This window comes from Microbacterium sp. BLY (assembly GCF_017939615.1).
Classification (GTDB): Bacteria; Actinomycetota; Actinomycetes; order Actinomycetales; family Microbacteriaceae; genus Microbacterium.
On record NZ_JAGKSR010000001.1, the window covers coordinates 2187800 to 2243733 of the forward strand.

The 55934-nt window shown below is 70.3% G+C and carries 53 protein-coding genes (2 of these 53 running past the window's edge); 36 read left to right on the forward strand and 17 right to left on the reverse strand.

Annotated features, from left to right (window positions below; genetic code table 11):
* Positions 1 to 1032, forward strand: the 3' portion of a protein-coding gene (locus KAF39_RS10705) for a proline--tRNA ligase (protein ID WP_210677238.1). Its footprint begins 729 nt before the window's first position; only the last 1032 of its 1761 coding nucleotides appear in the window; its start codon lies beyond the left edge, outside the window; the stop codon is at positions 1030 to 1032.
* An 11-nt stretch (positions 1033 to 1043) separates the two neighbouring features.
* On the opposite strand, the gene KAF39_RS10710 is transcribed toward KAF39_RS10705, so the two are convergent.
* Entirely contained in the window at positions 1044 to 1547 is a 504-nt protein-coding gene (locus tag KAF39_RS10710; RefSeq protein ID WP_210677239.1) for a pyridoxamine 5'-phosphate oxidase family protein, read from the reverse strand.
* A gap of 132 nt (positions 1548 to 1679) precedes the next feature.
* On the opposite strand from KAF39_RS10710, the gene KAF39_RS10715 reads away from it, so the two are divergent.
* The 6 genes from KAF39_RS10715 to KAF39_RS16260 all read left to right on the forward strand — a co-directional run bounded on the left by KAF39_RS10715 (position 1680) and on the right by KAF39_RS16260 (position 9811).
* Positions 1680 to 2720, forward strand: a complete 1041-nt coding sequence (locus KAF39_RS10715) for a TIGR00730 family Rossman fold protein (protein WP_210677240.1) — start codon at positions 1680 to 1682, stop codon at positions 2718 to 2720.
* 188 nt (positions 2721 to 2908) lie between these two features.
* On the forward strand, positions 2909 to 3892 hold the full coding sequence (nusA, locus tag KAF39_RS10720) for a transcription termination factor NusA (protein WP_210677241.1): 984 nt from the start codon (positions 2909 to 2911) through the stop codon (positions 3890 to 3892).
* Positions 3893 to 3954: 62 nt separating this feature from the next.
* Positions 3955 to 4209, forward strand: a complete 255-nt coding sequence (locus tag KAF39_RS10725; RefSeq protein ID WP_081811550.1) for a YlxR family protein — start codon at positions 3955 to 3957, stop codon at positions 4207 to 4209.
* Between the two features lie 94 nt (positions 4210 to 4303).
* Positions 4304 to 7039: a translation initiation factor IF-2 gene (infB, locus tag KAF39_RS10730; RefSeq protein WP_210677242.1), complete on the forward strand. Its 2736-nt coding sequence runs from the start codon at positions 4304 to 4306 to the stop codon at positions 7037 to 7039.
* Positions 7040 to 7143: 104 nt separating this feature from the next.
* Positions 7144 to 7569: a 30S ribosome-binding factor RbfA gene (gene rbfA, locus KAF39_RS10735; RefSeq protein ID WP_210677243.1), complete on the forward strand. Its 426-nt coding sequence runs from the start codon at positions 7144 to 7146 to the stop codon at positions 7567 to 7569.
* A gap of 115 nt (positions 7570 to 7684) precedes the next feature.
* On the forward strand, positions 7685 to 9811 hold the full coding sequence (locus KAF39_RS16260; RefSeq protein ID WP_210677244.1) for a helix-turn-helix transcriptional regulator: 2127 nt from the start codon (positions 7685 to 7687) through the stop codon (positions 9809 to 9811).
* Between the two features lie 7 nt (positions 9812 to 9818).
* Here KAF39_RS16260 and KAF39_RS10745 read toward each other — a convergent pair whose 3' ends face one another.
* Positions 9819 to 10715: an A/G-specific adenine glycosylase gene (locus tag KAF39_RS10745; protein ID WP_374093595.1), complete on the reverse strand. Its 897-nt coding sequence runs from the start codon at positions 10713 to 10715 to the stop codon at positions 9819 to 9821.
* A gap of 63 nt (positions 10716 to 10778) precedes the next feature.
* Between KAF39_RS10745 and truB the strand changes: the two genes are divergently transcribed.
* From truB to KAF39_RS10775, 6 genes are all read left to right on the forward strand, one after another.
* A complete protein-coding gene (truB, locus tag KAF39_RS10750) occupies positions 10779 to 11672 on the forward strand; it encodes a tRNA pseudouridine(55) synthase TruB (protein WP_210677245.1) in 894 nt (297 codons plus the stop codon).
* On the forward strand, positions 11669 to 12037 hold the full coding sequence (locus KAF39_RS10755; RefSeq protein ID WP_210677246.1) for a hypothetical protein: 369 nt from the start codon (positions 11669 to 11671) through the stop codon (positions 12035 to 12037). Before truB ends, KAF39_RS10755 begins: the two co-directional genes overlap by 4 nt.
* Positions 12038 to 12093: 56 nt before the next feature.
* Entirely contained in the window at positions 12094 to 12531 is a 438-nt protein-coding gene (locus KAF39_RS10760; protein WP_246878286.1) for a hypothetical protein, read from the forward strand.
* Positions 12528 to 13478 carry a bifunctional riboflavin kinase/FAD synthetase gene (locus tag KAF39_RS10765; RefSeq protein WP_210677247.1) on the forward strand — a complete coding sequence of 317 codons (951 nt, stop codon included), beginning with the start codon at positions 12528 to 12530 and terminating at the stop codon, positions 13476 to 13478. Before KAF39_RS10760 ends, KAF39_RS10765 begins: the two co-directional genes overlap by 4 nt.
* A gap of 206 nt (positions 13479 to 13684) precedes the next feature.
* Complete coding sequence (locus KAF39_RS10770) at positions 13685 to 15829, forward strand: DEAD/DEAH box helicase (protein WP_210677248.1); 2145 nt, start codon at positions 13685 to 13687, stop codon at positions 15827 to 15829.
* 205 nt (positions 15830 to 16034) lie between these two features.
* Positions 16035 to 17063: a 6-phosphofructokinase gene (locus KAF39_RS10775; protein WP_025103187.1), complete on the forward strand. Its 1029-nt coding sequence runs from the start codon at positions 16035 to 16037 to the stop codon at positions 17061 to 17063.
* Between the two features lie 185 nt (positions 17064 to 17248).
* Here the strand turns inward: KAF39_RS10775 and KAF39_RS10780 are convergent, their stop codons facing one another.
* Together KAF39_RS10780 and KAF39_RS10785 are read right to left on the reverse strand one after the other, a co-directional pair.
* The gene (locus KAF39_RS10780) at positions 17249 to 18112 is read right to left on the reverse strand and encodes a DUF559 domain-containing protein (RefSeq protein WP_210677249.1); all 864 of its coding nucleotides are present in this window, start codon (positions 18110 to 18112) and stop codon (positions 17249 to 17251) included.
* Between the two features lie 379 nt (positions 18113 to 18491).
* On the reverse strand, positions 18492 to 20585 hold the full coding sequence (locus KAF39_RS10785; protein ID WP_210677250.1) for a S9 family peptidase: 2094 nt from the start codon (positions 20583 to 20585) through the stop codon (positions 18492 to 18494).
* A 154-nt stretch (positions 20586 to 20739) separates the two neighbouring features.
* Here KAF39_RS10785 and KAF39_RS10790 point away from each other — a divergent pair, with 154 nt between their 5' ends.
* Genes KAF39_RS10790 through KAF39_RS10805 form a run of 4 tightly spaced genes read left to right on the forward strand, consistent with a single transcriptional unit; the run spans position 20740 to position 24930 of the window.
* On the forward strand, positions 20740 to 22104 hold the full coding sequence (locus KAF39_RS10790; RefSeq protein WP_210677251.1) for an inorganic phosphate transporter: 1365 nt from the start codon (positions 20740 to 20742) through the stop codon (positions 22102 to 22104).
* Positions 22101 to 22436 carry a peptidase gene (locus KAF39_RS10795; RefSeq protein WP_210677252.1) on the forward strand — a complete coding sequence of 112 codons (336 nt, stop codon included), beginning with the start codon at positions 22101 to 22103 and terminating at the stop codon, positions 22434 to 22436. The genes KAF39_RS10790 and KAF39_RS10795 overlap by 4 nt, the downstream gene beginning before the upstream one ends.
* Positions 22437 to 22488: 52 nt before the next feature.
* A complete protein-coding gene (locus KAF39_RS10800) occupies positions 22489 to 23418 on the forward strand; it encodes a phosphodiesterase (protein ID WP_210677253.1) in 930 nt (309 codons plus the stop codon).
* 51 nt (positions 23419 to 23469) lie between these two features.
* On the forward strand, positions 23470 to 24930 hold the full coding sequence (locus tag KAF39_RS10805; protein WP_210677254.1) for an aspartate ammonia-lyase: 1461 nt from the start codon (positions 23470 to 23472) through the stop codon (positions 24928 to 24930).
* A gap of 64 nt (positions 24931 to 24994) precedes the next feature.
* On the opposite strand, the gene KAF39_RS10810 is transcribed toward KAF39_RS10805, so the two are convergent.
* Positions 24995 to 25864 (reverse strand): fumarylacetoacetate hydrolase family protein, encoded by an 870-nt coding sequence (locus tag KAF39_RS10810; protein WP_210677255.1) that lies wholly within the window; start codon positions 25862 to 25864, stop codon positions 24995 to 24997.
* An 89-nt stretch (positions 25865 to 25953) separates the two neighbouring features.
* Here KAF39_RS10810 and KAF39_RS10815 point away from each other — a divergent pair, with 89 nt between their 5' ends.
* The 3 genes from KAF39_RS10815 (at position 25954) to KAF39_RS10825 (ending at position 28564) form a co-directional block, all read left to right on the forward strand.
* Positions 25954 to 27255, forward strand: coding sequence for a PrsW family intramembrane metalloprotease (locus KAF39_RS10815; RefSeq protein ID WP_246878287.1), 1302 nt, complete (start codon positions 25954 to 25956; stop codon positions 27253 to 27255).
* A gap of 206 nt (positions 27256 to 27461) precedes the next feature.
* Positions 27462 to 27830: an FKBP-type peptidyl-prolyl cis-trans isomerase gene (locus KAF39_RS10820; protein WP_025103196.1), complete on the forward strand. Its 369-nt coding sequence runs from the start codon at positions 27462 to 27464 to the stop codon at positions 27828 to 27830.
* Between the two features lie 179 nt (positions 27831 to 28009).
* Complete coding sequence (locus tag KAF39_RS10825; protein WP_025103197.1) at positions 28010 to 28564, forward strand: YceI family protein; 555 nt, start codon at positions 28010 to 28012, stop codon at positions 28562 to 28564.
* Positions 28565 to 28593: 29 nt separating this feature from the next.
* Here KAF39_RS10825 and KAF39_RS10830 read toward each other — a convergent pair whose 3' ends face one another.
* Positions 28594 to 29889 carry an MFS transporter gene (locus KAF39_RS10830; RefSeq protein ID WP_210677256.1) on the reverse strand — a complete coding sequence of 432 codons (1296 nt, stop codon included), beginning with the start codon at positions 29887 to 29889 and terminating at the stop codon, positions 28594 to 28596.
* Between the two features lie 185 nt (positions 29890 to 30074).
* Between KAF39_RS10830 and rpsO the strand changes: the two genes are divergently transcribed.
* On the forward strand, positions 30075 to 30344 hold the full coding sequence (rpsO, locus tag KAF39_RS10835; RefSeq protein ID WP_017203073.1) for a 30S ribosomal protein S15: 270 nt from the start codon (positions 30075 to 30077) through the stop codon (positions 30342 to 30344).
* Between the two features lie 87 nt (positions 30345 to 30431).
* Here the strand turns inward: rpsO and KAF39_RS10840 are convergent, their stop codons facing one another.
* Complete coding sequence (locus KAF39_RS10840) at positions 30432 to 31436, reverse strand: isopenicillin N synthase family oxygenase (protein ID WP_210677257.1); 1005 nt, start codon at positions 31434 to 31436, stop codon at positions 30432 to 30434.
* 149 nt (positions 31437 to 31585) lie between these two features.
* Here KAF39_RS10840 and efeU point away from each other — a divergent pair, with 149 nt between their 5' ends.
* The 3 genes from efeU to efeB are packed head-to-tail and all read left to right on the forward strand — an operon-like array spanning position 31586 to position 35081.
* Positions 31586 to 32527: an iron uptake transporter permease EfeU gene (efeU, locus tag KAF39_RS10845; RefSeq protein WP_210677258.1), complete on the forward strand. Its 942-nt coding sequence runs from the start codon at positions 31586 to 31588 to the stop codon at positions 32525 to 32527.
* Entirely contained in the window at positions 32524 to 33762 is a 1239-nt protein-coding gene (efeO, locus tag KAF39_RS10850) for an iron uptake system protein EfeO (protein ID WP_210677259.1), read from the forward strand. The genes efeU and efeO overlap by 4 nt, the downstream gene beginning before the upstream one ends.
* 23 nt (positions 33763 to 33785) lie before the next feature.
* Positions 33786 to 35081: an iron uptake transporter deferrochelatase/peroxidase subunit gene (gene efeB / locus KAF39_RS10855; protein ID WP_210677260.1), complete on the forward strand. Its 1296-nt coding sequence runs from the start codon at positions 33786 to 33788 to the stop codon at positions 35079 to 35081.
* A 7-nt stretch (positions 35082 to 35088) separates the two neighbouring features.
* Here efeB and KAF39_RS10860 read toward each other — a convergent pair whose 3' ends face one another.
* On the reverse strand, positions 35089 to 35988 hold the full coding sequence (locus KAF39_RS10860; RefSeq protein ID WP_210677261.1) for a serine hydrolase: 900 nt from the start codon (positions 35986 to 35988) through the stop codon (positions 35089 to 35091).
* Positions 35985 to 37115: an acyltransferase family protein gene (locus tag KAF39_RS10865; RefSeq protein ID WP_210677262.1), complete on the reverse strand. Its 1131-nt coding sequence runs from the start codon at positions 37113 to 37115 to the stop codon at positions 35985 to 35987. The genes KAF39_RS10860 and KAF39_RS10865 overlap by 4 nt, the downstream gene beginning before the upstream one ends.
* 111 nt (positions 37116 to 37226) lie before the next feature.
* Between KAF39_RS10865 and KAF39_RS10870 the strand changes: the two genes are divergently transcribed.
* A complete protein-coding gene (locus KAF39_RS10870) occupies positions 37227 to 38453 on the forward strand; it encodes an LLM class flavin-dependent oxidoreductase (RefSeq protein ID WP_210677263.1) in 1227 nt (408 codons plus the stop codon).
* Position 38454: 1 nt separating this feature from the next.
* On the forward strand, positions 38455 to 39099 hold the full coding sequence (locus KAF39_RS10875; RefSeq protein ID WP_210677264.1) for an FMN reductase: 645 nt from the start codon (positions 38455 to 38457) through the stop codon (positions 39097 to 39099).
* A gap of 71 nt (positions 39100 to 39170) precedes the next feature.
* Here the strand turns inward: KAF39_RS10875 and KAF39_RS10880 are convergent, their stop codons facing one another.
* Together KAF39_RS10880 and KAF39_RS10885 are read right to left on the reverse strand one after the other, a co-directional pair.
* On the reverse strand, positions 39171 to 39860 hold the full coding sequence (locus tag KAF39_RS10880; RefSeq protein WP_210677265.1) for a response regulator: 690 nt from the start codon (positions 39858 to 39860) through the stop codon (positions 39171 to 39173).
* Positions 39857 to 41137, reverse strand: coding sequence for an ATP-binding protein (locus KAF39_RS10885; protein ID WP_210677266.1), 1281 nt, complete (start codon positions 41135 to 41137; stop codon positions 39857 to 39859). The genes KAF39_RS10880 and KAF39_RS10885 overlap by 4 nt, the downstream gene beginning before the upstream one ends.
* Positions 41138 to 41279: 142 nt before the next feature.
* Between KAF39_RS10885 and KAF39_RS10890 the strand changes: the two genes are divergently transcribed.
* Positions 41280 to 42716, forward strand: coding sequence for a cation:dicarboxylate symporter family transporter (locus KAF39_RS10890; RefSeq protein ID WP_210677267.1), 1437 nt, complete (start codon positions 41280 to 41282; stop codon positions 42714 to 42716).
* A gap of 51 nt (positions 42717 to 42767) precedes the next feature.
* Here the strand turns inward: KAF39_RS10890 and KAF39_RS10895 are convergent, their stop codons facing one another.
* Both KAF39_RS10895 and KAF39_RS10900 read right to left on the reverse strand, forming a co-directional pair.
* Complete coding sequence (locus KAF39_RS10895) at positions 42768 to 42947, reverse strand: DUF5302 domain-containing protein (protein ID WP_136052140.1); 180 nt, start codon at positions 42945 to 42947, stop codon at positions 42768 to 42770.
* Positions 42948 to 42986: 39 nt separating this feature from the next.
* Positions 42987 to 43571 (reverse strand): VTT domain-containing protein, encoded by a 585-nt coding sequence (locus KAF39_RS10900; protein WP_307805187.1) that lies wholly within the window; start codon positions 43569 to 43571, stop codon positions 42987 to 42989.
* A 140-nt stretch (positions 43572 to 43711) separates the two neighbouring features.
* Between KAF39_RS10900 and KAF39_RS16165 the strand changes: the two genes are divergently transcribed.
* Positions 43712 to 45652, forward strand: a complete 1941-nt coding sequence (locus KAF39_RS16165; RefSeq protein WP_210677268.1) for a GDSL-type esterase/lipase family protein — start codon at positions 43712 to 43714, stop codon at positions 45650 to 45652.
* Between the two features lie 11 nt (positions 45653 to 45663).
* Here the strand turns inward: KAF39_RS16165 and KAF39_RS10910 are convergent, their stop codons facing one another.
* The gene (locus KAF39_RS10910) at positions 45664 to 46974 is read right to left on the reverse strand and encodes a UDP-glucose/GDP-mannose dehydrogenase family protein (RefSeq protein ID WP_210677269.1); all 1311 of its coding nucleotides are present in this window, start codon (positions 46972 to 46974) and stop codon (positions 45664 to 45666) included.
* A gap of 358 nt (positions 46975 to 47332) precedes the next feature.
* Here KAF39_RS10910 and KAF39_RS10915 point away from each other — a divergent pair, with 358 nt between their 5' ends.
* The 5 genes from KAF39_RS10915 to KAF39_RS10935 all read left to right on the forward strand — a co-directional run bounded on the left by KAF39_RS10915 (position 47333) and on the right by KAF39_RS10935 (position 52762).
* Entirely contained in the window at positions 47333 to 49609 is a 2277-nt protein-coding gene (locus KAF39_RS10915) for a polyribonucleotide nucleotidyltransferase (RefSeq protein ID WP_210677270.1), read from the forward strand.
* 215 nt (positions 49610 to 49824) lie between these two features.
* On the forward strand, positions 49825 to 50853 hold the full coding sequence (locus tag KAF39_RS10920) for an aldo/keto reductase (protein WP_210677271.1): 1029 nt from the start codon (positions 49825 to 49827) through the stop codon (positions 50851 to 50853).
* Between the two features lie 76 nt (positions 50854 to 50929).
* Positions 50930 to 51532 (forward strand): histidine phosphatase family protein, encoded by a 603-nt coding sequence (locus KAF39_RS10925; RefSeq protein WP_210677272.1) that lies wholly within the window; start codon positions 50930 to 50932, stop codon positions 51530 to 51532.
* Between the two features lie 55 nt (positions 51533 to 51587).
* Entirely contained in the window at positions 51588 to 52328 is a 741-nt protein-coding gene (gene dapB / locus KAF39_RS10930) for a 4-hydroxy-tetrahydrodipicolinate reductase (protein WP_210677273.1), read from the forward strand.
* The gene (locus KAF39_RS10935) at positions 52328 to 52762 is read left to right on the forward strand and encodes a hypothetical protein (protein ID WP_210677274.1); all 435 of its coding nucleotides are present in this window, start codon (positions 52328 to 52330) and stop codon (positions 52760 to 52762) included. The genes dapB and KAF39_RS10935 overlap by 1 nt, the downstream gene beginning before the upstream one ends.
* 12 nt (positions 52763 to 52774) lie before the next feature.
* Here KAF39_RS10935 and KAF39_RS10940 read toward each other — a convergent pair whose 3' ends face one another.
* From KAF39_RS10940 to KAF39_RS10950, 3 genes are all read right to left on the reverse strand, one after another.
* A complete protein-coding gene (locus tag KAF39_RS10940; protein WP_210677275.1) occupies positions 52775 to 53200 on the reverse strand; it encodes an OsmC family peroxiredoxin in 426 nt (141 codons plus the stop codon).
* An 84-nt stretch (positions 53201 to 53284) separates the two neighbouring features.
* Entirely contained in the window at positions 53285 to 53857 is a 573-nt protein-coding gene (locus KAF39_RS10945; RefSeq protein WP_210677276.1) for a DUF4395 domain-containing protein, read from the reverse strand.
* Positions 53858 to 53877: 20 nt separating this feature from the next.
* Positions 53878 to 54291: a thioredoxin family protein gene (locus KAF39_RS10950; RefSeq protein ID WP_210677277.1), complete on the reverse strand. Its 414-nt coding sequence runs from the start codon at positions 54289 to 54291 to the stop codon at positions 53878 to 53880.
* 114 nt (positions 54292 to 54405) lie between these two features.
* Between KAF39_RS10950 and KAF39_RS10955 the strand changes: the two genes are divergently transcribed.
* The 3 genes in view from KAF39_RS10955 to KAF39_RS10965 are tightly spaced (each overlapping or abutting the next) and all read left to right on the forward strand, a layout consistent with a single transcriptional unit that may run on beyond the window.
* Positions 54406 to 55215, forward strand: coding sequence for a thymidylate synthase (locus tag KAF39_RS10955; RefSeq protein WP_210677278.1), 810 nt, complete (start codon positions 54406 to 54408; stop codon positions 55213 to 55215).
* Complete coding sequence (locus KAF39_RS10960) at positions 55212 to 55688, forward strand: dihydrofolate reductase (protein WP_210677279.1); 477 nt, start codon at positions 55212 to 55214, stop codon at positions 55686 to 55688. Before KAF39_RS10955 ends, KAF39_RS10960 begins: the two co-directional genes overlap by 4 nt.
* A protein-coding gene (locus KAF39_RS10965) for an SDR family oxidoreductase (protein ID WP_210677280.1) crosses the window boundary here: on the forward strand, positions 55688 to 55934 show its 5' portion. The gene runs 515 nt beyond the window's last position; the window shows 247 of its 762 coding nt (coding positions 1-247); the start codon lies at positions 55688 to 55690; its stop codon lies beyond the right edge, outside the window. The genes KAF39_RS10960 and KAF39_RS10965 overlap by 1 nt, the downstream gene beginning before the upstream one ends.

Consider the following 55934-nt stretch of genomic DNA (forward strand, 5'->3'; position numbering starts at 1 on the left):
CCGATCCCGTTCGACGCCGACGGCGCGCCCGTGATCTTCGACTCTCCGGACACCCCGACCATCGAGACCCTCGTCGCGCACTGCAACCGCGAGCTCGACGGCGAGTACACCGCGGCCGACACGCTCAAGAACGTCGTGCTGGCGCTGAAGCACCTCGACGGTTCCCGCGAGCTCGTGATCGTCGGCATCCCCGGCGATCGTGAGGTCGACGAGAAGCGCGCGGAGGTGGCCTTCGCCCCGGCCGAGGTCGAGACCGCGACGGCGGAGGACTTCGAGAACAACCCGCTCCTGGTCAAGGGGTACATCGGTCCGTGGTCGCCCACGGGCGCCGTGCTCGGCGAGGAGTCCGCCACCGGCATCCGTTATCTCGTCGATCCGCGCGTGAGCGAGGGCACGAGCTGGATCACCGGCGCGAACATCGACCAGAAGCACGCGCACTCGGTCGTCGCCGGTCGCGACTTCGAGGCCGACGGCATCGTCGAGATCGCGAACGTGCGCGCCGGAGACCCCGCGCCGGACGGATCGGGCCCCGTCGAGCTCGCGCGCGGCATGGAGATCGGCCATGTCTTCCAGCTCGGCCGGAAGTACGCGGAGGCGCTCGGCCTGAAGGTCCTCAACGAGAACGGCAAGCTGGTCACGGTCACGATGGGCTCGTACGGCATCGGCGTGACCCGGATCCTGGCGATCATCGCCGAGTTGAACAACGACGACAAGGGGCTGATCTGGCCGGCCTCCGTCGCCCCGTTCGACGTGCAGGTCGTCGCTGCCGGCCGCGACCAGGTCGCGTTCGACGTCGCGGAGGCTCTGTCCGCGCAGTTGGAGGCCGGTGGTCTCGACGTGCTCTACGACGACCGTCCGAAGGTGTCGCCCGGGGTCAAGTTCGGCGACGCCGAGCTGGTGGGCGTCCCGAAGATCGTGATCGTGGGACGTGGGGCCGCCGAGGGACAGGTGGAGTTCTGGGACCGTCGCACGGGGGAGCGCGAAGCGGTCTCGGTGGCGGAGGCCGTGGAGCGGCTCTCCTCCCCGCGCTGACCCTCGGCCGCTCAGCAGGTGACGCGGCCGTGGTTCATGATGTCGTCGTCCGGGGTGTCTCGGGTGACCAGCGCCTTGAGCGCCCCGGCGGCCATCGCGACCTTGCCCTTCGCCGGTTCCCAGAACTCGGCCACGACGGGCGTCACCTTGAGCAGCGCGATGCCCGGCGTCTCGAGACCGTGCTCGAACCAGATGTCGAGCGAGGGAGAGTAGAGCTCCTCCATCTTCGCGCGGTCGTGCACGATCTCGGCGGTGCCGGCGACCGACACGTAGCGCATGCCCTTCGCGTCGCAGTAGGCCAGCCCCACGTCATGGTGTCGGCGAGCCTCCTCGACCTTCTCCGTGTCCTCCGCGGTGAAGAACCAGATGGCGCCGGTGTCATCCATCTGCCGCGTGGACATGGGGCGGCTGACGAGGTTCCCGTCCGGATCGGTGGTGGTGAGCATCGTGAAGTCGATGTCCTCCACGAGCTCGGCGATGCGGGCGAGGGCGTCGGGACCGGTGATCTCTGTCATGGCCTCAGGATGGCGCGCACGTCGTGGTTCCGCACGGGCGTTGACACTGCCGATCGTGCGTGCTTCGCCGTCGCCCCGGACATCGTCGGCGTTGCGCCTCGGCCGGAGGAGGGCGCGTGGGACGCTGGGGGCATGACCGAGGAACAGCTGCCGGCCGCGCTGAGCGACGAGATCAACCGCGCCCTGGACGAGGCCGGCGTGACGACGGACCGCCGACTCGTGATGCGGATGCTGCGCACCGCGTTGCTGCTCGGGGAGGACGGGACGGACCGCCTCGACCTGAAGATCGCCTCGGCCGCGCTGGCCGAGATGCGCGATGCTTTCCGCCTGTTCGCCCCGTTCCGGGGTGTGCCGAAGGTCACCGTCTTCGGCTCGGCACGCACGCGGCACGATGATCCGCTCTACCTGCAGGCGCGCGATGTCGCGGCGGCGCTGGCGAGCGACGGATGGATGGTCGTCACCGGGGCCGGCCCGGGCATCATGCAGGCGGCGGCCGAGGGGGCGGGCCCGGCGCTGTCGCTCGGCGTCTCGATCCGGCTGCCCTTCGAGGAGAAGGCGAACAGCCTGGTGGCCGGCAGCGACCAGGTCGTCGCGATGAAGTACTTCTTCACCCGCAAGCTCATGCTCATCAAGGAGTCGAGCGGGTTCATCTGCCTCCCCGGTGGCTTCGGGACGCTCGATGAGATGTTCGAGCTCCTCACCCTGCAGCAGACGGGGAAGGCGGAGCCAACGCCGATCGTGCTGCTCGACGAGAAGGGAGGATCCTTCTGGCAGGGGATGCGTCGTTTCGTCGACGAGCACCTGGCGCCGATGGGAGTGATCTCCGAAGGTGACTTCGATCGCGTCGTCGTGACCGATTCCGTCGAGGAGGCGCGGGCGGAGATCACCGGCTTCTGGCGCAACTACGACTCGCTGCGGTGGGTCGGCGACACCCTGGTGCTGCGGCTCAAGGCCGAGCCGACGGACGATGAGATCGAGGAGCTGAACGCCGGTTTCGCGGCGCTCCTGTCGACGGGACGTATCGAGCGCACGGCTCCCCGGTCCCCGGAGGTCGCCGACGACGACCGGCTCGACCTCCCGCGCCTCGCCCTGCACCTGGATCAGCGCCAGGTGGGCAACCTCTTCCGCTTGATCGGCGCGCTCAACGCCCTCCCGTCCGCGCCGAAAGCCTGACCCGGTGCGGGACTCCACGACGCGACAGGCCACCGCGCGGACACAGGCTGCTTCCGGCAGGGTGCCTGCTGTCGCGTGAGTGCCTGTGTCCACGGAGGCCGGATGGCCCGGGGGTGCGGCGCACGGTATCGTTGTACGGATGTCGCGCGTGCATTCAGGCGCGACGAGAGCTGAATAGGGAGGCCGTCATGGACATCGAACTGAGTCTGCTGCGAGGGATCGAGAAGGAGAAGGCGATCCCGTTCGACGAGCTCGTCGCGATCATCGAGCAGGCGATCCTGACCGCATACTCCAAGCACGTCTCGCCCGACGGAGCGACGCCCGAGGGCGTCCGCGTGCACCTCGACCGCAAGACGGGGCACGTCGCCGTGCTCCAGGTCGTGCGGGACGAGGAAGGCGCCGTCATCGGCGAGGAGGAGACGACGCCCGACGACTTCGGTCGCATCGCCGCCTTCGCCGCCAAGCAGGTCATCAGTCAGCGGCTTCGCGACATCGCGGACGACGCGGTGCTCGGCGAGTTCAAGGGCAAGGAGGGCGACATCGTCGCCGGCGTGATCCAGCAGGGGCCCAACCCCCGCATGATCCATGTCGACCTCGGCTCGGTCGAGGCGATCCTCCCGCCCGAGGAGCAGGTGCCGGGTGAGGAGTACACGCACGGCTCGCGCCTGCGCGTGTACGTCACGAGCGTCGCCAAGGGGCTCAAGGGCCCGCAGATCACGGTCTCCCGCACGCACCCCGGCCTGGTCAGGAAGCTGTTCGCGCTCGAGGTGCCGGAGATCGCCGGCGGCCTCGTCGAGATCGTCGCGCTGGCTCGCGAGGCGGGCCACCGCACCAAGATCGCGGTGAAGGCGAACGACCCGTCCATCAACGCCAAGGGTGCCTGCATCGGCGAGATGGGGCGCCGCGTCCGCGCTGTCACGGAGGAGCTGGCGGGGGAGAAGATCGACATCGTCGACTACGACGCCGATCTGCCCACGTTCGTGGCGCACGCGCTGTCGCCCGCGAAGGTGACGAGCTCGTTCGTCCTCGACGCGAGCACCAAGGCCGTCCGCGCCCTCGTGCCGGACTACCAGCTGTCGCTCGCCATCGGCAAGGAGGGTCAGAACGCGCGTCTGGCCGCCAAGCTCACGGGGGCGAAGATCGACATCCAGCCGGACAGCGTCCTCGACTGATCCCTGTCCGTCCTCGCCGCCACGCCCGGCGGCGGCGAGGACGGATGGAACGCAGGTGTAAGATGGAACCCGTACGAACGTGCGTCGGTTGCCGCACGCGTGCTCCCCGCTCCACTCTGCTCAGGGTGGTGGCCCAGAACGACACCCTTATCCCCGATGAGCGTGCTGTCCTGCCGGGGCGCGGCGCGTGGGTGCATCCGACACCCGAGTGCATGGAGGCCGCTCTGCGGCGTCGAGCTTTCGGAAGAGCACTGCGTGTGACCACTCAGCTGGACACACGGATCTTCGAACAGCACCCACCAAGAAACAAAGGCTGAACAGCTATGGAAACAAAGTGAACGGCTCGAAATGAGACCCGTCCGCGACTAGTGGTCTGCCCTGTCTGGGCAGACCGACCCAGACAGGAGAATTGTGGCTGGTAAACCACGCGTACATGAGATCGCCGCCGAACTCGGCGTCGACAGCAAGGTCGCTCTTGCAAAGCTCAAGGAGCTCGGCGAGTTCGTGAAGAGCCCGTCGTCGACGGTCGAGCCTCCGGTGGCGCGCAAGCTGCGCGCTGCGATCGAGGCCGACCCGTCCCTCAAGGCGGGATCCGAGCCCGCTGCGGCGAAGCCCGCGGCCAAGCCCGCACCGAAGTCCTCCGGGCCGACCCCCGGCCCGAAGCCCGGTCCCAAGCCGGGCCCCGCGGCTCCGGCCGCCCCGGCACCGGCGCCCGCCCTCGCGGCGGAGAAGGCTCCGGCACCGTCGGCGCCCGCCAAGCCGGCGGCCCCGGCCCCGGCCCCGGCCGCGCCGTCCTCCGGTGACGGCAACGCGCCGAAGCCCGGCGCGCCGCGTCCCGGCAACAACCCGTTCTCGTCCGCACAGGGGATGGGCCAGCGTCCCGCCGGTCCCCGCCCCGGCAACAACCCCTTCGCCTCGGCGCAGGGGATGGGCCAGCGGCCGACCCCCGGCAACATTCCGCGTCCGCAGGCGCCGCGTCCCGGCGCCCCGCGTCCCGGCGCCCCGCGTCCCGGTTCGCCGCGTCCCGGCGCCCCCCGTGGCGGTCAGGGCGGTCGTCCCGGTGCTCCGTTCCAGCAGCGCACGGGCGGCCCCGGTCGTCCCGGCGGCGGTGGCGGTCCCGGTGCGGGTCCCCGTCCCGGCGGCGGTTTCGCCGGTCGTCCTGGTGGCGGCGGTGGCCGCGGCCGTGGTCCCGGCGGTGGCACCGCCGGTGCCTTCGGCAAGGGCGGCGGCAAGAGCAAGCAGCGCAAGTCGCGGCGGGCGAAGCGGCAAGAGTTCGAGATGCGGAGTGCCCCGGTCGTCGGTGGCGTCAACGTCACCCGCGGCAACGGGGAGACCATCCGCATGCGTCGCGGTGCCTCCATCGCGGACTTCGCCGACAAGATCGAGGCCCTGACCGGCTACACCGTGCAGCCGGGCACCCTCGTCACGATCCTCTTCAACCTCGGCGAGATGGCCACGGCCACCGAGTCGCTGGATGAGGCCACGTTCGAGGTCCTCGGTGAGGAGCTGGGCTACAAGGTCCAGATGGTCTCGCCCGAGGACGAGGACAAGGAGCTCCTCGAGGGCTTCGGTCTCGACCTCGAGAAGGAGCTGGAGGAGGAGAGCGAGGACGACCTCGAGATCCGTCCCCCGGTCGTCACCGTCATGGGTCACGTCGACCACGGTAAGACGCGCCTCCTCGACGCGATCCGTCAGACCAACGTCATCGAGGGTGAGGCCGGCGGCATCACCCAGCACATCGGTGCCTACCAGGTCTGGACCGAGCACGAGGGCATCGAGCGGGCCATCACGTTCATCGACACCCCCGGTCACGAGGCGTTCACCGCCATGCGTGCCCGTGGTGCGCAGGTCACCGACCTCGCGATCCTCGTGGTCGCGGCCGACGACGGCATCATGCCGCAGACGGTGGAGGCGCTGAACCACGCCCAGGCGGCGAACGTGCCGATCGTGGTCGCGGTGAACAAGGTCGACAAGCCCGAGGCCAACCCGGCCAAGGTGCGTCAGCAGCTCACCGAGTACGGTCTGGTGGCCGAGGAGTACGGCGGCGACGTGATGTTCGTCGACGTGTCCGCGCGGGCGAACACCGGCATCCAGGAGCTCCTGGACGCCGTGCTGCTCACGGCGGACGCCGGTCTCGACCTCACCGCCAACCCGAACAAGGCCGCGCGCGGTGTCGCCATCGAGGCGAAGCTCGACAAGGGTCGCGGTTCGGTCGCGACGGTGCTGATCCAGTCCGGAACCCTCCGGGTCGGCGACGCGATCGTCGCCGGTACGGCGTACGGCCGCGTCCGGGCGATGATCGACGAGAACGGCGAGATCGTCGAGGCGGCCGCGCCGTCCCGTCCGGTCCAGGTGCAGGGTCTGAACTCCGTGCCGCGCGCCGGCGATGTCTTCATCGTCACCGAGGAAGACCGCATGGCCCGTCAGATCGCGGAGAAGCGCGAAGCCGTCGAGCGCAACGCCCAGCTGGCCAAGGCCCGCAAGCGCATCTCGCTCGAGGACTTCACCCGTGCTCTCGAAGAGGGCAAGGTCGAGTCGCTCAACCTCATCATCAAGGGTGACGTCTCCGGTGCCGTCGAGGCGCTGGAGGAGTCGCTCCTCAAGATCGAGGTCGACGACTCGGTGCAGCTGCGCATCATCCACCGCGGTGTCGGTGCGATCACCGAGTCCGACGTGAACCTGGCGACGATCGACAACGCGATCATCGTGGGCTTCAACGTCCGTCCCGACACGAAGGCGCGCGAGCGCGCGCAGCGTGAGGGCGTGGACATCCGCTTCTACTCCGTCATCTACAACGCGATCGACGAGATCGAGAGCTCGCTCAAGGGCATGCTCAAGCCGGAGTACGAAGAGGTCCAGTCGGGTGTCGCCGAGATCCGCGAGGTGTTCCGCTCCTCGAAGTTCGGCAACATCGCCGGTGTCATCGTGCGGTCGGGAACGATCACGCGCAACGCCAAGGCCCGCGTCATCCGCGACGGCGTCGTCATCGCCGATGGCCTCGCCATCGAGTCGCTGCGCCGCTTCAAGGACGACGTCACCGAGGTGCGGACGGACTACGAAGCCGGTATCGGCCTCGGCAAGTACAACGACATCCAGATCGGTGACGAGATCGAGACGACCGAGATGGTGGAGAAGCCCCGCGGCTGATCCGTCGACTCCGGCGGCTGTCTCCTCCTCCCATCCGGGGGGAGGGGGCAGCCGCCTCCGCGGTTCGCTGGGAGCCGCGATGCACAGAGGTGGGAGAAGGAACAATGGCTGGTGAACGACAGGCCCGACTCGCGGATCGCATCCGTGTGATCCTCGCCGAGCGCCTGGAGAAGGGGCTGCGCGACCCGCGCCTCGGCTTCGTGACCATCACCGACGTCCGCGTGAGCGGCGACCTGCAGCACGCGTCCGTGTTCTACACGGTGCTCGGCACGGAGGAGGAGCGTCTCGCCAGCGGGGCCGCGCTCACCTCGGCGACCGGAATGCTGCGCAGCGAGGTCGGACGCCAGCTCAGCACGCGTCTCGTGCCCACGCTGGAGTTCATCCCTGACGCGCTCCCCGAGAACGCGGACCACATCACCGCGCTGCTGCGGCAGGCGCAGGAGCGGGACGCCGAGGTCGCCAAGCTCGCGTCCTCCGCGACCCACGCGGGTGAGGCTGATCCGTACCGGTCGGACGACGACGAGGACTGAGCTCGTTTGATACCCTCGGATCCGCGGCGGGCCGACTACCGGTGGATCTGGGGGGATCGACATTCAGGCGACGAGCACGCCCGCGGGCCGCTTCGTCGTGCCGGCGACGGCGGGAGTGCTCCTCGCTGAGCTGGTGCGGCTCGACCTCGCCTGCGCGCCGCACGTCCTGGCGCGTCTCGCTGCCGCTCTGGCGGGGGACACCCCGGCCATCATCGCGACAGCCGCGCGGCTGACGCCCGAGGAACGCCGGGGGCTCCGCCCTCTGCCGTCCCCTCTTCCGGCCATCACCCGCCATCCGACGGTGCGGGACGATCTGCGGGCCGCGACGACGGAGGACCGCCGTCTCCTCCTGACGGTCGCGCTGTCCCTCGATGAGGAGCTGGGCCCGGTCCTGGCGGCCGACGGACGCGGTGTCGCGGACGTGATCCGCGGAAGCGCGGCGCGGCACCTCCTGATCCACGCCGGGCGCATCCGCATCACGGACCCGCGTGTGACGAATCACGTGCTCTCCTCCGCGACACCGGCGGAGGCCGAACGTACTCACCGCCGTCTGGCGGCCGTGCATGCCGAGCGGGGAGACCGCGCCGCGGCGGCCTGGCATCGCGCACGGGCCTGCCCGGTCGCGGATCCCACCGTGGCGGTGGCCCTCATCGGCGGCGGCCGGGCTGCGGCGTCCGCGGGCCGTGCAGAGCGGGCCCTGTCCTTCGCCGCCGAGGCCGCGGCCCACGCCACCGGCGGCCTGCGGGAGGAGGCGCGCGTCCTCGCGGGCTCTGCGGCGCTCGCGTGCGGTTTCGCCGCGGAGGCGGCCGACTGGCTGGGCGCGCTCTTCCCCGCGGCGGCCGAGCCTCGGCGGCTTCGTGCTCTCGGTCCGCTCCTCGCCGCGCACGCGGTGGTCCACGGCAGTGTCCCGATCGTGGACCCTCGGCGGTTCGCGCCCACCGCGCCGCCGCTCGCGGGTGACGCCGCCTGGCTGCGGACCGCAGGTATCGCCGCGATCCTCTGCGCCGAACGCGGCGACCGCGACCGCGCGCGACGGTGGCTGGCCACGCTCCGGGAGGCCGCCGTCCGCACCGGTGAGCATGGCGCGCTGCGGGACGCCGTGGTGGGGCTGTGCGGTCTCCTCTCCGGCGAGATCGTGACGGGCGGGGAGCCGGCCCCGTCCACTCCGCTCCTCGGGGGCGCGGGCGAGGCCCTGCACGCCGCGATCGCCGGGGACATCGACGAGGGCCTCCGCGTGCTCGGTTCGGCGGCTGGGTCCGCCCTGCGCGAGCGCGACCCGCTGATGCCTGGATTCGAGGGCAGCCCCGTGGCTCGGGCGTATCGGGCTGTGACGGAGGTGCTCCTGCTCGTCTGGCGCGGCGATATCGGACGCGCGCGGGAAGCCCTGCTCGCGGCAGCTCTGGATGTGCCGATCGGGATCCCGTTCGCGGGACTCGGCGTCGTGCTGGCCCGGCGGCTCGATCTCGCCGTGCTCGGTGCGCTCGGACCGTTCGCGCGGTCGCTGACTGCCGTCCTCCCGTCGAGCCGGGCTCCGGACGTACTCGTCGACCGCGCTGTCGAGGCGTTCCTGGACGGCTCGTTCGAGGCGGCCGCTGGAGCGATGGGCCTGTGGCAGGACCGCGGCGCCCCGCATCCGCCGTTCGCGGTGCCGGGCCTGGATGACGTCCTGCTGCGGCATGGGGATGCCGGTCCGCCGCCGGTCCGGCCACCGGAGGCGGACGTCGCCCTGGCTCTGCGCCGCGTGGTCGCCCGCTCCGCTGACGGCGGCGGGCACACGGATCACGAGGCGCTGAGCACACAGGCACGAGGCCTGCGCTCACCGTTCGCACGGGGCCGCGTCGAGCTTCTCCTCGGCGCTCGGTGCGCCCTGCAGGGCGATGTCGTCCGCGCGCGGGTCCACCTCCAGCAGGCGGAACGGCTCTTCGATGCGGCCGGCGCGTCGGCCTGGGAGCGGACCGCTCGCCGCCGCCTCGACCGGCTGGATGCCGAGGGGCAGCGGTCCACAGCGGTGCCGGAGGAGCTGGGTGCGTGTCGGAGCGCGTGGGCGCAGCTGCTGACCGCGCGGGAGCTGGAGGTCGCGATGCTCGCGGTGGGCGGGACCGGGAACAGGGAGATCGCGGAGCGGCTGTCGGTGTCGGTCCGCACGGTCGAGGTGCACCTGGGGCGGGTCTTCTCGAAGCTGGGGGTGCGCAACCGGGTCGAACTCACGGTGCTGGCGCATCGCAGTGAGCGGCACCTCTGACGTGTGGTCAGCGCGGCAGGGACAGGCCTTCGCCGTCGGCCTCCGCGAGCCCGTCCGCGACCAGCGAGTCGATCGCGCGATCCCGCTGCAGCCGGTCGGGCCAGTCCGGGAGGACGGCGACGAGGGGAACGGTCTTCGGTGCGGACTCGCGGAGCAGCCGCAGCACGGCGCCACGGGCCTGGCGATCCGAACCCTCGTACGTCGCCTGCCGTCGCCGGGTGTCGCCCGTGTCGGGACGGCCCGCCGCGAGCCACGCGCAGGTGTCCGCCAGCGGGCAGCGTTCGCACCGCGGACTCCGGGCGGTGCAGACGGTCGCCCCGAGTTCCATCGTCGCGGCGTTGAGGACGGCGGCCTCGGCCGGGTCGTCGGGAAGCAGCGACGCCATGAGAGCGAGGTCCCGGCGGGACGGGGGCGCCGGCTGCGCACGCCCGTCGATCGCCCGCGCCAGGACGCGGCGGGTGTTGGTGTCGACGACCGGGTGGCGGTCGCCGTACGCGAAGACGGCGACGGCGCGCGCGGTGTAGTCGCCGATCCCGGACAGCGCGAGGAGAGCGTCGACGTCACGGGGCACGACCCCGCCGTGACGGTCGACCACCTCGACGGCCGCGCGGTGCAGCCAGAGCGCCCGCCGCGGATAACCGAGGTTGGCCCACTGCTGCACGACGTCGGCGGGGGCCGCCGCCGCCATCGCCCGCGGTGTCGGCCAGCGGGCGAGCCAAGCGTCGAGATGGGGGATCACCCGGTTCACGGGCGTCTGCTGCAGCATGAACTCGCTGACGAGGACGCCCCAGGCGCCGAACCTCGCATGGAAGTCGGGTCGTCGCCACGGGAGGTCACGTGCGGCCTCCGCGTACCAACCGGGCAGACGCGCCATCGTCGCGGGGGACGGTGCGGGCGCGGCCATCCCTCCAGCCTAGGCGAGCACCGCCCGGCGTTCTCCGCGCTCCGGCGTCGGTAGGCTGGAGGGATGGTCACCCCGGGCATCCTCCTCGTCGACAAGCCCGGCGGGCTGACCAGCCACGACGTGGTCGCCCGCACCCGGAGGGCCTTCGGCACCCGCAAGGTCGGGCATGCGGGCACACTCGATCCGATGGCCACGGGGCTGCTCGTGATCGGCGTCGAGGGCGCGACCCGGCTGCTCACGTACATCGTGGGGGCGGACAAGACATACGAGGGGACGATCCGGCTCGGCGCGGTCACCACGACCGACGACGCCGAGGGGGACATCGTCCACACGGCCGCTCCTGCGGCCCTCGCCGCCGTCGACGACGGCGCGATAGACGTCGGGATCGCGGCTCTCACCGGCGTGCTCTCCCAGGTCCCCAGTGCGGTGTCGGCGATCAAGGTGGACGGCCGCCGCGCCTACGATCGCGTCCGTGCCGGCGAAGAGGTCCAGCTCGCGCCGCGCGAGGTGGTCGTCTCGCGTTTCGACGTCGTCGCGCGGCGCCGCCGGCCGGACGCCATCGACCTGGATGTCATCGTGGACTGCTCCTCCGGCACCTACATCCGCTCGCTCGCCCGCGACCTGGGGGCGGCGCTGGGCGTCGGCGGTCACCTGACGGCGCTGCGCCGAACGAGGGTCGGTCCGTTCGCGGTGGCCGACGCCGTGCCGCTCGACGCGCTCGACGGTGCGCCCCTGCTCACACCCGGACAGGCCGCCGGTCTCGTCCTCCCCGTCTTCCCCGTCACCTCCGAGGAGGCGCGCGACCTGCGACACGGCAAGCGCCTGGTCGGACGCGCGGACCGGCTGGAGGGCCCCCTCGCCGCCGCGCTCGAGGCCGATGGGGAGCTGGTCGGCATCGTCGAGAAGCGCGGCGCCGACGTGAAGAGCGCCATGAACATGCCGGAGGTCTCCCGATGATCCTGTGGTTCACGATCGTGCAGATCGTCGTCTCCGTCGCCGCCGGGCTGTTCTGCCTCGGCGTGGGACTGGCCGGACGACGACCGAGTGACTTCTCGGTGGGAGCCCTCGCGCTGGTCGAGGTGCTCCTGATCGTCCAGGTCGTCGTCGCCATCGTGGCGCCGCTCGCGGGCAACCCTCCGACGGGTGATCTGCTGGAGTTCTGGGTGTATCTCGTCTCGGCAGTCCTGCTGCCGGTCGGCGCCGTCCTCTGGGCGCTGATGGAGCGCAGCCGGTGGAGCACGGTGGTGCTCGGTGTGGCGGCGCTCGCGATCGCGATCATGCTCTGGCGCATGCAGGTGATCTGGACCGTCCAGGTCGCCTGACGGGCCTCAGGGGGCGGACGCCGGGCGGCTCACCCGGCTCTAGGATGGAATGCGCTATGAGCTCCACCGCCCCCACCACTCGGATGACCGGAATCGGTCGCGTCCTCGTGATCGTCTACGCCGTCATGGCGCTGGCGGCCACCGGACGCAGCTTCGTGCAGATCGTGCGCCGGTTCGATGAGGCGCCACTCGCCTACACGCTGTCGGCGCTGGCGGCGGTGGTGTATGTGCTGGCCACGCTCGCGCTGATCTTCGCCCGCCGCCGGGGCTGGTACACGGTCGCCTGGGTGGCGATCGTCTTCGAGCTCACGGGCGTGCTCGTGGTCGGGGTCCTCAGCATCGTGCTCCCGGAGCTGTTCCAGCACGAGACCGTGTGGTCGCTCTTCGGGCGCGGGTACCTGTTCATCCCGCTCGTCCTTCCCGTCTTCGGGATCTGGTGGCTGCGCACGCATCGGCCCGTCGACGCCGAGCGTCCGGTCGAGGTCGCCGCGTGATCGTCTTCCGTAGTCCGGCCGAGGTGCCGGAGGGCTATGGCCCCAGTGCGGTTGCCATCGGCAAGTTCGACGGTGTGCACGAGGGACATCGCGCCGTCATCCGGCGTCTGAACGACGCGGCCGCCGCCTCGGGAAGTCGCGCCGTCGCGGTCACCTTCGACCGGAACCCCCTGGCGGTGATCCGCCCCGACCGGTGCCCCGAGAACGTCGTGACCGTCGATCGCAAGCTGGAGCTGCTCGGCGAGCTCGGGCTCGACGCGACGCTCGTGCTCACGTTCGACGAGGAACTTGCGGCCCGCAGCGCGGAGGAGTTCGTCGTCGACATCCTCGTCGGCGCACTGCACGTGTCGACCGTGCTCGTGGGGGCGGACTTCCGCTTCGGGCACCGCGGGGCCGGCACCCCGGACCTCCTGCGCGAGCTCGGCCCGCGATACGGGTTCACGGTCGAGGTCGTCGACGACGTGTACCTTCCCGGCTCGAGCCGGCGCGTGTCGTCGAGTTGGATCCGCGAGCTGCTCATGGAGGGCGACGTCGCGGGCGCCACCCGCGCGCTCGGGCGGTACCCCGATGTGCGGGGTGTCGTGGTGCACGGTCTCAAGCGCGGGCGTGAGCTCGGGTTCCCGACCGCGAACCTCTCTACGATCGTCGACGCCTTCGTGCCGGCGGACGGCGTGTACGCGGGCTGGCTCGTCGATCACGACACCGGGATCCGTCATCCCTCGGCGATCTCGGTGGGGACGAACCCCACCTTCGACGACGTGCTCGTGCGCCAGGTCGAGGCGCATGTGCTCGGGGAGACCGGCCTCGACCTCTACGGGCATGACGTCACGGTCGAGTTCGTGGAGCGCCTCCGTGGGATGGTGGCGTTCGAGGGGATCGAGAAGCTCATGGTGCAGATGTCGGCCGACGTCGCCCAGGCGGCTGCCATCCTCGGCACTTCCGACTGACAGCCGGAGGCCCCGCCGTGTTTCCGCGGGACGTCGACGGCATGGCATAGAATGGGGACAGGTTCCCACCGGTCCCGTACGTATCGCGTGCATCGGAGGGAACACCGATCCACGGTCCGCACGGTCCTGGCTCACGCCACACGCGGACGACGAGAACGGCCCACGGCTCCCTGGGGGTGCCGGGGCCCTTCAGGCTCAGGAGGAGCATGCCGACCACGGCAACCGCCGCCCCGCGGCGCAAGAAGACGTCCCGTCGCGACGACGAGGCACCCCTCATCCCGATCCTCGCGCGCAAGGTGCGCGAGATCGAGGCGAAGTCTCAGCGCGGCAAGCTGGGCCCCACGAACCGCACGAAGTTCCAGGTCATCGCCTTCCTGGTGCGCGAGGAGCGCGCCCGGGTGAAGGCGGACACCGAGATCACCGACGCCGCCCGCACCGAGCTGCTGAAGCGTCTCGACGGCGTCGCCACGATCCTCGCCAAGACGGCGGCCCGCGACACGTCGCTCATCCAGCTGCTCGAGGCCGACCAGGCCACGTCGCCGGTCGCCAAGCGGATGCGGCGCGACTGGTTGCTCGAGTCGGGGGCTGAGCTGCCGCCCGAGGAGCTCATCATCGCCGACCCCGCCCCCGTGCAGGTCTCCGTGGTGCCGGCCGCGATCGCCGAGCGCCAGGTCACGCCGCCGTCGGTGGAGGCGCGACAGCTCGCCAATCCGTTCCTCGCGCCCGACCTCACTCCGCGTCCGGCCAGTACGCCTCGTCGTCGCCTCGACGGCTGGGAGCTGATGGGACCGCTGTACAAGGCGTTCGAGACCGGCGCGGGCGGCTCCGCCGCGTCGATGGAGCTCCCGCCCGCTCCGGAGTTCGATCACATCTCGCCCAAGGGTCGTGAGGTGATGGTGCACCAGTCGCGCTTCCTCGAGGCGGTGCGGGCGGGGCACCGCAGCTTCCTCCTCGCCGACGAGCCGGGCCTCGGCAAGACCGCGCAGTCGGTGCTCGCGGCCTCCGTCGCCGGCGCCTACCCGCTGCTGGTGGTCGTGCCCAACGTCGTGAAGATGAACTGGGCGCGCGAGGTGGAGCGGTGGACGCCGCAGCGTCGTGCGACGGTGATCCAGGGTGACGGCGACGACATCGACGCGTTCGCCGACGTGTTCATCGTCAACTACGAGATCCTCGACCGGCACATGTCGTGGCTCGCGTCGATCGGCCTGCGCGGCATGGTCGTCGACGAGGCCCACTTCATCAAGAACCTGTCGTCGCAGCGCTCGCAGAACGTGCTGTCGCTCGCCGCCCAGGTGCGTGAGCGCACCCCGGGACACGACCCGCTCATGCTCGCGCTCACGGGCACCCCGCTCATCAACGACGTCGAGGACTTCGACGCCATCTGGCGGTTCCTCGGATGGACCAACGGCGAGAAGCCCGGCCCTGAGCTCATGGAGAAGCTCGACGCGACGGGGCTGACGCCCGCGGACAAGGCTTTCTACCCGGAGGCGCGAGACGCCGTCATCTCGATGGGCATCGTGCGCCGGAAGAAGAAGGACGTCGCGGCCGACCTCCCGGACAAGCTGGTCGCCGACCTCCCGGTGCAGCTCGACGACGAGTTCGGCCGCAGCATCCGTCAGGCCGAACGCGAGCTGGGCGAGCGGCTGGCCGCTCGCTACCATCGCATCATCGAGGCTCGGGGCGAGCGCGGACTCGCTCCCGGGGAGATCGACGACGATATCGTCCGTCTCGTCGCGCAGAACGAGCTCGAGGAGTCGAAGGCCGCCGGCACGGGTGGGGACAACGTCTTCACCATGGTGCGCCGCATCGGTCAGGCGAAGGCCCTCCTCGCTGCGGATTACGCTGCCCAGCTGCAGCGCTCCGTCGGCAAGGTCGTGTTCTTCGCGAAGCACATCGACGTCATGGACCAGGCTGAGGCGCACTTCGCCGCCGCCGGGATCCGCGCGGTGTCGATCCGCGGCGATCAGTCCACGACGGCTCGTCAGCAGGCGATCGACGACTTCAACGGCGATCCCGGGGTCGGCATCGCCGTCTGCTCGCTCACCGCGGCGGGGGTCGGCCTGAACCTCCAGGCGGCCTCGAACGTGGTGCTCGCGGAGCTGTCGTGGACGGCGGCCGAGCAGACGCAGGCCATCGACCGCGTGCACCGCATCGGCCAGGGCGAGCCCGTGACGGCGTGGCGCATCATCGCAGCCCACACCATTGACACGAAGATCGCGGAGCTCATCGACCAGAAGCAGGGCCTCGCGGCCCGTGCCCTGGACGGCGAGGCGACCGAGGAGACGGCGAGCGAGTCGGTGCAGCTCGCGGCACTCATGCACCTGCTGCGGGAGGCTCTCGGCGGCCGCTGAGAGCATGTCAAGAAGCTCAATTCTTAACGCCGCACGGCGACGCGAATCCTGCCTCGACGCGAAAATCGTCGCCTCCGTCCGTCGAGGTCGTCAAGATCACCGGTTTTCGACACCCTCGAATGGCCTTGTGAGGGGCGGGGGCGCTAGTGTCGATCGCAGGCACTGTCGCCTCACCCCCCTTCCCTCGACCTCCGAAGGCAGCAGCATGAAAATCGGCATCCTGACGAGCGGCGGCGACTGCCCCGGACTCAACGCGGTCATCCGCGGCATCGTGCTCAAGGGCACGACGACCTACGACCTGGAGTTCGTCGGCATCCGTGACGGCTGGCGCGGCGTCGTCGAGGGCGACTTCATGCCGCTCACCCGGCACGAGGTGAAGGGCCTGTCCAAGGTGGGCGGCACGATCCTCGGCACCAGCCGCACCAACCCGTACGAGGGGGAGCGCGGGGGAGCGGACAACATCGCGAAGACCCTCTACGGGCACAAGATCGACGGGATCGTGGCGATCGGCGGCGAAGGCACCCTCGCGGCCGCGGACCGCCTCGCGAAGGACGGCATCAAGGTGCTCGGCGTGCCGAAGACGATCGACAACGACCTCCGCGCCACCGACTACTCGTTCGGGTTCGACACGGCGGTGAACATCGCGACCGACGCGATGGATCGCCTGCGCACGACGGGAGACTCCCACCAGCGCTGCATGGTGGCGGAGGTCATGGGGCGGCACGTCGGCTGGATCGCGCTCCACGCGGGCATGGCCGCCGGCGCTCACGTCATCTGCATCCCGGAGGTGCCGATGTCGCTGGACGAGATCACCGCGCTCGTCACCAGCGCCCACGACCGGGGCCGTGCGCCGCTCGTCGTCGTGTCGGAGGGCTTCAAGCTCGCCGGCATGGACGAGGCGTACAGCGACAAGGGCCTGGATGCGTTCAACCGGCCGCGCCTCGGTGGCATCGGCGACCTCCTCGCTCCCGAGATCGAGCGGATCACGGGCATCGAGACCCGTGCCACGATCCTCGGCCACATCCAGCGCGGCGGCTCGCCCTCGGCATTCGACCGCGTCCTCGCGACCCGGCTCGGCCTGCACGCAGCCGACGCGATCGTGGATGGCGCGTGGGGGCAGATGGTGGCCATGCAGGGGACCGACATCGTTCGCGTGCCGTTCGCGGATGCCCTCGGCGAGCTCAACACCGTGCCCCGTTACCGCTACGACGAGGCCGCCGCCCTCTTCGGCTGACCCCGGCCCAGGCATTCGCGCGCCCTCCGGCGTCCCTGCTCTCGAGCGCCTGACCTCGCGCGAGCGCCTGATCCCGTGCGAGCGCCAGACTCAGGCGTTCGCGCGAGATCAGGCGAGCGCGATCGCTTTTCGCCTGTACGCGCGCGGCCGCCTGCTCGTGCGGGGCGTGTCAGACGCTCGCGCGGCTAGAGACGACCTGACATCCGACGACCCGCGTGGTGGAGTCCCTGCGCGAGCGCGGCCAGGACGGTGTCCTCGACGTGAGTGTCGTCGAGCATGACGTGGTGGTAGTCGAATCGCAGGACGGTGTAGCCGCGGAGTGCCAACCGCGCGTCCGCAGCGAGGTCTCGTCGCCGGTCGCCCGCGGCGCTGTGATGGCGGAAGCCGTCGATCTGGATGGCGAGCCGTTCCCCGATGACGCCGTCGAGCGGATGACCGTCCACCCACACCTGCTGCCGCACGTCGATGCCGATCGCACGCATCCGTTCGACGAAGACCGTCTCGGGGCCTGAGTCCGATCGGCCGCGGACGCTTCGAGCCAGACGGTTCGCCGCGTCGCACCGCCACCGCACGCGGGCGAGGGTGTCCATTCCCACCGCACCGTGACGGAGGGCGGCCTCCCACATCACGCGAGCCTCCGTCGGCGGGCGGCATCGCGCGACGTGGAAGAGGACGTTCAGGACGGGATCGACGGCCGCGCGCGGATGCACCGGCACCGGACCTCGGGCGCAGTGGACGTGTATACCGGCACGCTCGAACCGCGAGGCGGTGCGGGGGAGGGCGACGTGCACATCCGCAGCCCCGACATCCCACCATCCGGCGAGGCCCGCGGCGCTCACGCAGGTGACTCTCCCGCCGACTGATGCTGCGGCCCGGCGCATCGGTTCGGCATCGGGGAGAAGCAGCCAGGATCGCCGCACCCGGTCGAGCGTGCCCTCCCGCACCGCTCGACGCATCTGGTAGTCGGTGAAGCCCGCGTCGCGCACGCGCGACGAGTGCGCGGAGCCTCCCTGCTCTCGAATCCAGCTCTCCAGTTGCTTGCGTCTCACCCCTCCACCCTGACGGCTCGCGCGGCACTCTTTCTCGCGGCACCCGGCATGGGGAGGTGTTTCGCGAGATCCGTGCCCTGTGCAGGATCAGTGGTCAGGCGCGCCGCCACAGGCGCCCGCTCGGGATCATGCAGCGAGAGCGACCAACGCCTGACATCGCGCGCTTGCCTGACGCCAGGCCGACGCCTGCGCCGGCGTCAGACGCGAGAGCGCAGGCCTGCGCGCGAGATCAGGCACGGAGAGGCATCAGTGCCTGGTGCCGCGCGCTTGCCTGGTGGCGTGCGCTTGCCTGGTGGCGTGCGCTTGCCTGGTGGCGTGCGCTTGCCTGGTGGCGTGCGCTTGCCTGGTGCGTGCGAGCGCCTGACCCCGGGACGTCCGGTCAGGCGAGGTGGAGCGTGTCCAGCAGCCAGGCCAGCTCGAAGGCCCGCTCCCGCCAGGAGTTGTAGCGCCCGCTGACCCCGCCGTGCCCCGCGACCATCTCGCACTTGAGCAGCACGTCCTTCGCCCCGGCTTCCCGCAGGCGGGCGACCCACTTCGCCGGCTCGACGTAGAGCACGCGGGTATCGTTCAGCGAGGTGACCGCGAGGATCCGCGGGTACTCGACCCCTTCCCTGACGTTCTCGTAGGGCGTGTACGACTTCATGTACGCGTAGACCTCGGCGTCGTGGAGCGGGTCGCCCCATTCGTCCCATTCGATGACCGTGAGGGGGAGCGAGGGGTCGAGGATCGTGGTCAGCGCGTCGACGAACGGCACTCCCGCGAGGATGCCGGCGAAGAGCTCGGGGGCGAGGTTCGCGACCGCCCCCATGAGCAGACCGCCCGCACTGCCGCCCTCGGCGACGAGCTGGGCGGGCGTGGTCGTGCCCTCGTTGACGAGGTGCCGGGCGCAGGCGACGAAATCCGTGAACGTGTTCCGCTTGTGCAGGAGCTTGCCCTCCTCGTACCACTGCCGCCCCATCTCGCCGCCCCCGCGCACGTGCGCCACGGCGAAGACGACCCCGCGGTCGAGCTCCGAGAGCCGGGCGACGGAGAAGCCGGGGTCGATGGAGTGCTCGTAGGAGCCGTACCCGTAGAGGTGGACGGGGCGCGGGGCCGCACCCGGGTCCCCGAAGGACCGCTTCCAGACGAGGGAGATCGGGACCCGCGTGCCGTCCTCCGCCGTGGCCCATTCGCGCCGCTGCCCGTACTCGGCGGGGTCGTAGTCGCCGAGGACCGTCACCTGCTTGCGGAGCACGAGCTCGCGCGTCGCGAGGTCGAGTTCGTACACCGTGCCGGGGGTGACGAACGAGGTGTACCCGAGGCGCAGGAAGGGAGAGTGCCACTCGGGGTTGCCGCTCACCCCCGCGGAGTAGAGCGGCTCGTCGAAGCGGAGCTCCTCCACCGCGTCGGTCGCGTAGTCGAGGAGGCCGACGCGCTCGAGGCCTTCGCTGCGGTACTCCACGGTGGCGAAGTCGCGGAAGGCGTCGACGCCGAGGAGGCGCCGACCCGGCTCATGCGGGACTACGACGCGTCGTTCCCCCTGCGGGTCGTCTGCGGCGACGGAGACGAGCTCGAAGTCCAGCGCGTCGTCGTTGTGCAGGATGAGGAGCCGGTCCTCGCCGTCCACCACCGCGTGCTCGAGCGAGTACTCGACGCCCTCGCGACGGGGCCACACCAGGCGGGGCTCCGCGGTGACGTCGCCCTCCAGATCCACGAGGTACTCCTCGCTGGTGATGCTGGAGCCGACGCCGATCACGAGGTAGCGGCGGCTGCGGGTGATGCCGGCACCGAGCCAGAACTTCTCGTCCGGCTCGTGGAAGAGGCGGACGTCGTCCGACACCGGCGTGCCGAGCCGGTGCAGCCACAGGGTGTCCGGCCGCCAGGCGTCGTCCCGGGTCGTGTAGAGGATGCCGGTACCGTCCGGGGTGAAGAAGGCGCCCCCCGTGTTCGGGATCTCGTCGTCGAGCGTGACGCCGGTCTCGAGGTCTCGCACGTGGACCGTGTAGAGCTCGTCGCCCTCGAAGTCCGTCGACCACAGCAGCTTCGTCGCGTCGTCGGAGGTGTCGAACGCGCCGAGCGCGAAGAACTCGTGTCCCTCGGCTTCGACGTTGCCGTCGAGCAGCACCTCCTCGCCGGGCACCGGGACGCCCGGTTCGAGCCGCGGGGGCGTCCAGTCGCCCTCGGCCGCGGCGGCGCGGCAATGGATGCCGTACTGCGCCCCCTCCTCGGTGCGGCTGTAGTACCACCGGGCCCCTCGCCGTGTCGGCACGGAGAGGTCGGTCTCCTGGACCCGTCCCTTGATCTCCTGGAACAGCGTCTCGCGGAGCGGGGCCAGGTGAGCCGTCTCGGCGTCGGTGTGCGCGTTCTCGGCTTCCAGGTGGGCGATCACCTCGGGGGAATCCTTCGCGCGGAGCCATTCGTACGGGTCGTCGACCGTGTCGCCGTGGTGAGTGCGGAGGGTGGAGCGGCGGGCGGCGATCGGGGCGTCAGTCACCGTCCCACGCTATCCCAGGTCGAGTTGACCGGCACGGGGGACGGTGGCAGGATTTACCGGGGCCGGTAAACGGAAGTCAAACCCACGGTGAACTCTTCGTTCGTCACGTCGATCACGTCGACACCTCCCTCTTCCTCAAGACCGAAAGCGAACGGTGGAAACCGCAGCCCTCATCGTCGTGCTCGTCATCGCGCTGGCACTCTTCTTCGATTTCACGAACGGGTTTCACGACACCGCGAACGCGATGGCCACGCCCATCGCGACCGGAGCGCTCAAGCCCAAGACCGCGGTGCTCCTGGCCGCTCTGCTGAACCTGGTCGGCGCCTTCCTGTCGACGGAGGTCTCCAAGACCATCTCCGGCGGCATCATCCAGGAGGATGCGATCATTGCCGCGGGGGCGGAGCTGTTCCTCGCCTTGATCTTCGCCGGTCTGATCGGCGCCATCACCTGGAACATGCTCACCTGGCTGCTCGGCCTGCCGTCGAGCTCCTCCCACGCCCTCTTCGGCGGCCTGATCGGCGCGACCCTCGTCGGCGCCGGTCTCGGGGGCATCGACTTCGGAGCGGTGCTGTCGAAGATCGTCCTGCCCGCTCTCATCGCCCCGATCACCGCCGGCATCATCGCCTTCGTCGCGACGAAGATCGCCTACTCGGTGACGCGCCGATACGACGGCAAGCCGGACGGTCGTGACGGCTTCCGCTGGGGGCAGATCTTCACTTCGTCCCTCGTCGCTCTCGCGCACGGCACGAACGACGCGCAGAAGACGATGGGCGTCATCACGCTCGCCATGATCACGATCGGCTGGCAGTCCGGTGCTCACCACGAGCCCGAGCTCTGGGTCATCGTCGCCTGTGCGTTCACCATCGCGCTGGGCACCTACCTCGGCGGGTGGCGCATCATCCGCACGCTGGGCAAGGGGCTGACCGACGTCAAGCCGGCGCAGGGCTTCTCCGCCGAGAGCTCGACGGCCGCGACCATCCTCGCCTCCAGCGCCCTGGGCTTCGCGCTCTCGACCACGCAGGTCGCCTCGGGGTCGGTGATCGGTTCGGGCCTCGGCCGCCGCGGCTCGACGGTCCGGTGGCGGACAGCCGGCCGCATCGGCGTCGGCTGGCTGCTGACGCTCCCCGCCGCCGGTGGCGTCGGTGCCCTCGCCGCGCTGCTCGTCGTGTGGCTCGGCACCTGGGGCGTCGCGATCGACGCGGTCCTGGCGGTCGCGATCATCCTCGGCCTGTACATGCGCTCCCGGCGCAACGCCGTGACCCCGGCCAACGCGATGAGCGATGTGGCCGAGTCGCATCTGGCCGTCGAGGTGCCCGACACCCCGCCGCCCACGCGCCGCCAGCAGCGCATCGCTCAGGCGAAGGCGGAAGCGAAGGCCCGGGCAGAGGCGAAGGACAAGGCCAAGGCCGAGGCCAAGGACAAGGCGAAGAAGAACGCCAAGGCCAAGGCCGACGCGAAGGCCGCGAAGACGGGCACCCTCCCGTCCTCCGACGTGCCGCGGAACGAGGACCAGGCATGAACGTCACGATCGACTGGTTCGCCTTCCTGCAGGTGTTCGCCGCCGCGCTCATCGGCGCGGCCGCCATCGTCACCTTCTACGCCGTGGGGCTGCGACTGCTGGTCCGCAGCGGTCGCGCGCCGATCGTGAGCCCGGCCGAGTTCACGGACGCCATCACGGTGATCTCCGAGAAGGAGCTCAAGCGTGCCGCCAAGCAGGCGGCCAAGGCGGCGAAGAAGAGCCCGCTCACCGAGGGGCAGAAGACGGTCGCCCTCGTCGGCGCCTACGCGTGCTTCGTGCTCTGCGGTGTTGCCGTCATCGCCGGAATCCTCATCATCGTCGTCGGTCACTGACCGCTCCGGCGAGCCCGGTGGGCGCGTCGGTGCACGGCCCTAGGCTGTGGGCATGTCCGCAGTGCTCGGAACCCCTCCCGTCTTCGGCCGGTATGCGCCGGCCTCCCACGTCCTGATCCACGTCAGCGACCCGCACTTCCTCGCCGGGGGCGCGGCCCTGGGTGGGCGGTACGACGTCGAGCAGACCTTCGCGCAGACGCTCGCGGCGATCCGCGCCGTGCATCCGTCGCCCGCGGCGATTGTGATCACCGGCGACCTCGCTGATCTGGGCGAGCCGGACGCGTACCGCCGGTTGCGGGCTGCCGTCGAGCCGGTGGCCGCCGCCCTCGATGCGCCCGTCGTCTGGGTCGCCGGGAATCACGACGAGCGTCCGGCGATGCGGGAGGTCCTGCTGGGCGGCGAGCCCGGCGAGGAGCCCGTCACCGGGGTGTGGGACCTCGACGGCCTTCGTCTGGTCGCCCTGGACACGAGCGTCCCCGGCTGGCACCACGGCGACCTCGGTCCCGCTCAGCTCTCCTGGCTGGCGGACGTCCTCTCCGAGCCGGCACCACACGGCACGCTCCTGGCGATGCACCATCCGCCGCTGCCCAGCCATCTGCCGCTGTTCGACATCCTCGAGCTCCGGCATCAGGATGAGCTCGCGGCGGTCATCCGGGGCACGGACGTCCGCGGCATCCTGGCGGGGCATCTGCACTACTCCTCGCACGGGCTGTTCGCCGGTGTCCCGGTGAGCGTGGCGTCCGCCACCTGTTACACGATGAACGTGGCGCGTCCGGCGGCGGACGTGAACGGGATGGACGCTGCCCAGGCCTTCCAGATCGTTCACGTGCGACCGGAGACCATCACACACACGGTCGTCCCGGTGGTCGACGCCCCGACGGGCGACTACTTCTCGGAAGAGTGGATCGCACGGATGGCGGCGCTCAGTCCGGAGGCACGCCTGGAAGCGTTCTCCCGGAAATCGCCGCAGGGACCGGCGTAGACTGGCAGCATCCCCCGACTTTCCGTTCGCCACGACCCACGAGGATGTGACATGGCTTCTGCCGCGCCCGCCAAGACCCGTACCGAGACCGATTCGCTGGGGAGTATGGAGATCCCCGTCGACGCGTACTGGGGGATCCACACCGCCCGCGCCGACGCGAACTTCCCCATCTCCAAGCGCCCCATCTCGGTGTATCCCGACCTGGTGATCGCGCTGGCGATGGTGAAGCAGGCCAGCGCCAGGGCCAACCGGGAGATCGGGGTGCTCGACCCCGAGCGTGCCGACCTCATCGACCGGGCGGCGCAGCGCGTGATCGACGGCGAGTTCCACGACCAGTTCACGGTCGGCGTGATCCAGGGTGGCGCCGGTACCTCGACGAACATGAACGCGAACGAGGTCATCACCAACATCGCGCTCGAGCTCGCGGGACGGGAGAAGGGCGACTACGCCTTCCTCTCGCCGATCGACCACACGAACCGCAGCCAGTCGACGAACGACGTCTACCCGACGGCTGTCAAGATCGGCCTCTCGCTGACCCTGCGGTCGCTGCTCGACGAGCTGGACGCGCTGCGCGTGGCCTTCCTCGGCAAGGCGGGGGAGTTCCACGACATCCTCAAGGTCGGCCGCACCCAGCTGCAGGACGCCGTGCCCATGACCCTCGGGCAGGAGTTCCACGGCTTCGCGACCACGTTGGGGGAGGACCACAGTCGTCTCACCGAGAACGCGTCCCTCATGTTCGAGATCAACATGGGGGCGACCGCGATCGGCACCGGCATCACGACGCACCCTGACTACGCGCCCGCCGTGCTGAAGCACCTGCGCGAGATCACCGGTCTCGACCTCGAGACGGCCACCGACCTGGTGGAGTCGACGAGCGACACCGGTGCGTTCATGTCGTTCTCGTCGTCGCTCAAGCGCAACGCGATCAAGCTCTCGAAGATCTGCAACGACCTCCGGCTGCTCTCGTCCGGTCCCCAGGCCGGTCTCGGCGAGATCAACCTCCCGGCGCGGCAGGCGGGTTCCAGCATCATGCCCGGCAAGGTCAACCCCGTGATCCCTGAGGTCGTGAACCAGGTGGCCTTCGCCGTCGTCGGGGCCGACACGACCGTCACCATGGCGGTCGAGGGCGGACAGCTGCAGCTCAACGCGTTCGAGCCCGTCATCGCGCACTCGATCTTCCAGTCGATCACCTGGATGCGTCAGGCCATGTGGACCCTGCGGGTCAACTGCGTCGAGGGCATCACCGCCAATCGCGACCGCCTGGGTGCGATGGTCGGCGCCTCCGTCGGCGTGATCACCGCGCTCACCCCCTTCATCGGCTACGCGGCCGCGGCGGCTCTCGCCAAGACCGCGCTGCTGACCAACCGCAACGTCGCCGACCTGGTGGTCGAGGCCGGTCTGATGTCACGCGACGAGGTCACGAAGCAGCTGTCTCCGGCACGGCTGTCGGGCCTGGAGACGGTGACGGCGGCGATCCCGATCGTCACGCCGGATGACCTGATCCAGATCTGAGAGTCGGTCGGAGACACGAAGGGGACGGGAGCCGAGCGCTCCCGTCCCCTTCGTTCGTCCGTGCTCAGTCGAGGATGCGGCAGTGCGTCGTGAGCTCGCCGATCCCGTCGATGCCCACGGTGACGGTCGAGCGGTCGCGGAGGAAGATCTGCGGGTCGCGGGAGTAGCCTGCGCCACCGGGGCTTCCGGTGGAGATGAGCGTGCCCGGCAGCAGGGTGAGCGACTGGGAGAGGTGGGCGATGAGCTTCGCCACCGAACGCACCATCTGGTCGGTGCTGGCGTCCTGCACGGTGTGTCCGTCGACGACGGTCCAGATGTGGAGGTCCTGCGGGTCGGCGATCTCGTCGGCGGTCACGGCGAACGGGCCGGTGGGGGTGAAGCCGTCGAAGGACTTGCACCGCGACCACTGCGCCTCGGAGAACTGGATGTTGCGGGCGGTGATGTCGTTGACGACGGTGTAGCCCCAGACGTGGGACAGGGCGTCCGCTTCGGGCACGTCCTTCGCCGGGGTGCCGATGAGCACGCCCAGCTCCGCCTCGTAGTCGACGGCCTCGCTGAGGCTGCGCGGCCAGGAGGTGGTCTGGTCGTGTCCGGTGAGCGAGTTGGGCCACAGGGTGAACACGGTCGGCGCCGCGTCGGTCTTGAGGCCGAGCTCGCTGGAGTGGGCGGCATAGTTCAGCCCGACGGCAAGCACGGCGGGCGGAGCGATCACGGCGGAGGCGAAGCCCCAGCCGTTCAGCGGATGACGCGGTGCCGTACCGTCGCGGAGGGCGGCGCGGAGGTCGTCGAGTCCGGCGTCTCCTCGCTCGATCAGCTGCTGCAGGGTGGCAGGCGCGTCGGACAGGAGATCGGAGACGAGGATGGCGTCCGAGCCCTCCACGACCGCGAGAACCGCAGCAGAGGAGTCTGGACGGCGCAGGTGAGCGAACCGCATGGTTCTACGCTACCGGGTGCGTGCGACCCGTCGGGTGGAGGAAGCCCCCAGACCCCGGCGCGGATGCTTGTGCCCCATAAGCTTTGAGCATGACCTTCGGAGGACCGTCCGACCCCCAGCAGCCCGACCGGTACACGCCCCCGCCGGCATCGCACCCGCAGCCGACCGCGTACTCCGCGGCGCAGTACGCGCAGTCGCCCTATCTGCCCTCGGCCTTCGGCCAGCGGCCGGGCTACGCGTCGGCCCTCGCCCAGCCGACGCCGTACACACCGCCGGCGCCGGTCGCGCCGTCACCGGCGGAGTCGCTGCCGGCCCTTCCGGTGCCGAACAGGAAGGGGCGCACGATCTCGCTGTGGCTCTTCGGGTTCCTCGGCTTCCTCCTTCTCGCGCTCATCGGCTACTTCGGCTGGGCGCTCGGACCGACCGCGTCGGTCATCGGGCTGGTCCTGGCGCTGATCCCGCTCACTATCGTCTTCCTCGGAGTGCGCATGATCGACCGGTGGGAGCCCGAACCCAAGCGGCTCGTGGCGTTCGCCATCGCGTGGGGCGCGGTCGCGGCCGTCGGGCTCACTCTCCTCGTCGACATCGGACTCACGATGCTGCTCGGCCTCCGCTCGGAGGAGTTCTCGGCGGTGATCCAGGCGCCGATCGTCGAGGAGTTCTGGAAGGGCCTCGGCGTCTTCCTCATCTTCCTCCTCGCGCGCCGGTCCTTCGACGGCCCCGTCGACGGTGTCGTCTACGGCGCCCTCGTCGGCGCGGGTTTCGCCTTCACCGAGAACATCCAGTACTTCGCCATCAGCCTGATCGAGGGCGGGGGAGAGCAGCTCGGCGCGACCTTCATCGTGCGGGCGGTGCTGTCCCCGTTCGCGCATGCGATGTTCACCTCCCTGACCGGGTTCGCGATCGGTCTCGTCGCCCGACGGCACTCGTCCGCGGGCGCGGCGGTCGGCGCGGGTCTGCTCGGGATGCTCGGTGCGATCTTCCTGCACGCGCTCTGGAACGGGTCCGCCACCTTCGCCGACTTCTTCGGTCTGTACTTCACGCTGCAGGTGCCGCTGTTCATCGGTTTCATCCTGGGGATCATCGCGCTGCGGAAGGAGGAGGCCCGGCTCACCCGCGATCGGCTGGCGGAGTACGCGGCCGCCGGGTGGTTCACGCCCGAGGAGGTCACCATGCTCGCCACGCCCACCGGACGCAAGGTCGGACTCGCGTGGGCGGCGCAGCTGCGGGGCGACCGGCGTCCGCTCATGCGCGAGTTCATCAAGGATGCGACGGCGCTGGCGGCGGTCCGGCAGCGCGCGATCACCGGTCGTGACCCTCTCGCCGTCGATGACGAGCGGGCGCTGCTCATCCGTACCAGGGCCGTCCGCGCTGCTCTGCTCGCATACTGACACGGTGCCCCCGGACAGACTCAGCGCCCGGTGCTGCGGCGATGCCTGCATGTCTCCCGGGCGCTGAGTTGATCTGCCACCAGGGTGCACCCAGGACTTAGGGCCTGTCAAGAGCATCGATGCGTCGGTGTGAGCCGGCGAGGTGTTCGCTGTGAGCAGGTGCGGTCGCGTTGACCGGGCGCTCGGGGGTCCGGTTGGATGGGACCATGACTGATCGCACAAAGCCCGAGTTCGACGCCCCGACCGGCCCTGCGCCCGCAGAACTGGTCATCCGCGACATCATCGAGGGTGATGGTGCCGAGGCCAAGCCCGGTGACACCGTGACCGTCCACTACGCCGGTGTGGAGTTCGAGTCCGGCGAGGAGTTCGACTCGTCGTGGGGGCGCGGGGAGACCATCCAGTTCCCTCTCCGCGGCCTGATCCAGGGATGGCAGGACGGCATCCCCGGCATGAAGGTCGGCGGTCGTCGCGAGCTGATCATCCCGCCGCACCTCGCCTACGGCCCCGCCGGCGGAGGACACTTCCTCTCCGGGAAGACGCTGATCTTCATCATCGACCTGGTCGCCGTCGGCTGACATCGATGCATCGGAGCGCCCCGCACCCTCGTGGTGCGGGGCGCTCCTGCGTCTTCCGACACATTTCCGATCAGGTCGGGAATACATGCGAATGAATGTATGTTGTCGGAAGGGTGCCGCGGACGATCGCGGTCCCGTCCCTTCGCCGCCACCGCGGCCGACTTCTCCTGAGGAGCAACATGAGCAGCATCGACATCCCCGGCTACCGTCCCGGCACCTGGGTCCTGGACCCTTCGCACAGCGAGGTGACCTTCAGCGTCCGTCACATGATGATCTCGAAGGTGCGCGGCACGTTCGGCGTGAAGAGCGCGACGCTCGTCGCCCCGGAGAACCCCCTCGACGCCAAGGTCGAGGCCTCCGTCGACGTGACCTCGGTCGACACCAAGGACGAGGGTCGTGACCAGCACCTCCGCTCCGCCGACTTCTTCGACACCGAGAACTTCCCGACCATGGACTTCGTGTCGACCGGCGCTCGCGTCGAGGGCGGCGACTTCCTCGTCGACGGCGACCTGACGATCCGCGGCATCACCAAGCCGGTGACCTTCGAGCTCGACTTCGGTGGCTTCGGCAGCGACCCGTGGGGCAACTACAAGGCGGGTGCTTCGGCCAAGACCGTCATCAACCGCGAGGACTTCGGCCTCACGTGGAACGCCGCGCTGGAGACCGGTGGCGTGCTCGTCGGCAAGGACGTCACGATCACGCTCGACCTCCAGGGTGCGCTGCAGCAGGACTGACGCGCCGACCCTCTCGAACCCCGGGCCCGTCAGGGCTCGGGGTTCTCTGCGTCGTAGGCGCGGAACCGGGGGTGACGCCGCGCCAGCAGCGCCACGAGGGCGATCACGAGGAGGCCGCCGAGCAGCGGCGGGAACCAGAGGGTCGTCAGCGTCGCGAGTGTCCCGGCGTACAGGGCGCCGACCCGCGGCCCCCCGGCGACGACGACGACGAACAGGCCCTGCAGGCGCCCGCGCATGGCGTCGGGCACGGCTGCCTGCATCATCGTGTTGCGGTAGATGGAGCTGACGTTGTCCGATGCCCCGGAGAGCGCGAGGGCCGCACAGGCGGCGACGATCAGCCCGATGTGCGGGCGGTCCTCGCCGGCGGGCGTCGCCGAGAACGCGCCGATGAGGAGGACGATGCCGAACAGCAGGATCGAGGCGCCGTACGCCTCCACGGCGCGCGCGATTCCCCGCCCGTGCCACCGGTACTGCACCACGCGTCCGGAGAACAGGCTGGACGAGAAGGTGCCCACCGCGACGGCTGCCGTGAGGATCCCCGTCGTGAACGCCCCGCCGCCGAGGATGACGGTGCCGAGCGCGGGGAAGAGCACGAGGGGCTGACCGAACGTCATCGCGATGATGTCGATGACGTACTGCATGCGGATGTTGCTCGCCCGGCGGAGGAAGCGCCAGCCGTCGACGAGCGACGCGAGACCGGGCCGCACGACCTCGCCTTCCGGGCGGAGCGCGGGCAGCGTCCACAGTCCGAGGAACATCGAGAGCATGAGCACGACGTCGATCGTGTAGGTCCAGCCGTAGCCGGTGAGAGCCACGAGGAGCCCGGCGAGCGCCGGACCTGCCATGACGGTGAGGCCGAAGGCGACGCCGTTGAGGGCGGAGGCGGCGGCGAGCAGGTGGCGGGGGATGAGTCGGGGGACGATGGCCGTGCGCGTGGCCATGCCGACCGAGTTGGCCGCCGAGTTCACGATGCTCAGAGCGTAGAGCCACCAGATCGTCTCCGTGCCGGTCCAGGTGAGTGCGGCGAGCAGGGCGGTGGAGGCGAAGGTGATCGTCGCGGCGATCAGCGCGACCCGCCTCCGGTCGAAGGCGTCGGCGAGCATCCCGCCGTAGAGGCCGGCGAGGATCATCGGGAGGAGGCCGGCGACGGCGATCATCGAGACGGCGAACGTGCTGTCGGTCAGGACGAACACATGCAGCATGACGGTGACGATCGTGAGCTGCCCGCCGATGCCGGCGAGGGTCGAGCCGATCCACATGCGGGCGAACGCGGGACTGGCCGTCAGCGGGGTGAGATCGATCAGATGGCCGCGGCGGGGGGTCACGGGGCGGTCTTCTTCTGCACGGTCCGAGCCTAGTTGACCGACGATCCTCACCTCGGGCGCCGTGTCCCGGGGTGGCCGTCGAGGCTGGTAGACTCGTCAGGTTGCCGTTCGATCGGCCGCGGATAAAGAGAGCTCACGCATCAGGCGTCGGGCGCCGCGCAACAAGCAGAGAGGGGATCGAATCTATGGCACTGGAAGCAGACGTCAAGAAGGCGATCATCGAAGAGTACGCGACGCACCCCGGTGACACCGGATCCCCCGAGGTGCAGGCCGCGATGCTGACGCAGCGCATCAAGGACCTCACCGAGCACCTGAAGGAGCACAAGCACGACCACCACTCGCGTCGTGGTCTGTTCCTGCTCGTGGGTCAGCGCCGTCGTCTGCTCGGCTACCTCCAGAGCGTCGACATCGAGCGTTACCGCTCGCTGATCGCACGCCTTGGTCTTCGCCGATAAGGCACCACGGACCCAGCGTTCAATCGCGCAGAACATTCTTGAGAAGGCCGCCCCACGGTGTGGGGCGGCCTTCGTCATGTGGGGATGTCAGGCGTTCGCCTGCACCAGATCGGGGTGGTGGATGGCCGCCACGTCCGGGTGCGCGCGCAGCCGGGACTTCATCGCGTTCTCGCCGTAGGTCGCGTGGATCGGGTTGCTCGGGTCCTCGGTCACTCCGGTCGCCTCGGCGGCGAGCTCGGCGGGGAGCTCGAGCAGCGGCAGTTGCTGATCGAGCGCGGGGTTGAAGAAGAACGGGATCGAGATGCGCTCTTCCGGTGCCCGCGGCGAGATCACACGGTGGTTCGTGGCCTTGAGATACCCGCCGGTGGCGTACTCGAGCAGCTCACCGATGTTGACGACGAAGGCGCCGGGCACCGGGGGAGCCGACACCCACTCGCCGTCGCGCTCGACCTGGAGTCCGCCCTTGCCGGGCTCGACCCAGAGCAGCGTCAGCACGCCGGAGTCCTTGTGCGCGCCGACGCCCTGCTGCGGTTCCGGCTCGTTCGTGCCCGGGTAGCGCACGATCTTGATCAGGGTCGACGGATCGCGGAAGGGTTCGTCGAAGTACGTCTCGTCCGCACCGAGGGTGAGAGCCCAGGCGCGCAGGAGCTTGCGGGCGACCTCCGTCAGGGTGTCGTGCCATTCGGTGACGACCTCCTTCAGCTCCGGCTGCGCAGCAGGCCAGAGGTTGGGACCGATGAGGCGGTTGAAGGCGGGGCCGCCGTCCACCGGCTCGCGCTCGGGGCCGATGTCGATCTGCTCGCGCCAGTCGATCTTGCCCTGCGTGCGTTCCCCGCCGATCCGCGTGTACCCGCGGAAATGCGGGCTGTTGACGTTCTCGATGGCGAGCTTGTCCTCTTCGGGGAGCGCGAAGAAATCGCGGGCCGCCTGGTGCAGCCGTGCCTCCAGCTCGGGGGAGACGCCGGTGCCGGTCAGGTAGAAGAAGCCGACGTCGTGGGTGGCCGCGCGGAGGTCGTCGCGGAAGCGCGCCGCGGCCTCGGGGCCGTCGTCGAGCTGGGACAGGTCGAGGATGGGGAGCGAGAGTTCAGCCATGGACCGAGGCTATGCCGGGTTGCGCACCCGCGATTCCTCTGTTGCACTCCATTACTTCCGTCGATGGTGGCGGGAAGGAGATCGCGGCGGTGCTAGAGTCTCGTGGGTAAGGGATGCCTTACCTCAGTTCCTGTCAGAGAGTGTCTCCCGTGCTCGCCACTTTCCTCATCGGACTCCGCGAGGGTCTCGAAGCCGCGCTCGTCGTCGGCATCCTCGTCGCCTACCTCCGTCGGCTGGGGCGGAACGACGCCCTGCCGAAGATGTGGGCGGGTGTCGGTCTGGCGATCGCCCTCGCGCTGGGCATCGGCGCGGTCCTCACCTTCGGCGCCTATGAGCTCACCTTCCAGGCTCAGGAGCTGATCGGCGGCGGGCTCTCGCTGGTCGCGGTCGCGATGGTGACGTGGATGATCTTCTGGATGCAGCGCGCCGGCCGCACCATGAAGGCGACCCTGGAGGGCGGGATCGATCGCGCCCTCACGGTGGGCGGCCTGTGGGCGCTGATCGCGATCGGCTTCGTCTCCGTCGCCCGGGAGGGCATCGAGACGACGCTGCTGCTGTGGTCGATGGTGCAGTCGTTCGGCGACGCGCCGTCGGCGCTGCTGGGCGCCCTGCTCGGTCTGTCCGTCGCGGTCCTCCTCGGGTGGCTCATCTCGCGCGGAGCGCTGCGCCTCGACCTGCGGCGCTTCTTCGCCTGGACGGGCGGCTTCCTCGTGATCGTGGCCGCGGGCGTCCTCGCCTACGCGCTCATGGATCTGCAGGAGGCCGGCGTTCTCCCTGGACCGTTCACCGCGGCGGCGCCGCTGGATCCCGTGAGCGGCGCGGTCCTCGTCGGCGCGGCGGCCTTCCCGTTCGGATGGGCGTTCGACGTGTCCGCCACCATCGCTCCGGGCGGACCGCTCGCATCCGTCCTCCAAGCCACCGTGGGCTTCATGCCTGCGATGACCTGGCTGCAGGTGACCGCCTGGAGCCTGTACCTCCTCGTCGTCGGCGGTCTCTACCTCCGCGGTCTGCGCGGCGGGCGTCGCCCCTCGCGCGGAAGCCGGACCGAGTCCGTCCCGCCGTCCTCCCTCACACAGCAAGGAGCAGCATGATCACCTCGCACCGGGTCCTGGCCGCGGCGGCTGCCGCGGGTGCCGCCGCCCTCCTCCTCAGCGGCTGCGTCGCGAAGAGCGATGCGAAGACCGACGCCTCGGCGGCGTTCGACGTCTCGTCGACCGACAGCGACTGTGCGGTGTCGGGGAGCACGGCGAAGAGCGGCACGCTCACGTTCGACGTGACCAACGACACCGATCAGGTCTCCGAGTTCTACCTCCTGGCGGAGGACGGCCTGCGCATCGTCGGCGAGGTGGAGAACATCGCTCCCGCGGCCTCCCGCACGCTCACGGTCGTCGCGCAGCCCGGTGAGTACTTCACCCTGTGCAAGCCCGGCATGGTCGGAGAGGGTGTCGGCCGGGCCTCGTTCACCGTCACCGGTGACCGCGTGGCCGTGGACGGACCCGACGCGGAGCAGAAGCAGAAGGCCGTCGATCTCTACGGTGCCTTCGTGAAGGACCAGGTCGGCCAGCTCGTGCCGGCCGTGGAGGAGCTGGTGGCCGCGTACGAGTCCGGCGACGACGCGACCGCGCGGACGCTGTTCCCGCAGACGCGGGCCTTCTACGAGCGCATCGAGCCGGTCGCCGAGGCGCTGGGCGACCTCGACCCGCGCATCGACTACCGGGAGGTCGACGCGGTCGCGGAGGGCCTGGACTGGACGGGGTTCCATCGCATCGAGAAGGACCTCTGGGTGCCGGCGAAGGACGCGCTGAACGCCGACGGGGAGACCCCGGCCTGGCAGGACTGGGCGCCGTCCACGCCTGCGGAACGCGCCGACTACGGCGACCTCCTGCTCGCGGACGTGCAGGAGCTGTACGACTACGTGCATTCCGAGGAGTTCACCACCGCGCTCGACGATCAGGGCATCGGCGGCATCTCCAACGGCGCGATCGCGCTGCTCGACGAGGTGGCGACGGGGAAGATCTCCGGCGAGGAGGACTGGTGGTCCGGCACCGACCTGTTCGACTTCGCGGCGAACGTGGAGGGCTCGCGGATGGCGTTCTCCCTCGTGCAGGACTTCGCCGCCGCGCAGGGTGAGGACGGGAAGGCGCTCGTCGCCGAGATCGAGGCCGGATACACCGCCCTCGAGGAGTCCCTCGCCACGCACGGCTCGCTCGAGGACGGCTTCGTCGGCTACGCCGAGCTCACGGAGGCCGACAAGCGCGAGTTCACCGACCTCATCAACGCGCTCGCTGAGCCGCTCTCGCAGCTCACCAGCACGGTGCTCGACTGATCCGGCACCCCGAGAGGACGGACATGAGCGAGTCGGAACCGCGCCCGGAGGAGTCTTCGGAGACCGCGCCCACCCCGGGTGGCCTCAGCCGCCGTGGCCTGCTGGGCCTCGCCGTCGGCGGCGGCGTGGCGGGCCTGGCCGTCGGGATGGGGGCGGGACTCACCGGTGGGGTGGCCCTCGGGCGGGCGCGGGCTGCGGAGGAGGCGGAGTCCCGGTACGAGTTCTTCGGCGCGCATCAGGCCGGCATCACGACGCCGGTGCAGGATCACCTGCACTTCGCGAGCTTCGACATGATGCCCCGCACGGATCGCGATGACCTCATCTCCCTGCTGCAGGACTGGTCCTACGCGGCCGCGCGCATGACGCAGGGCCTCGAGGTGAGTGCGAGCGGCGCGGTGAACGGCTCGGCCGAGGCGCCTCCGGATGACACGGGTGAGGCGCTCGGGCTGCCCGCGTCCGGTCTCACCCTCACGTTCGGCTTCGGCCCGGGACTCTTCGAGAACGAGGACGGCGACCGCTACGGGATCGCGAGCCGGCGGCCGGCCGGCCTCGAACGCCTCCCGGCCTTCCTCGGGGACGATCTGGACCCGGAGGCATCGCACGGCGACCTGTGCATCCAGGCCTGCGCCGACGACCCGCAGGTCGCGGTGCACGCGATCCGCAACCTCAGCCGGATCGCGTTCGGTCGCGCCCGCCTCCGGTGGTCCCAGCTCGGTTTCGGCAAGACCTCCCGGACGACGGCCGCGCAGGCCACGCCGCGGAATCTCTTCGGCTTCAAGGACGGCACGGCCAACATCCTCGCCGACGACGCGGCGGCTCTCGCCGATCATGTCTGGGTCTCCGCCGAGGACGAGCCCTCGTGGATGGCCGGCGGGTCGTACCTCGTCGCGCGGAAGATCGCGATGCTCATCGAGACCTGGGACCGCGTCCGCCTCTCGGAGCAGGACACGATCATCGGACGGGACAAGGGGGAGGGCGCGCCGCTCTCTGGCGGCGACGAGTTCACGGCACCCGACTTCGGGGGATCCGCGATCGACGCGAACAGCCACGTGCGCTTGGCGCACCCGGAACAGAACGACGGCATCCGGATCCTGCGCCGCGGGTACAACTACGTCGACGGCAACAACGCCCTGGGGCGACTGGACGCCGGACTGTTCTTCCTCTCGTACCAGCGGGATCCGGCCCAGTTCATCGCCGTGCAGCGACGGCTGTCGACGGATCGTATGAACGAGTACATCCGGCATGTCGGTTCGGGGATCTGGGCGATCCCGCGGGGAGCGCGACCCGGATCGTACGTCGGCGCCGACCTGTTCGCCTGAGCCGCCGTCACGCCGCGGGCACGTTCTCCTCGAGCACGGCCACGACGGCCGCCGCGAAGGCGTCGGCCCCGGCATGGTCGTGTGCGGTGACGGTGACCACCGCGTCGTCGAGGAACAGCACAAGCTGCCCGTGGGCGCCGTGCAGCCTCCACGCGCGTCCCGGGCCGCGCCAGCCGGCGAGCGCGTAGCGGTCGTAGCCGGGGTTCTCGCCCGCGACGACGCCGTCCTGGTGCATGCGATCGATCCAGGTCGGGGAGACGAGGGGGCGTCCCTGCCAGGAGCCCCGATCGCGGATCAGCTGACCGAGCTTCGCGACCTCCGCGGTCCGGAGCGGCAGGCCACCGCCGGCTTCGATCCGTCCGTGGGGGCAGCGCGACCACGTGACGTCCGCGATGCCGAGCGGTGTGAACAGACGCGCCGCGAGATAGTCGCCGACGTCGCCGACGCGCGCCGCGAGCGCCGTCATGGCGGTGTAGGTGCTCGCGTTCGAGTACTGGAACACCCACCCGCGGGAGGGTCGCCGCAGGAACTCCCTGGCGAGGTCGGGCCAGTCCGTCATCAGGGTCTCCGACCAGGGTAGGTCGATGCCGCTGGTCATCGTCAGCAGGTGCTCCAGCGTCACCTCCGCTGTGCCCTCGCCGAGTTCATGGTCCGGCAGGAGGGCGGCGACGGGCTCGTCGAGCCGGATCAGGCCGTCGTCCACGGCGATCCCGGCGGCGAGCACGCAGATGCCCTTGGCGATGGAGTGCACGTCCTCCCGGACGTCGGGAGTCCAGCGGTGGGCGGCGGTGTCGTCGCCGATCCGCACGTGTAGTCCGTGCGCGGTGAAGCGCTGTGCCTCCGCGATCGCCACGAGGCGGTCCCGGACGGCGGAGGCACGGGTCGCCGGCGGTTGCCTCGGAGTCATCGTGGCCGCCGCGAACCGGTGGGGTCGTCGCGTCGGCCCTCTCGGGAGGCGAGCGCCGGATCCGCGAAGAGCCAGCGCGGCCGCGGCTCCACGAGCGGGCGGAAGACGCGGCGGACGGGTGCGGTGGCCAGGAGCAGGGCGAGGACCACGGACAGCGCGGTCACAAGGGGCAGCCAGATCCACGTGGGTTCGAGGTCGCGCAGGACGCCGCTCTGGCGGAACGGGTAGAGGACGAACGAGTGCAGGAGATAGACGTACATCGTGTACTGCCCGAAGGTCGTCCACCAGTACGAGCCGCGGGGGATCAGGGTGAAGAACGCCGCGCAGAGGACGACCGCGAGCAGCATGAGCGCGATGCGGATCCCGCCGGCCCACCACTGGTCCCCGACGAGGTCGGAGTACGAATCCTCGTAGAACAGCCAATGGCGAAGGTCCGTCGCCTGCCACACGGGCAGCCAATTCCAGGCCGCCCATCCCGCCGCGGCCAGGACGGCGACGGCGGCCACCCGCGTCCACCACGGACGGGCGTCGAGCAGGTGCAGACGATCGACGACGTTCCTCTCCCGGAGCCACCAGCCGAGCGCGAAGAACGGCAGCAGGCCGAGCGTGCGCGAGAGCGAGAAGGTGCTGTCGACGTTCGGGAGGTAGCCGGCGCCGACGGAGATCACGATCGTCCACAGCACCGGCCAGCGCAGGAGGGCGAGGTAGGGGAGGACGAGACGGAAGATGCCCAGGGCGAGGAGGAACCAGAGCGTCCAGCTCGGCTGGGTCGGGTTCGGGGTCGTCTCGCCTTCCACGAGCCACTTGGTGAGCGTCCACAGCGTCTCGAAGATGACGTAGGGGAGGATGATGTCGGTGATCACCCGGGCCATCTGCGTGCGCGTCGGTGAGCCGGATTTGGAGAAGTATCCGGAGATGATCGCGAACGCCGGCATGTGGAAGGCGTAGAGGGCCAGGTAGAACGCGAAGGCAATGTCCGAGTCGTAGATCAGCCGCTGGATGGCGTGGCCGAGGACGACGAGGACGATGCAGGCGTAGCGCGCGTTGTCCCAGAAGGGCACGCGGCGGCGTTTGCGGGGGACCGGGCCCGTGCTGGGCCCCGTCGTCCCGACCCCGGTGGTGCTCATTCTCCGAGGCTACCGGTCGGGAATAAAGTTGCCGTGCACGCGTTGACACGATTACATTCAAATGAATAGAACTGGATGCGAGTCGTCCGGTTCGGAGAACACGGAGCAATCATGAGCGAGCAGTCAGGCGCGCAGGCGATGCAGTTCGGCATCATGTCGGTCAGCGACATCACCCGCGACCCCACCACGGGCGTCACCCCCAGCGAGCAGGAGCGCATCAAGGCGACGCTCGCCATCGCGACCCACGCCGAGGAGGTCGGGCTCGACGTCTTCGCGATCGGCGAGCACCACAACCCGCCCTTCTGGTCCTCCAGCCCCACCACCTTCCTCGCGGCCCTCGCCGCGCAGACGGAGCGCCTCATCGTCTCGACCTCGACGACGCTCATCACCACGAACGACCCCGTGCGCATCGCCGAGGAGTACGCGATGCTGCAGCACGTGTCGGACGGCCGCATGGACCTGATGCTCGGGCGCGGCAACACCGGACCGGTCTATCCGTGGTTCGGGCAGGACATCCGGCAGGGTCTGCCGCTCGCGATCGAGAACTACGCCCTGCTGCACAAGCTCTGGCGGGAGGACGTCGTCGACTGGGAGGGCAAGTTCCGCACCCCGCTGCAGGGCTTCACCTCCACGCCCCGTCCCCTCGACGGTATCGCCCCGTTCGTGTGGCACGGCTCGATCCGCACACCGGAGATCGCCGAGCAGGCCGCCTACTACGGCGACGGCTTCTTCGCGAACAACATCTTCTGGCCGAAGGAGCACTACCAGCGCCTCATCGAGCTGTACCGTCAGCGATTCGAGCACTACGGTCACGGCACGCGGGAGCAGGCGATCGTCGGTCTCGGCGGTCAGGTGTTCATGGCCGCGAAGTCGCAGGATGCGGTCAACCAGTTCCGTCCGTACTTCGACAACGCGCCCGTGTACGGCCACGGGCCGAGCATGGAGGACTTCACGGAGATGACCCCGCTCACGGTGGGCTCTCCGCAGCAGGTGATCGACCGCTACGCGGCGATGCGCGAGCACTACGGCGACTACCAGCGTCAGCTGTTCCTCATCGACCACGCCGGCCTTCCGCTGAAGACGGTCCTCGAGCAGCTCGACATCCTCGGATCCGAGGTCGTGCCGGTGCTGCGCAAGGAGCTGGCGAAGGACCGCCCCGCCGGGGTGCCGGACGCGCCGACGCACGCCGCGCGGGTGAAGGCGACCTACGGCGACGGACCCACGCGGCAGGCGCGTCCCGGTGCGAACCGGGGCGACAACCTCACCGCGGACTCGCCCTACGAGGACACCCCGGCTCCCGCGGGCGCCGCGTTCGGACTCGGCCGGAAGGGGGCGTGAGATGACCACGCGTCGCATCGCGGTCGTCTCCGCGGGACTCTCCAACCCCTCGTCCACCCGGATGCTCGCCGACCGGCTGGCCGCCGAGACCGTGAAGGCTCTCGCCGAGCGGGACATCGACGCCACCGTCGATGTGATCGAGCTGCGCGACCACGCGCACGACATCACGAACAACATGCTGACGGGATTCGCCCCTCCCGCCCTCGAGACGGCGATCAACACGGTGGTCTCGGCCGATGCGTTGATCGCCGTGACGCCGATCTTCTCGACGAGCTACTCCGGGCTGTTCAAGTCGTTCATCGACGTGCTCGACCCGGACGCGCTCGCCGGGAAGCCGGTGCTGATCGGTGCCAACGCGGGAACCCCGCGGCACTCCCTCGCGATCGACTACGCGATCCGCCCGCTGTTCGCCTACCTGCACGCCGACGCGGTGTCGACGGGCGTCTTCGCGGCCTCGAGCGACTGGGGCGGCGGCGGGGACGACGTCGCACCGCTCGCGAAGCGGGTCGAGAAGGGCGCGCGCGAACTCGCTGACGCGGTCGCACGACGGGAGGCCGCCACGATCGCCGATCCGTTCGACCCGGCGACCTACCTGGGCGAGGGGCGCTCCTTCGGTCACATGCTCGGCGGTCTCGCCGGAGAGTGACCCGTCCCCGCCCCGGACATGCCGGTGCCCCGCGCCCACTCCGGGTGCGGGGCACCGGCATGTCCGGCGGGTCACCCGGGGAGGGCGCGTTCCCGCCAGGCGTACTCGGTCTCGGGACGCCCCCGCCCGCCGGGGCGGCTGCGGCGCACCGCGACACCCGTGAGGACGAGATGCTCGAGGTACCGACGCGCGGACACCCGGGACAGTCCCGTACACTCGGCTGCTTCGCGCGCGGAGAGCGGTCCGCGCCGCCGCAACTCGGCGCGCACGCGCTCGAGGGACGAGGCGGACAACCCCTTGGGGAGGACGATGCTCCCGGTCGCCCGTCCCAGCAGCGCGTCGATCTCCTCCTGCGTGGCCGGTCCGCTGGTCGCCTGCGCGTGCGCGCGGTGGTCCCGATAGTCTTCGAGGCGCTCCCGGAAGACCGCGAACGAGAACGGCTTCACGAGGTACTGGAACACACCGAGGGCCGCCATCTGCCGCACGACCTCCGCGTCGCGCACCGCCGTGACGGCGATCACGTCGACGGCCGTGGCCCGAGCCCGCAGTGTGCGCAGCACCTCGAGTCCCGAGCCGTCGGGCATCGTCACATCGAGCAGGACGAGATCGAACGTGTTCGCTCCGCCCTCTCGGAGCGCCGTCAGCGCTGCCCGCGCGCCCGTGCACTCGCCGGCCACGGCGAAGCCGTCCAGACGCTCCAGGTAGGTGCGGTGGAGCTCGAGGGTCAGGGCATCGTCGTCCACGAGCAGGGTGCGGATCATCGGCGGCGCCTCCCGTCGCGCGCGGCCGGCAACAGCACCCGGAAGGTCGTGGGCGGTCCGAGCACCACCACCGAGCCTCCCGCCTCCGCCACGACGGACCGCACCAGGGCCAGGCCGACACCACGTCCCTCCGCGCCGGCCGGCTTCGTGGAGTACCCCGAGGCGAAGATCCTCTCCCGCAGGTCGGTGGGGACTCCCGGGCCGCTGTCCGCCACCTCGAGGAGGATCCCGCCGTCCGCGGTCGGCTCCAGGCGCACGGAGACCCACCGCTCCTCTGCGCTCGCGGCCGCGTCGAACGCGTTGTCGACGAGGTTGCCGAGGACGGCGACGGCATCCACGGCGGACAGCGGGGTGCGGGGCGTGTCCGGCGCGATGTGCACCCGCCACTCGATGCCCCGCTCCTTGGCCTGGGAGGCCTTGCCGAGCAGCAGCGCGCCCACAGCGGGGTCGCCGTGGCGCCGCGCCGTGACCTGATCCACGAGCGACTGGCTCTGCCGGGCGGTGTCGGTGAGGATGCCGATCGCCTCGTCGGTACGCCCCAACTCCATCAGGGCGACCGCCGTGTGCATCCGATTGCCGTGTTCGTGCGTCTGGGCGCGGAGAGCCTCCCCGAGTGTCCGGATCGACTCGTAGGACGAGACGGCGTCGCGGACGTCGCCGGGAGGGAGGTCGCCGGCGAAGCGGCGCGTGACGCGCCGGGCGAGGAGGGCTCCGCCGACGCCCAACAGCACGAGCGCGCCCGTGAGGGCGAGCGAGAGCGGGAGGCGACGGACGAGCGTCTGCGCGATGGTCTCGGTGGTGACCCCGGCGGCCACCCACCCCACGGGCTGCCCGTCGGCGAGGACGGGCACGATCGTCCGAACGGATGGCCCGAGCGTCCCCCGGAACTCCTCGGTGAGCGGGCGGGGGGAGGACGGGATCGTCCCGAGGTAGCGCTCGCCGACGCGGTCCGGCTCCGGGTGCGTCACGCGGACGCCGTCCGTCGTCATCACGGTGACGAAATCGAGGTCGGCGGTGGTCAGGACCTCGCGCGCGTACGGCGCGAGGTCGCGGGCCGCCGTCTCCCGGTCATCCGTCTCCAGGGCCGACGAGACCAGCGGGGAGGCGGCGATCGCGGCGGCGGTCGCCGCGGTCACGCGTTCCGCCTCGGCCCTGGCCGCCCGCTGTGCCTCCGCGACGAGGAACACGGCCACCAGGATCCCCAGAAGCACCGTCGTCACGAGAAGCAGCACGAAGACGCGCGAGGCGGCACTGCGCTCGGGGGCAGAGGACGGCATCGTTCTCCTCGATCGTCGACGGTCGGGACCGTGACCAATACGACCACAAATAGGGCGGGGGCGCGACGCGGGGAGACCGTGGAGGAGCAGCGGCACGGTCGCCGCTGTCGCAGACGACGACGTCGACGATCGAGGAGGACGCATGGCGCTCACGACAGGATTCTCGCTCCCCGGATTCCACTGGAGGCGGGGGAAGCACGCCTGGGACCGGCACACCTGGCTCTACGTGTCGGTCATCATCGCGGTGGTGCTCGGCGCCGCCGTCGGCCTGCTGTGGCCCGAGGTGGGACGGGCGTTCGAACCGCTGGGCACGGCGTTCGTGTCGCTGATCAAGATGATGATCGCCCCGATCATCTTCTGCACGATCGTGGTCGGCGTCGGCTCGATCGCGAAGGCAGCGACCGTCGGCAAGATCGGCGGGCTGGCGCTGCTGTACTTCCTCACGATGTCGACGTTCGCTCTGGCGATCGGCCTCGTCGTGGGGAACATCATCCATCCCGGTGCCGGCCTCGACATGGCGAACGCGAGCTACCAGACGGAGTCGGGCGAGGCGAAGACCACGCAGGAGTTCCTGCTCGGCATCATCCCGGCGACGTTCTTCTCGGCGTTCACCGGGGAGAGCGTCCTCCAGGTGCTCTTCATCGCCCTGCTCGTCGGATTCGCGCTTCAGGGCATGGGGGAGCGCGGGGCGCCGATCATGCAGGCGGTCACCCATCTCCAGAAGCTCGTCTTCCGCATCCTCGGGATGATCCTCTGGCTGGCGCCGGTGGGTGCTTTCGGCGCCATCGCGGCTGTGGTCGGCAAGACGGGGGCGGCGGCGATCTGGAGCCTCGGCGTCCTGATGGTCGCCTTCTACCTCACGTGCATCCTCTTCATCGTGGTCGTCCTCGGGTTCCTGCTCTGGGCGGTCACGCGGGTCAACATCTTCGCTCTCATGAAGTACCTCGCCCGGGAATACCTGCTGATCGTGGGAACGTCCTCGTCGGAGTCGGCGCTTCCGCGGCTCATCGCGAAATTGGAGCACCTGGGTATCTCGAAGCCGGTCGTGGGCATCACCGTTCCCACCGGCTACTCGTTCAACCTCGACGGAACGGCCATCTACCTCACGATGGCGTCGCTGTTCATCGCGACGGGCATGGGGCAGCCCATGTCGATCGGCGAGCAGATCGGCCTCCTCGTCTTCATGATCATCGCGAGCAAGGGGGCCGCGGGGGTGACCGGCGCCGGTCTGGCGACGCTCGCGGGCGGGCTGCAGGCCTACCGGCCCGATCTGGTGGACGGGGTCGGGGTCATCGTCGGCATCGACCGCTTCATGTCCGAGGGGCGCGCCCTGACGAACTTCACGGGCAACGCCGTGGCCACCCTCCTCATCGGCACCTGGACGAAGCAGATCGACCGCGACCGCGTCGGCCGTGTCCTGTCCGGGGAGCTTCCGTTCGATGAATCGATCCTCGACGGGGTGGACCCGCATGCGGCGCCCGCGGCGGATGCCGTCGGCATGCCGGAACTGCAGGAGGCCGCGGTCACCGAGATGGCGGCGAAGGAGGAACGCGCCCGCCAGCGCACGCTCGGTCGCTGATCTCGACGCAGAGGATGCGGGAGCCCGGACCGGGTTCCCGCATCCGGGCGGTCAACCGCTCTTGCGTCGGAACTCGCGTCGCGTCTGCGGGGCATTGGCGGCGTGCACGGCCGAGTCGCCGTCGAGGTGAGCCTCGCCCTGCCGATGGTGCGCGTTCTTCTTCTCGAGCGCTTCCTTGAACTTGCGCTTCATGTCCTCCGAGGAGGATCCGGCGCCTTCTTCGGTGCTCATGCTCCCGAGCCTAGAGCACGGGCGGACGAGCGGCGAGGGTCACCGATCCCGCCCGCGCGTGAGCCGGTCGAGTCCGAGGCCGAGCGCGACGGCCAGTGCCACGGACACCGGGACGGCGACGAGAGGGCCGCCGGGCAGCACCGCGGCGACCATCGCCCCGACGGCGGCCTGGTACCCCGCCCAGCCGAGCGCAGCCAGGGTCACGAGTGCCAGGTAGCGAGGCGGATGGATGCGGGAGGCACCCGCCACGAGGTTCACCGCGAGCCGGGCGAACGGCACGAAGCGCGCGGTGAACAGCACGGTGGCCGTGCCGTGGTCCAGCCGGTCGTGTGCCCAGGCGAGGGCCTGCTGGATTCTGCGCCCTCTCATCCAGCCCCAGCGCTCGGTGCCGACGACGCGCCCGATCAGATAGCAGCAGGCATCACCGAGCGCCGCCGCGCCCGCAGCGCAGAGCACCACCGCCCAGAGCGCGGGCGTTCCGGTCGTCGTCGCGACCGCGCCGAGGGCGGTCACAGCGATCTCCCCGGGGATGACGACGAAGAACGCGTCACCGAGCACGAGCAGGCTCATCGCGGCCAGGCTCCAGGGGCCAGCGAGGGCGTCAGCGAGCAGGTCTGTCGACACGACCGTCACTCTGCCCGGAGGCGGTGAACGGGAACCAACGCGCGGATAGCCGGTGACCCGCGGTCCAGCATCCGGTGAACATCCGGTGCCGGGGCCCGTTTCCCCTCGGGACGAGTGCGGGACGCCGCCATCCTGAAGGGGTGAGAGTCGCGATCGTCACCGAGTCCTTCCTTCCGCACATGAACGGTGTGACCGGATCCGTGATGCAGATCCTCCGTCACCTGGAGCGCCGAGGGCACGAGGCGTGTGTGCTCGCTCCGGCCGCGACCGGCATCCCGGCGGAGTTGCACGGCGCGCGCGTCGCGGCGATTCCCAGCGTCGCACTCCCGGGCTACCGGGATGTCCGCGTCGGCGCGGCGACCACGCGGAGGATCGGCGCAGAGCTCGACGGCTTCCGTCCCGACGTCGTCCACCTGGCATCGCCGTTCGCCCTCGGCTGGCGCGGACTGCTCGCCTCCGAACGCGTCGGCGTGGCCACGGTCGCGGCCTACCAGACCGACGTCGCCGCCTACACCGAGAGGTATCGGATCGCCGCCGCAACCGGGATCGCCCACGCGCACATCGCCCGCCTGCACCGGAGAGCGACCCTCACGCTCGCCCCCTCCACGGCGTCGGCGGGGCAGCTGGCTCGTCTCGGGATCGACCGCATCCGGTCGTGGGGCCGAGGGGTCGACGCCGAGCGCTTCCACCCGTCCCGGCGCAGCGAGGCGCTCCGGGAGGAGTGGGGCGCGGAGGTCGTCATCGGCTATATCGGTCGCCTGGCCCCGGAGAAGCAGGTGGAGGACCTGGCGGCCCTGCACGACCTCCCGGGCACCCGGCTCGTCATCGTCGGCGACGGGCCACGCCGGGCGCGACTCCAGGAGCTGCTGCCGCACGCGCTGTTCCTCGGCCGGCTCGACGGCGACGCGCTCGCCGCTGCGCTCGCGTCCTTCGACGTGTTCGTGCACCCGGGGGAGAGCGAGACCTTCGGCCAGACGCTGCAGGAGGCGCACGCGAGCGGTGTACCCGTCGTCGCGACCGGTCGCGGAGGCCCGCTCGACCTCGTGCGCACCGGTGTCGACGGCTGGCTCTACCGTCCCGGGGACCTGGACGATCTCCGGCGGAGGGTGGGCGACCTCGTGGGAGACGGAGACCGGCGCCGCGCGTTCGGCCAGGCGGGCTGGGCGGCGGTGCAGGAGCGGAGCTGGGCGAGCCTGGGAGACCAGCTGCTCGGGCACTTCGATGACGCGCGCGTGCTGCAGGCGGCCGACCGCCGCCGGCGGGTCCGCCGCGCCGTCCGCCCGGAGCTGACCGCGCCCGTGTCCGCCCGTCGCTGGACGCGCCTGGTCGCGCTCGGGGATTCCCTGACGGAGGGACTCTGCGACCCCGGGCCCGACGGTGCCCTCCGCGGGTGGGCCGACCGCCTGGCGCTGCTCCTGGCGGCGCAGGGTGGCCTGCACTACGCGAACCTGGCGATCCGCTCCCAGCGCGTGGACGACGTCTGCGGGCCGCAACTGCAGCGGGCGCTCGAACTCCGCCCCGACCTGGTGACGATCCTGGTGGGGGCCAACGACCTCGTGAAGTACCGTGTCGATGTCCCGGCGCTCGCCGCGAGACTGGAGGACGCGGTGCGGCGCGCGCGGGCAGCCGGTGCCGACGTCGTGCTGATCACGCCGTTCCTGCCCGGCCGGCGCGCCGCGGCGCTGTACGCCCGACGCTTCTCCTCCTTCGCCACGGCCCTCACCGGCGTCGCCGCGCGGACCGGCGCGATCCTCATCGACACGGATCTGCATCCCGCGCTCGCGGAGCGTCAGCACTGGGGGGAAGATCTCGTGCATCTCAGCAGCCGAGGACACCGCTTCCTCGCCTACCGGGTGGCGGAGGTGCTCGGGGTGCCGCACGCGGACGCGCTCGGGCTCCTGGATGCCGCGCTGCACGAGCAGGAGACCATCGGGCGTGCGGCGTGGTGGCGTCAGCACGCGCTGCCGTGGGCGTGGCGGAGGGTGCAGGGCCGGACCGCCGGCGACGGACGCCGGGCGAAGCACCGGGACTATGTCTTCGTCGGGCGGCCGCCGGCGGAAGTCGGGTCCCGCGCGCGCTGAGGGCCGACGCCTCAGCGCCGCCCCATGCCGCGGTAGTTCCAGCCCGCGGCTCGCCAGGCGGCGGCGTCGAGACAGTTGCGGCCGTCGACGATGATCCGGCCGCGAACGAGCCCCGCGGCGTGCTGTGGAGTGAGGTGGCGACGGTACTCGTCCCATTCCGTCACCACGACCACGGCATCCGCATCCCGCAGCGCCTCGTCCCTCGCTTCCGCGTAGCCGAGCTGCGGGTGCTGCGCGCGGGCGTTCTCGATGGCCGCGGGATCCGTCACGACGACGTCGGCGCCCAGCCCGCGCAGCCGGACCGCCACCTCGAGTGCCGGGGAATCGCGGACGTCGTCGCTGAAGGGTTTGAAGGCGGCGCCGAGGACCGCGATCCTGCGACCGAACACGAGCCCGTCCAGCGCGTCGACGACGAGGCGCACGGCGCGGTCCCGACGGCGGAGGTTGATCGCATCCACCTCGTGGAGGAACGCGACCGCGTCGCCGCGACCGAGCTCCTCCGCGCGCGCGGCGAACGCCCGGATGTCCTTCGGAAGGCACCCTCCGCCGAATCCGATGCCCGATCCCAGATAGCGCCGTCCGATCCGAGTGTCGTGGCCGAGGGCCTCCGCGATGAGGGTCACGTCCGCTCCGGCGGCCTCGGCGACCTCCGCGATCGCGTTGATGAAGGAGATCTTCGTGGCGAGGAAGGCGTTCGCCGCGCCCTTGACGAGTTCCGCGGTCGCGAGGTCGGTGACGAGGAACGGTGTGCCCGCGTCGATCGCGATGCGGTAGACCTGCCGCAGCACGTCGACGGCCCTCTCGCCTGCCGCTGTCGCGTCTGCGCCCACCACGAGGCGGTCGGGGGTGAGCGTGTCGTGCACCGCCCAGCCCTCCCGGAGGAACTCGGGGTTCCACACCAGCGTCGCCCCGGTGGCGGTGACCCGGCCGCCGAGCCGTGCGGCGGTGCCGACAGGGACGGTCGACTTCCCGGCCACGACGTCCCCCGGTCGCAACCGGGGGAGGAGGAGCTCGATCGCTGCCTCCACGAAAGACACGTCGGCCGCGGGGCCCTCGGGCGACTGCGGCGTGCCGACCGCGAGGAAGTGCACGTCCGCGCCGGTGGCCTCAATCATGTCGGAGCAGAAGCGCAGCCGACCGGACGCCAGCCCGTCGTGGAGGAGGTCGGCAAGGCCCGGTTCGAAGAACGGCGCGACGCCCGCGGCCAGAGACGCCACTCTGCTCTCGTCCACGTCGATGCCGACGACGTCGTGTCCGAGCGACGCCATCGCCGCCGCATGGACCGCTCCGAGGTACCCGCATCCGATCACCGACATCCGCATGTGCCCAGCAGAGCGCAGGCGCCCCACACCGCGGCGTCCGTGCGCTGAACGGCTGGTGACGGTTCGGTGTCGCGTGCGATCCCCGCAGGAGAACCCGGATTTCCGGGTGCACGCTGGTAGTGTGGATGAGGGTGACTCCGGTCATCCGACAATTTCATATCGAGTCATGGAGCGATCGGCGGAGAAGCTGGTCCCCTGTGGTGGGTTCCTCGGCGGGTGTCGGGTGGCTTTCTACTGGTGGCCAGCGCAGGCGAGATTCGCGGGAGTGCCCGCGCGCCCGAACCCTTCCGTTCCGCTCCTTTGAACACGCTCGCGCGTCATACGGATTCGCGAGTCTAAACAAAGAAGGAGAGACCTCTTGGAAGGTCCTGAAATCACCGCCACCGAGGCCGTTCTCGACAACGGCCGCTTCGGCACCCGCACCATCCGCTTCGAGACCGGCCGCCTCGCGCAGCAGGCTCAGGGCGCTGTCGCCGCGTACCTCGACGGCGAGACCATGCTCCTGTCGGCCACCAGCGCGGGCAAGCACCCGCGCGAGGGCTTCGACTTCTTCCCGCTGACGGTCGACGTCGAGGAGCGCTCGTACGCCGCGGGCAAGATCCCCGGCTCGTTCTTCCGTCGCGAGGGTCGTCCCTCGACCGAGGCGATCCTGGTCTGCCGTCTGATCGACCGTCCGCTGCGTCCGTCGTTCGTCGACGGTCTCCGCAACGAGGTCCAGATCGTCATCACGGTTCTCTCGATCGCTCCGGGCGAGTTCTACGACGCCCTCGCCATCAACGCCGCGTCCGCGTCGACGCAGATCTCGGGTCTGCCGTTCTCGGGCCCTGTCGCCGGCGTGCGCCTCGCGTTCATCCCCGGTCACGGTCAGCACGAGGACCAGTGGGTCGCGTTCCCGACCGCCGAGCAGGTCTCGGAGGCCGTGTTCGACCTCATCGTCGCCGGCCGCGTGGTCACCAAGGCCGACGGGTCCGAGGACGTCGCGATCATGATGGTCGAGGCCGAGGCGACCGAGGGCAGCTGGAACCTGATCAAGGCCGGCGCGACCAAGCCCGACGAGAGCGTCGTGGCCCAGGGTCTCGAGGCCGCGAAGCCGTTCATCGCCCAGCTCGTTAAGGCACAGGCAGAGCTCGCCGCCACCGCGTCGAAGGAGCCGGGCGTGTACCCGGTCTTCCCCGCGTACAGCGACGAGGTCTACGACTTCGTGTCCGAGCGGGCGTTCGCCGAGCTGAGCGACGTCTACCAGATCGCCGACAAGGCCGAGCGCCAGAACGCCGACGACGCGATCAAGGACCGCGTCAAGGCCGAGCTCATCGAGGCCACGGAGGCGGGTTCGCTCCCGGCCGCGGCCCCGCTGGAGTTCTCCGCCGCATACAAGTCCGTCACGAAGAAGATCGTCCGCGGCCGCATCCTCACCGAGGGCACCCGCATCGACGGCCGTGGCCTGGCGGACATCCGTCCGCTCGACGCCGAGGTGCAGGTCATCCCGCGCGTGCACGGTTCCGCGATCTTCCAGCGCGGTGAGACCCAGATCATGGGTGTCACCACGCTGAACATGCTCAAGATGGAGCAGCAGATCGACTCGTTGTCGCCCACGACGAGCAAGCGCTACATGCACCACTACAACTTCCCGCCCTACTCGACCGGTGAAACCGGCCGCGTGGGCTCTCCGAAGCGTCGCGAGATCGGGCACGGCTTCCTCGCCGAGCGCGCGCTCGTGCCGGTTCTGCCGAGCCGCGAGGAGTTCCCGTACGCGATCCGTCAGGTGTCCGAGGCGCTGAGCTCGAACGGCTCGACGTCGATGGGCTCCGTCTGCGCCTCGACCCTGTCGCTCCTGAACGCGGGTGTGCCGCTGCGCGCTCCCGTCGCCGGCATCGCGATGGGTCTGGTCTCCGACGAGGTGAACGGGGAGACCCGGTACGCCGCGCTGACCGACATCCTGGGTGCGGAGGACGCGCTCGGCGACATGGACTTCAAGGTCGCCGGTACCAGCGAGTTCGTCACCGCCATCCAGCTGGACACGAAGCTCGACGGCATCCCGTCGTCGGTGCTCGCCGGTGCGCTGACCCAGGCCAAGGACGCTCGTCTGACGATCCTCAACGTCCTGAACGCCGCGATCGACGCTCCTGACGAGATGGCGCCCACCGCGCCGCGTGTCATCAGCGTCCAGATCCCGGTCGACAAGATCGGTGAGCTGATCGGCCCGAAGGGCAAGACGATCAACGCGATCCAGGACGAGACCGGCGCGCAGATCTCCATCGAGGAGGACGGCACCGTCTACATCGGCGCGACCGACGGCCCCTCGGCCGAGGCCGCCCGCGCCCAGGTGAACGCGATCGCCAACCCGACCAACCCGGAGGTCGGCGAGCAGTTCCTCGGCACCGTCGTGAAGATCGCCACGTTCGGCGCCTTCATCTCGCTGCTGCCCGGCAAGGACGGCCTGCTGCACGTCACCGAGGTGCGCAAGCTCGCCGGTGGCAAGCGCGTGGAGAACGTCGACGACGTGCTCTCCGTCGGCCAGAAGATCCTCGTCAAGATCACGAAGATCGACGACCGCGGCAAGCTGTCGCTCGAGCCGGTGCTCGACGACGCCCCGGCAGCGGACGAGGCTCCGGCTGAGGACACCGCCGCCGAGTAAGCAACGGCTGACCCGGAACCCGGGTCCCTCCCTCGGGAGGGGCCCGGGTTTCCGTCGTCCACGCCGTGACCGAAACGTTATGGGAAGTTTGCGCGCCGTTCGCCGGATTGGACGAGACGTTCGCGCGCGTCGCATACCCTCGAAGTACGCACCGGGGGGTGCTAACGAAGCAGTGATGCTGATCGGCCGCGGCCGATCGCAGCGGGGGTGAGAGTATGCGGTTGTTCAGCGTAGGCGCAGGACCAGACGCTGAACGCGCCTCACAGGAGCACCAGGACCACCCGTCGGCTCCCATCCCGATCGTCGGGCCCGGTGTCGGCGAGTCCATCCGCAGCGCCCTCGGCGAGACGGGTTTCGAGACCTTCCCGCTGATGCTCGGCGCCGCCGAGTTCGGATGGAACGTCGATCTCGAGACGAGTCACGGCATCCTCGATCGCTACGTGGAGTTCGGCGGCAACGCCATCCACACCGCCGACGGGTTCTCGGGCGGGCGCAGCGAGCACATCCTCGGGCAGTGGCTCCGGTCGCGTGACCAACGCGATCGCGTCGTCCTGAGCGTCCGTATCGGTGCGCACGCCGACAACCCGGGTCTCGGGTCGGTCAATCTCGTGCGGGCCGTCGAAGGCTCGCTGACGCGCCTCGGCGTCGAGCGTATCGATGTGCTCTACCTCGACGCCACGCTGGACGCCACGACCAACCTCGAGGACACGCTGGCCACGGTCGAGTGGCTGGCGGAGGCGGGGAAGATCGGGGCGGTCGGAGCGTACGGATTCACCCCGGAGCGTCTGGTCGAGGCGCGCATCCTGGCCTCCGCGGGGTACCCGCGGATCACCGTGATCGACGCGCCGTACAATCTCGTCCGCCGGCAGCCGTTCGAGGGCGACCTCCGGCTCGTCGCCGGAGCCCAGAACCTCGCCGTGACGCCGTCCCATGCCCTGGAGCACGGATTCCTGTCCGGGCGTCACCGGACCAAGGCACTCGCCTCGCGCGGCATCCGCGGAGAGCAGCTGCGGGGTAACCTGAACCGCCGTGGGACCAAGGTGCTGCGCGCCCTCGACCAGGTGGCCGCGGAGCTCGCGGTTCCTGTCGCCGCCGTGTCGATCGCCTGGCTTCTCGCGCAGCGCACCGTCGCCGCACCGATCGTGAACACCTTCGCGACCGACCACGTGGACGAGCTCATGCAGGGGGCAGGGGTGACGCTGTCGCGCGCGCAGGTGGTCGAGCTCACCCGGGCGGGCGCCTGAGGTTCCGCCGCCCGTGACATAGGGTGGAAGAGGAAAACCGGCGGATGCTGGCGACGAGGCGAGCGAGCGAGTTGTTGTGACGCACTACATATATCTGGTCAGACACGGTGAACATCAGGATGCCGAGCACGGCCTCACCGACGGACCCCTTTCGCCGCGTGGCCAGCGGCAAGCGGAGCTCATCGCCGATCGTCTCTCCGGGCTCCCGCTCGATGCCGTCTGGCACTCTCCTCTCCTGCGGGCCAACGAGACCGCACGGGCGATCGCCGGGCGGCTCCCGTCGGTCGATCCCGCGCCCTCCGCTCTGCTGTTCGACTGCGTCCCGACGGGCATGACGGAGGAGACACCCGCGGTGTTCGAGCCCTTCTTCGGGTCGGTCACGGAGGCGGAGATCGAAGCGGGGCGGGCTCAGATGTCCGACGCCGTGAACGAGTTCCTGGTGCGCAAGACCGGCGACGTCCACGAGGTCCTCATCACCCACAACTTCGTGATCTCCTGGTTCGTCAGGGAGGTCCTCGCGGCTCCGGAGTGGCGGTGGATGACGCTCAACCAGTCCCACTGCGGGCTCACGGTGATCGCGCAGAAGCAGGGGCGGCCGTGGACGCTGCTCACGCACAACGACACGGGGCACCTCCCGATGGAACTGCGGACGGGCATCCCCGACGCCCTGGTGGTCTGATCCGCCCCTCCGCGCGCCGCGATGGTCGGCGGTGGCCCGGAAATAGACTGGACCCATGACCACGAAGGTAGCCCTCGTCGGCGGGACCGGAAAGCTCGGGACGATCATCGGTTCGGTGATCGCGGAGCTCGAGGGCTTCGAGGTGGGCCGGGTGCTGACCTCGACGAGCGACCTCACGGAGGTCGCCGACGCCGACCTCGTGATCGACGCCTCCACGCCGCAGGTCAGCATCGATGTCGTCCGCACTGCCGTCGAGCACGGACGAAACGTCCTGGTCGCCACGTCGGGGTGGTCGGCGGAGCGCATCGCGCTGGTCCGTCCGCTGGTCGAGGCCGCGGGCACCGGAGCGGTCTTCATCCCGAACTTCTCTCTCGGATCCGTACTCGGTTCGGCCCTCGCCGCGGCGGCGGCACCGTACTTCGGGTCCGCAGAGATCGTGGAGGCACACCGCGACACCAAGGTGGACTCGCCGAGCGGCACCGCGATCCGCACCGCGGAGCTCATCGCCGCGGCCCGCGCCGCCCAAGGACCCGTCAGCGCGCCGCACGCCGATCAGCGGGCGCGCGGCCAGCAGGTCGGCAGCGTCCCCATCCACTCGCTCCGCCGTCCCGGGGTGATCGCGAAGCAGGAGGTGATCCTGTCAGGGCCGGGGGAGTCGCTCTCGTTCACGCATGACACGACCGACCCGGCTCTCGCCTACGCTCCCGGTATCCGCCTCGCCGTGCCGTATGCGGCGTCCGCGACGGGGGTCGTCGTGGGGCTGGAGCACATGCTCGACATCGGTCTCCGCTCGTGATGTCCCGCATCGGCGTCGGGCTCATGGCCGCGGCGCTCCTGCTGTACCTGGTGGTCGCGGGGTGGCTCGCGGTCATGTTCCTCGCCGTGGGGACGCCGATCTCCATCGGCATGGGCATCACCCTGCTCGTCCTGGCGCCGGTCGGCGCGTGGGCGCTGGTGCGGGAGATGCTGTTCGGGTTCGGCGCCGACCGTCTGGGGCGCGTGCTCGATGCGGAGGGCGGCATGCCTCCCGTCGAGACGGAGCTCACGCCGAGCGGTCGGATCGCACGCAAGGATGCGGACGCGATCGTCGCTCGCTATACGGCCGAGGCGGAGGCCGCGCCGTCGGACTGGCGCGCTCGCTACCGCCTCGGCGTGGTGCAGGACGCGGCGGGCCGCCGCAAGGACGCCAGGGCGAGCATTCGCGAGGCGATCCGCCTGTCCCGCGCCTGACGCCCGACCCGGTCAGGCGAGCGTCGCCTCGAGCGTGATGTCGATGCCGGCGAGGGCCTGCGACACCGGGCAGCCCGTCTTCGCACCGTCGGCGAGCTCCTGGAACTTCTCCGGGCTGAGCCCCGGCACGGTGGCGTTCACGTTGAGATGACTCCCCGTGATGCCGACGCCCGGCTTGAAGGTCACGGATGCGCTGGTGTCGACGCGCTCGGGAGGTGTGCCGTTCTCCGCGAGGGCGTGCGAGAGGGCCATGCTGAAGCAGGAGGCGTGCGCCGCGGCGATGAGTTCCTCCGGCGTCGTGGTCGTGTCACTGCCCTCGCTGCGGGCCTTCCAATCGATCGGGAATGTGCCCAGGTGGGAGGAGGAGAAGGCCACGGTGCCGGAACCTTCCGTGAGCGATCCGGTCCAGGTGGCGGCGGCTTCACTGGTGACGGGCATGGTTCCTCCGGTCCTGACGCCACCGGGGGAGCAGCGTCGCTTGGTCGTCAGCCTACCGAGCGACCGTGCCTTGGGGAACCGGCGTCAGGCGGCGCGGCGCGGTCGTCCGGTGAGCCCGGCACGCTGCAGCAGCAGGTAGAGCTGGCAGCCGAGGCAAAACCCGAACGCGGCGTTGAGGAAGGCGGCGAGGAACGCGGCGGACGTGGCGATCGGCAGGGCCCACGGCACTCCGGCGAGGTGGAGGACCAGTCCGAGGCCCACGACGAACAGGCCGACGCCCTGGGCGAATCGCGGCGGCCTCGGGTCCTCGAGCTCGGCGGGCGGTGCCAGACGAGGACGGACGAGACGGCGGAACAGGACGCCCCACGGCGCGGTCGTCGGTGACACGACGCCCCAGAGGAACAGCAGTGCGATCAGAGCGGCGACGAGGAAGCCCGGGTCGAGTGCTCGCGCGGAAAGGCCGGACGCCGAGACCGCCCAGGTGCCGCCCCCGATGAACAAGAACCCCGACTGTGGCGACAGCGCGAACCAGCCGCCGGTGATCGACGCGGTCGAGATGCCGATCAGGGCCAGGAAGGTCGCGATGGCGAGGAGGAACGCGGTGATCGCGGCCGCGAAGCGGGGTCCGCGCGGATCGATGCCGGGTGTCGGGGTCATCGGATTCTCCAGACGGGGGCTCAGACGGCGGCGAGCGCCTGGGTCAGGCTTTCCCGGGACGGGACGCCGGCGAATCGCGCCCGGACGATCCCGGCGGCGTCGAGGACGAACGTGGTCGGCGTCTGCAGCACACGGTAGCGGGTCGAGAGATCGGGACGGTGAGTGAGGTCGACCTCGATGTGGATGATGTCGGCGTCCGCTGCGGCATACGAGCCGAGCAGGCGACGCACCTGAGGGCAGCGCGCGCACGTCTCCGTGCTGAACTGCACGAGGGTCGCGCCGGTCCCCAGCGTCACACCCTGCGCATCGGCGGGATCGAATCGCAGGCCTCCGCCGTCGCGACGACGACCCTCACGCCGCCGGAGCATGAGGCCAGCGAGGAGGGCGAGCACGACGAGTGCGGCGACGGCGGTGAGGGCGAGTGCGGGGGACACCCTTCGAGGGTACGGGCGGAGGATCAGGAGTGCCGCGATGTTTCCATCCGTGACGAGATGATCGCGTCGATCGCCGCCGCCTCCGCCGCGATCGGGGCGGGTATCCTGGCAACCATGAGCGCCGCCGTCCCGACACCGTACGAAGACCTGCTCCGCGACGTGCTCGAGACGGGCACGCACAAGAGCGATCGCACCGGGACCGGGACCACGAGCGTGTTCGGGCGGCAGATCCGCTTCGACCTTGCGCAGGGCTTCCCCCTCATCACCACGAAGCGCGTGCACTTCAAGTCCATCGCGTACGAGCTGCTGTGGTTCCTGCGCGGCGACTCCAACGTCCGCTGGCTGCAGGAGAACGGCGTCTCGATCTGGGACGAGTGGGCGGACGAGGACGGCGACCTCGGCCCGGTGTACGGCGTCCAATGGCGGTCCTGGCCGACACCGGATGGGGGCAGCATCGATCAACTGACGGAGGTCATCGAGCAGATCCGGCGGTCTCCCGACTCGCGGCGTCTGCTCGTCTCCGCCTGGAACCCCGCGGACATCCCGGACATGGCCCTCGCACCGTGCCACGCACTGTTCCAGTTCTACGTCGCCGACGGAAAGCTCTCCTGCCAGCTCTACCAGCGCAGCGCGGACATGTTCCTCGGCGTCCCCTTCAACATCGCCTCCTACGCGCTGCTGACGATGATGATCGCGCAGCAGGTGGGGCTGGAGCCGGGCGACTTCGTGTGGACCGGCGGGGACTGCCACGTGTACGACAACCACGTCGAGCAGGTGCGCGAGCAGCTCACGCGAGAGGCCTACCCGTATCCGACACTGCGGTTCGCGCGGAAGCCGGACTCCATCTTCGACTACCGGTTCGAGGACTTCGTCGTCGAGGACTACCAGCATCACGCACCAATCAGGGCGGCGGTGGCGGTATGACCTGGGTCGGGCTCATCTGGGCCGAGGCGGCGGGCGGAGTGATCGGCGCCGAGGGCGGCATGCCCTGGCACGTGCCGGAGGACCTCGCGCACTTCAAGGAGACCACGCAGGGGGCACCGGTCGTCATGGGTCGCAAGACCTGGGATTCGCTGCCCGAACGATTCCGTCCCCTTCCTGGTCGCGACAACATCGTCGTGACCCGCCAGCAGGACTGGACGGCGGAGGGCGCCCGCCGTGCGGCCACGGTGTCCGAGGCCGTGCGCGGCCAGGAGAAGGTGTGGATCATCGGCGGTGCGGAGATCTTCCGTCAGGTGATCGCCGACGCCGACCGGCTCGAGGTCACGGAGCTCGACCTCGTGGTCGACGGCGACACGTTCGCTCCGCCGAAGACCGGGTGGCACGTGGTGGACGAGGGGGACTGGCAGACATCCCGCACCGGCGTTCGGTATCGCTTCCTGAGGTACGAGCGCTGATGCCCACCGCACTGATCACCGGAGCCAGCGCGGGGCTGGGGGCCGAGTTCGCCCGTCAACTGGCACGTCGACGCGCCGACCTTGTCCTCGTGGCCCGCTCGGAGGAATCGCTCTCGGCTCTTGCGGGGGAGCTGCGGGGCGAGTGGGGAGTGGCTGTCGAGGTGCTCCCGGCCGATCTGTCGGAGGAGGCCGGCGTCGAGCGTGTGGCGGCGCGGCTCCGCGACCGGGACGACCCGATCGACCTGC

Bases quoted from the DNA above. Each gene is read 5' to 3' on its own strand.
- KAF39_RS10825 (WP_025103197.1), top strand. From the start codon at position 28,010: ATGAGCAGCATCGACATCCCCGGCTACCGTCCCGGCACCTGGGTCCTG.
- KAF39_RS10940 (WP_210677275.1), bottom strand. From the start codon at position 53,200: ATGCCCGTCACCAGTGAAGCCGCCGCCACCTGGACCGGATCGCTCACG.
- KAF39_RS10815 (WP_246878287.1), top strand. From the start codon at position 25,954: ATGACCTTCGGAGGACCGTCCGACCCCCAGCAGCCCGACCGGTACACG.
- KAF39_RS10865 (WP_210677262.1), bottom strand. From the start codon at position 37,115: ATGAGCACCACCGGGGTCGGGACGACGGGGCCCAGCACGGGCCCGGTC.
- KAF39_RS10960 (WP_210677279.1), top strand. From the start codon at position 55,212: ATGACCTGGGTCGGGCTCATCTGGGCCGAGGCGGCGGGCGGAGTGATC.
- KAF39_RS10955 (WP_210677278.1), top strand. From the start codon at position 54,406: ATGAGCGCCGCCGTCCCGACACCGTACGAAGACCTGCTCCGCGACGTG.
- KAF39_RS10795 (WP_210677252.1), top strand. From the start codon at position 22,101: ATGAACGTCACGATCGACTGGTTCGCCTTCCTGCAGGTGTTCGCCGCC.
- KAF39_RS10725 (WP_081811550.1), top strand. From the start codon at position 3,955: ATGGAACCCGTACGAACGTGCGTCGGTTGCCGCACGCGTGCTCCCCGC.
- KAF39_RS10760 (WP_246878286.1), top strand. From the start codon at position 12,094: ATGAGCTCCACCGCCCCCACCACTCGGATGACCGGAATCGGTCGCGTC.
- efeB (WP_210677260.1), top strand. From the start codon at position 33,786: ATGAGCGAGTCGGAACCGCGCCCGGAGGAGTCTTCGGAGACCGCGCCC.
- KAF39_RS10710 (WP_210677239.1), bottom strand. From the start codon at position 1,547: ATGACAGAGATCACCGGTCCCGACGCCCTCGCCCGCATCGCCGAGCTC.
- efeO (WP_210677259.1), top strand. From the start codon at position 32,524: ATGATCACCTCGCACCGGGTCCTGGCCGCGGCGGCTGCCGCGGGTGCC.
- KAF39_RS10895 (WP_136052140.1), bottom strand. From the start codon at position 42,947: ATGAGCACCGAAGAAGGCGCCGGATCCTCCTCGGAGGACATGAAGCGC.
- KAF39_RS10715 (WP_210677240.1), top strand. From the start codon at position 1,680: ATGACCGAGGAACAGCTGCCGGCCGCGCTGAGCGACGAGATCAACCGC.
- KAF39_RS10885 (WP_210677266.1), bottom strand. From the start codon at position 41,137: ATGCCGTCCTCTGCCCCCGAGCGCAGTGCCGCCTCGCGCGTCTTCGTG.
- KAF39_RS10805 (WP_210677254.1), top strand. From the start codon at position 23,470: ATGGCTTCTGCCGCGCCCGCCAAGACCCGTACCGAGACCGATTCGCTG.
- nusA (WP_210677241.1), top strand. From the start codon at position 2,909: ATGGACATCGAACTGAGTCTGCTGCGAGGGATCGAGAAGGAGAAGGCG.
- rpsO (WP_017203073.1), top strand. From the start codon at position 30,075: ATGGCACTGGAAGCAGACGTCAAGAAGGCGATCATCGAAGAGTACGCG.
- KAF39_RS10840 (WP_210677257.1), bottom strand. From the start codon at position 31,436: ATGGCTGAACTCTCGCTCCCCATCCTCGACCTGTCCCAGCTCGACGAC.
- dapB (WP_210677273.1), top strand. From the start codon at position 51,588: ATGACCACGAAGGTAGCCCTCGTCGGCGGGACCGGAAAGCTCGGGACG.
- KAF39_RS10775 (WP_025103187.1), top strand. From the start codon at position 16,035: ATGAAAATCGGCATCCTGACGAGCGGCGGCGACTGCCCCGGACTCAAC.
- KAF39_RS10770 (WP_210677248.1), top strand. From the start codon at position 13,685: ATGCCGACCACGGCAACCGCCGCCCCGCGGCGCAAGAAGACGTCCCGT.
- KAF39_RS10810 (WP_210677255.1), bottom strand. From the start codon at position 25,864: ATGCGGTTCGCTCACCTGCGCCGTCCAGACTCCTCTGCTGCGGTTCTC.
- KAF39_RS10945 (WP_210677276.1), bottom strand. From the start codon at position 53,857: ATGACCCCGACACCCGGCATCGATCCGCGCGGACCCCGCTTCGCGGCC.
- truB (WP_210677245.1), top strand. From the start codon at position 10,779: ATGGTCACCCCGGGCATCCTCCTCGTCGACAAGCCCGGCGGGCTGACC.
- KAF39_RS10920 (WP_210677271.1), top strand. From the start codon at position 49,825: ATGCGGTTGTTCAGCGTAGGCGCAGGACCAGACGCTGAACGCGCCTCA.
- rbfA (WP_210677243.1), top strand. From the start codon at position 7,144: ATGGCTGGTGAACGACAGGCCCGACTCGCGGATCGCATCCGTGTGATC.
- KAF39_RS10860 (WP_210677261.1), bottom strand. From the start codon at position 35,988: ATGACTCCGAGGCAACCGCCGGCGACCCGTGCCTCCGCCGTCCGGGAC.
- KAF39_RS10870 (WP_210677263.1), top strand. From the start codon at position 37,227: ATGAGCGAGCAGTCAGGCGCGCAGGCGATGCAGTTCGGCATCATGTCG.
- KAF39_RS10935 (WP_210677274.1), top strand. From the start codon at position 52,328: ATGTCCCGCATCGGCGTCGGGCTCATGGCCGCGGCGCTCCTGCTGTAC.
- KAF39_RS10890 (WP_210677267.1), top strand. From the start codon at position 41,280: ATGGCGCTCACGACAGGATTCTCGCTCCCCGGATTCCACTGGAGGCGG.
- KAF39_RS10800 (WP_210677253.1), top strand. From the start codon at position 22,489: ATGTCCGCAGTGCTCGGAACCCCTCCCGTCTTCGGCCGGTATGCGCCG.
- KAF39_RS10880 (WP_210677265.1), bottom strand. From the start codon at position 39,860: ATGATCCGCACCCTGCTCGTGGACGACGATGCCCTGACCCTCGAGCTC.
- KAF39_RS10820 (WP_025103196.1), top strand. From the start codon at position 27,462: ATGACTGATCGCACAAAGCCCGAGTTCGACGCCCCGACCGGCCCTGCG.
- KAF39_RS10910 (WP_210677269.1), bottom strand. From the start codon at position 46,974: ATGCGGATGTCGGTGATCGGATGCGGGTACCTCGGAGCGGTCCATGCG.
- KAF39_RS10745 (WP_374093595.1), bottom strand. From the start codon at position 10,715: ATGGCCGCGCCCGCACCGTCCCCCGCGACGATGGCGCGTCTGCCCGGT.
- KAF39_RS10875 (WP_210677264.1), top strand. From the start codon at position 38,455: ATGACCACGCGTCGCATCGCGGTCGTCTCCGCGGGACTCTCCAACCCC.
- KAF39_RS10755 (WP_210677246.1), top strand. From the start codon at position 11,669: ATGATCCTGTGGTTCACGATCGTGCAGATCGTCGTCTCCGTCGCCGCC.